General features: G+C 56.7%; 55 protein-coding genes (2 of these 55 running past the window's edge). 21 read left to right on the forward strand and 34 right to left on the reverse strand.

Annotation, left to right across the window (positions count from 1 at the left end):
- A protein-coding gene (gene proC, locus PAG01S_RS08085) for a pyrroline-5-carboxylate reductase (protein WP_010255263.1) crosses the window boundary here: on the forward strand, positions 1 to 224 show its end. The gene continues 589 nt to the left of window position 1, outside the view; 224 of the gene's 813 nt are visible here — the last part of the coding sequence; its start codon lies off the left edge, out of view; its stop codon occupies positions 222 to 224.
- 67 nt (positions 225 to 291) lie between these two features.
- Here the strand turns inward: proC and PAG01S_RS08090 are convergent, their stop codons facing one another.
- The 3 genes from PAG01S_RS08090 to iraP form a co-directional block, all read right to left on the reverse strand.
- On the reverse strand, positions 292 to 1818 hold the full coding sequence (locus tag PAG01S_RS08090; RefSeq protein ID WP_062758266.1) for an FAD-dependent oxidoreductase: 1527 nt from the start codon (positions 1816 to 1818) through the stop codon (positions 292 to 294).
- 205 nt (positions 1819 to 2023) lie between these two features.
- Positions 2024 to 2326: a PsiF family protein gene (locus tag PAG01S_RS08095; protein ID WP_010255256.1), complete on the reverse strand. Its 303-nt coding sequence runs from the start codon at positions 2324 to 2326 to the stop codon at positions 2024 to 2026.
- 115 nt (positions 2327 to 2441) lie between these two features.
- Entirely contained in the window at positions 2442 to 2693 is a 252-nt protein-coding gene (iraP, locus tag PAG01S_RS08100; RefSeq protein ID WP_062758268.1) for an anti-adapter protein IraP, read from the reverse strand.
- Between the two features lie 601 nt (positions 2694 to 3294).
- Here iraP and PAG01S_RS08105 point away from each other — a divergent pair.
- A complete protein-coding gene (locus PAG01S_RS08105; RefSeq protein WP_062758270.1) occupies positions 3295 to 6432 on the forward strand; it encodes a beta-galactosidase in 3138 nt (1045 codons plus the stop codon).
- Here PAG01S_RS08105 and PAG01S_RS21630 read toward each other — a convergent pair.
- Positions 6314 to 7588 (reverse strand): multidrug efflux MFS transporter, encoded by a 1275-nt coding sequence (locus PAG01S_RS21630; protein WP_073970658.1) that lies wholly within the window; start codon positions 7586 to 7588, stop codon positions 6314 to 6316. The genes PAG01S_RS08105 and PAG01S_RS21630 overlap by 119 nt on opposite strands.
- 434 nt (positions 7589 to 8022) lie before the next feature.
- Here PAG01S_RS21630 and PAG01S_RS08115 point away from each other — a divergent pair, with 434 nt between their 5' ends.
- Positions 8023 to 8274, forward strand: coding sequence for a biofilm development regulator YmgB/AriR family protein (locus PAG01S_RS08115; protein WP_010255246.1), 252 nt, complete (start codon positions 8023 to 8025; stop codon positions 8272 to 8274).
- A 9-nt stretch (positions 8275 to 8283) separates the two neighbouring features.
- Here PAG01S_RS08115 and PAG01S_RS08120 read toward each other — a convergent pair whose 3' ends face one another.
- The 3 genes from PAG01S_RS08120 to PAG01S_RS08130 form a co-directional block, all read right to left on the reverse strand.
- Entirely contained in the window at positions 8284 to 8604 is a 321-nt protein-coding gene (locus PAG01S_RS08120; RefSeq protein WP_010255244.1) for a hypothetical protein, read from the reverse strand.
- A gap of 155 nt (positions 8605 to 8759) precedes the next feature.
- Positions 8760 to 9056, reverse strand: coding sequence for an I78 family peptidase inhibitor (locus PAG01S_RS08125; protein WP_062758274.1), 297 nt, complete (start codon positions 9054 to 9056; stop codon positions 8760 to 8762).
- Between the two features lie 272 nt (positions 9057 to 9328).
- Entirely contained in the window at positions 9329 to 11932 is a 2604-nt protein-coding gene (locus PAG01S_RS08130; RefSeq protein ID WP_062758276.1) for a bifunctional diguanylate cyclase/phosphodiesterase, read from the reverse strand.
- Between the two features lie 213 nt (positions 11933 to 12145).
- Here PAG01S_RS08130 and PAG01S_RS08135 point away from each other — a divergent pair, with 213 nt between their 5' ends.
- From PAG01S_RS08135 to PAG01S_RS08140, 3 genes are all read left to right on the forward strand, one after another.
- Positions 12146 to 12796: a CPBP family intramembrane glutamic endopeptidase gene (locus PAG01S_RS08135; RefSeq protein ID WP_010255238.1), complete on the forward strand. Its 651-nt coding sequence runs from the start codon at positions 12146 to 12148 to the stop codon at positions 12794 to 12796.
- Positions 12797 to 12968: 172 nt separating this feature from the next.
- Entirely contained in the window at positions 12969 to 13139 is a 171-nt protein-coding gene (locus PAG01S_RS22410) for a hypothetical protein (protein ID WP_003850083.1), read from the forward strand.
- A 99-nt stretch (positions 13140 to 13238) separates the two neighbouring features.
- Positions 13239 to 13469, forward strand: coding sequence for a hypothetical protein (locus tag PAG01S_RS08140; RefSeq protein ID WP_029519422.1), 231 nt, complete (start codon positions 13239 to 13241; stop codon positions 13467 to 13469).
- A gap of 115 nt (positions 13470 to 13584) precedes the next feature.
- Here the strand turns inward: PAG01S_RS08140 and yniD are convergent, their stop codons facing one another.
- The 6 genes from yniD to PAG01S_RS08165 all read right to left on the reverse strand — a co-directional run bounded on the left by yniD (position 13585) and on the right by PAG01S_RS08165 (position 19288).
- Positions 13585 to 13692 (reverse strand): small membrane protein YniD, encoded by a 108-nt coding sequence (gene yniD / locus PAG01S_RS22725; protein WP_022625163.1) that lies wholly within the window; start codon positions 13690 to 13692, stop codon positions 13585 to 13587.
- Between the two features lie 121 nt (positions 13693 to 13813).
- On the reverse strand, positions 13814 to 14242 hold the full coding sequence (locus tag PAG01S_RS08145; RefSeq protein ID WP_010255233.1) for an OsmC family protein: 429 nt from the start codon (positions 14240 to 14242) through the stop codon (positions 13814 to 13816).
- 58 nt (positions 14243 to 14300) lie between these two features.
- Positions 14301 to 15488: an FMN-dependent L-lactate dehydrogenase LldD gene (lldD, locus tag PAG01S_RS08150; protein WP_062758278.1), complete on the reverse strand. Its 1188-nt coding sequence runs from the start codon at positions 15486 to 15488 to the stop codon at positions 14301 to 14303.
- A complete protein-coding gene (lldR, locus tag PAG01S_RS08155; RefSeq protein WP_062758280.1) occupies positions 15488 to 16261 on the reverse strand; it encodes a transcriptional regulator LldR in 774 nt (257 codons plus the stop codon). Before lldR ends, lldD begins: the two co-directional genes overlap by 1 nt.
- A complete protein-coding gene (gene lldP, locus PAG01S_RS08160) occupies positions 16258 to 17913 on the reverse strand; it encodes an L-lactate permease (RefSeq protein WP_010255230.1) in 1656 nt (551 codons plus the stop codon). Before lldP ends, lldR begins: the two co-directional genes overlap by 4 nt.
- 205 nt (positions 17914 to 18118) lie before the next feature.
- A complete protein-coding gene (locus tag PAG01S_RS08165; RefSeq protein WP_062758282.1) occupies positions 18119 to 19288 on the reverse strand; it encodes a cyanate transporter in 1170 nt (389 codons plus the stop codon).
- Positions 19289 to 19375: 87 nt separating this feature from the next.
- Between PAG01S_RS08165 and PAG01S_RS08170 the strand changes: the two genes are divergently transcribed.
- The 3 genes from PAG01S_RS08170 (at position 19376) to dbpA (ending at position 24008) form a co-directional block, all read left to right on the forward strand.
- The gene (locus PAG01S_RS08170; protein WP_062758284.1) at positions 19376 to 20236 is read left to right on the forward strand and encodes a LysR family transcriptional regulator; all 861 of its coding nucleotides are present in this window, start codon (positions 19376 to 19378) and stop codon (positions 20234 to 20236) included.
- A 90-nt stretch (positions 20237 to 20326) separates the two neighbouring features.
- Positions 20327 to 21715 carry an amidohydrolase gene (locus tag PAG01S_RS08175; RefSeq protein WP_062758285.1) on the forward strand — a complete coding sequence of 463 codons (1389 nt, stop codon included), beginning with the start codon at positions 20327 to 20329 and terminating at the stop codon, positions 21713 to 21715.
- Between the two features lie 910 nt (positions 21716 to 22625).
- Entirely contained in the window at positions 22626 to 24008 is a 1383-nt protein-coding gene (gene dbpA, locus PAG01S_RS08185; RefSeq protein ID WP_062758287.1) for an ATP-dependent RNA helicase DbpA, read from the forward strand.
- Between the two features lie 35 nt (positions 24009 to 24043).
- Here the strand turns inward: dbpA and PAG01S_RS08190 are convergent, their stop codons facing one another.
- A complete protein-coding gene (locus PAG01S_RS08190) occupies positions 24044 to 24436 on the reverse strand; it encodes a YgiW/YdeI family stress tolerance OB fold protein (RefSeq protein ID WP_010255219.1) in 393 nt (130 codons plus the stop codon).
- Between the two features lie 167 nt (positions 24437 to 24603).
- On the opposite strand from PAG01S_RS08190, the gene PAG01S_RS08195 reads away from it, so the two are divergent.
- The 3 genes from PAG01S_RS08195 (at position 24604) to PAG01S_RS08200 (ending at position 27672) form a co-directional block, all read left to right on the forward strand.
- Positions 24604 to 25566, forward strand: a complete 963-nt coding sequence (locus tag PAG01S_RS08195) for a chemotaxis protein (RefSeq protein WP_010255217.1) — start codon at positions 24604 to 24606, stop codon at positions 25564 to 25566.
- A gap of 80 nt (positions 25567 to 25646) precedes the next feature.
- Positions 25647 to 25796 carry a hypothetical protein gene (locus PAG01S_RS22415; protein WP_022625169.1) on the forward strand — a complete coding sequence of 50 codons (150 nt, stop codon included), beginning with the start codon at positions 25647 to 25649 and terminating at the stop codon, positions 25794 to 25796.
- A gap of 298 nt (positions 25797 to 26094) precedes the next feature.
- Positions 26095 to 27672 (forward strand): methyl-accepting chemotaxis protein, encoded by a 1578-nt coding sequence (locus PAG01S_RS08200; RefSeq protein ID WP_062758289.1) that lies wholly within the window; start codon positions 26095 to 26097, stop codon positions 27670 to 27672.
- 274 nt (positions 27673 to 27946) lie between these two features.
- On the opposite strand, the gene ymcF is transcribed toward PAG01S_RS08200, so the two are convergent.
- From ymcF to proB, 10 genes are all read right to left on the reverse strand, one after another.
- Entirely contained in the window at positions 27947 to 28117 is a 171-nt protein-coding gene (gene ymcF / locus PAG01S_RS22595) for a cold shock small protein YmcF (protein WP_085978710.1), read from the reverse strand.
- Between the two features lie 3 nt (positions 28118 to 28120).
- The gene (gene cspE / locus PAG01S_RS08205) at positions 28121 to 28333 is read right to left on the reverse strand and encodes a transcription antiterminator/RNA stability regulator CspE (RefSeq protein ID WP_003854408.1); all 213 of its coding nucleotides are present in this window, start codon (positions 28331 to 28333) and stop codon (positions 28121 to 28123) included.
- A 381-nt stretch (positions 28334 to 28714) separates the two neighbouring features.
- Positions 28715 to 30469 carry a putative phage tail protein gene (locus tag PAG01S_RS08210; protein WP_010671164.1) on the reverse strand — a complete coding sequence of 585 codons (1755 nt, stop codon included), beginning with the start codon at positions 30467 to 30469 and terminating at the stop codon, positions 28715 to 28717.
- Positions 30470 to 30672: 203 nt separating this feature from the next.
- Positions 30673 to 30966 (reverse strand): hypothetical protein, encoded by a 294-nt coding sequence (locus PAG01S_RS08215; protein ID WP_033766602.1) that lies wholly within the window; start codon positions 30964 to 30966, stop codon positions 30673 to 30675.
- Entirely contained in the window at positions 30963 to 31310 is a 348-nt protein-coding gene (locus PAG01S_RS08220; protein WP_010255205.1) for a DUF7940 domain-containing protein, read from the reverse strand. Before PAG01S_RS08220 ends, PAG01S_RS08215 begins: the two co-directional genes overlap by 4 nt.
- Positions 31307 to 31774, reverse strand: a complete 468-nt coding sequence (locus tag PAG01S_RS08225; RefSeq protein WP_010255203.1) for a glycoside hydrolase family protein — start codon at positions 31772 to 31774, stop codon at positions 31307 to 31309. Before PAG01S_RS08225 ends, PAG01S_RS08220 begins: the two co-directional genes overlap by 4 nt.
- A gap of 204 nt (positions 31775 to 31978) precedes the next feature.
- Complete coding sequence (locus PAG01S_RS22730) at positions 31979 to 32257, reverse strand: transcriptional antitermination N peptide (protein WP_071785064.1); 279 nt, start codon at positions 32255 to 32257, stop codon at positions 31979 to 31981.
- A 423-nt stretch (positions 32258 to 32680) separates the two neighbouring features.
- Positions 32681 to 33412, reverse strand: coding sequence for a S24 family peptidase (locus tag PAG01S_RS08235; protein WP_062758291.1), 732 nt, complete (start codon positions 33410 to 33412; stop codon positions 32681 to 32683).
- A gap of 360 nt (positions 33413 to 33772) precedes the next feature.
- Entirely contained in the window at positions 33773 to 35026 is a 1254-nt protein-coding gene (gene proA, locus PAG01S_RS08240; RefSeq protein WP_033766601.1) for a glutamate-5-semialdehyde dehydrogenase, read from the reverse strand.
- Between the two features lie 10 nt (positions 35027 to 35036).
- Positions 35037 to 36140, reverse strand: a complete 1104-nt coding sequence (gene proB / locus PAG01S_RS08245) for a glutamate 5-kinase (RefSeq protein ID WP_010255198.1) — start codon at positions 36138 to 36140, stop codon at positions 35037 to 35039.
- A gap of 238 nt (positions 36141 to 36378) precedes the next feature.
- Here proB and ompC point away from each other — a divergent pair, with 238 nt between their 5' ends.
- Positions 36379 to 37491 (forward strand): porin OmpC, encoded by a 1113-nt coding sequence (gene ompC / locus PAG01S_RS08250; protein WP_062758292.1) that lies wholly within the window; start codon positions 36379 to 36381, stop codon positions 37489 to 37491.
- A gap of 333 nt (positions 37492 to 37824) precedes the next feature.
- Here the strand turns inward: ompC and crl are convergent, their stop codons facing one another.
- The 3 genes from crl to gpt all read right to left on the reverse strand — a co-directional run bounded on the left by crl (position 37825) and on the right by gpt (position 40181).
- A complete protein-coding gene (gene crl / locus PAG01S_RS08255; RefSeq protein ID WP_003851176.1) occupies positions 37825 to 38226 on the reverse strand; it encodes a sigma factor-binding protein Crl in 402 nt (133 codons plus the stop codon).
- Positions 38227 to 38358: 132 nt separating this feature from the next.
- Positions 38359 to 39606, reverse strand: coding sequence for an esterase FrsA (gene frsA / locus PAG01S_RS08260; RefSeq protein ID WP_062758294.1), 1248 nt, complete (start codon positions 39604 to 39606; stop codon positions 38359 to 38361).
- Between the two features lie 173 nt (positions 39607 to 39779).
- Positions 39780 to 40181, reverse strand: coding sequence for a xanthine phosphoribosyltransferase (gene gpt / locus PAG01S_RS08265; protein WP_062758296.1), 402 nt, complete (start codon positions 40179 to 40181; stop codon positions 39780 to 39782).
- 254 nt (positions 40182 to 40435) lie between these two features.
- Here gpt and pepD point away from each other — a divergent pair, with 254 nt between their 5' ends.
- The 4 genes from pepD (at position 40436) to PAG01S_RS08285 (ending at position 45750) form a co-directional block, all read left to right on the forward strand.
- A complete protein-coding gene (gene pepD, locus PAG01S_RS08270) occupies positions 40436 to 41893 on the forward strand; it encodes a beta-Ala-His dipeptidase (protein WP_010671162.1) in 1458 nt (485 codons plus the stop codon).
- Positions 41894 to 42153: 260 nt separating this feature from the next.
- Positions 42154 to 43659 carry a sugar ABC transporter ATP-binding protein gene (locus PAG01S_RS08275; RefSeq protein WP_062758323.1) on the forward strand — a complete coding sequence of 502 codons (1506 nt, stop codon included), beginning with the start codon at positions 42154 to 42156 and terminating at the stop codon, positions 43657 to 43659.
- Entirely contained in the window at positions 43656 to 44657 is a 1002-nt protein-coding gene (locus tag PAG01S_RS08280) for an ABC transporter permease (RefSeq protein WP_010671160.1), read from the forward strand. Before PAG01S_RS08275 ends, PAG01S_RS08280 begins: the two co-directional genes overlap by 4 nt.
- 25 nt (positions 44658 to 44682) lie before the next feature.
- Positions 44683 to 45750, forward strand: a complete 1068-nt coding sequence (locus PAG01S_RS08285; protein ID WP_010255186.1) for a sugar ABC transporter substrate-binding protein — start codon at positions 44683 to 44685, stop codon at positions 45748 to 45750.
- Positions 45751 to 45822: 72 nt separating this feature from the next.
- Here PAG01S_RS08285 and dinB read toward each other — a convergent pair whose 3' ends face one another.
- Positions 45823 to 46878, reverse strand: a complete 1056-nt coding sequence (gene dinB, locus PAG01S_RS08290) for a DNA polymerase IV (protein WP_031590388.1) — start codon at positions 46876 to 46878, stop codon at positions 45823 to 45825.
- Between the two features lie 244 nt (positions 46879 to 47122).
- Between dinB and dpaA the strand changes: the two genes are divergently transcribed.
- Positions 47123 to 47866: a peptidoglycan meso-diaminopimelic acid protein amidase gene (dpaA, locus tag PAG01S_RS08295; RefSeq protein ID WP_010255183.1), complete on the forward strand. Its 744-nt coding sequence runs from the start codon at positions 47123 to 47125 to the stop codon at positions 47864 to 47866.
- Here dpaA and PAG01S_RS08300 read toward each other — a convergent pair.
- Entirely contained in the window at positions 47837 to 48604 is a 768-nt protein-coding gene (locus PAG01S_RS08300; protein ID WP_010255181.1) for a class II glutamine amidotransferase, read from the reverse strand. The genes dpaA and PAG01S_RS08300 overlap by 30 nt on opposite strands.
- A gap of 51 nt (positions 48605 to 48655) precedes the next feature.
- A complete protein-coding gene (gene lpcA / locus PAG01S_RS08305; protein ID WP_062758298.1) occupies positions 48656 to 49234 on the reverse strand; it encodes a D-sedoheptulose 7-phosphate isomerase in 579 nt (192 codons plus the stop codon).
- A gap of 253 nt (positions 49235 to 49487) precedes the next feature.
- Between lpcA and fadE the strand changes: the two genes are divergently transcribed.
- Entirely contained in the window at positions 49488 to 51938 is a 2451-nt protein-coding gene (fadE, locus tag PAG01S_RS08310) for an acyl-CoA dehydrogenase FadE (protein ID WP_010255176.1), read from the forward strand.
- Between the two features lie 192 nt (positions 51939 to 52130).
- On the opposite strand, the gene mtnK is transcribed toward fadE, so the two are convergent.
- Positions 52131 to 53330, reverse strand: coding sequence for an S-methyl-5-thioribose kinase (mtnK, locus tag PAG01S_RS08315; RefSeq protein ID WP_045140744.1), 1200 nt, complete (start codon positions 53328 to 53330; stop codon positions 52131 to 52133).
- Positions 53331 to 53452: 122 nt separating this feature from the next.
- Here mtnK and mtnA point away from each other — a divergent pair, with 122 nt between their 5' ends.
- Positions 53453 to 54475, forward strand: a complete 1023-nt coding sequence (gene mtnA / locus PAG01S_RS08320) for an S-methyl-5-thioribose-1-phosphate isomerase (RefSeq protein WP_062758299.1) — start codon at positions 53453 to 53455, stop codon at positions 54473 to 54475.
- A gap of 56 nt (positions 54476 to 54531) precedes the next feature.
- Here the strand turns inward: mtnA and PAG01S_RS08325 are convergent, their stop codons facing one another.
- Genes PAG01S_RS08325 through PAG01S_RS08335 form a run of 3 tightly spaced genes read right to left on the reverse strand, consistent with a single transcriptional unit; the run spans position 54532 to position 56370 of the window.
- Positions 54532 to 55074, reverse strand: a complete 543-nt coding sequence (locus PAG01S_RS08325) for a 1,2-dihydroxy-3-keto-5-methylthiopentene dioxygenase (RefSeq protein ID WP_022625180.1) — start codon at positions 55072 to 55074, stop codon at positions 54532 to 54534.
- Between the two features lies 1 nt (position 55075).
- On the reverse strand, positions 55076 to 55759 hold the full coding sequence (gene mtnC / locus PAG01S_RS08330; RefSeq protein ID WP_062758301.1) for an acireductone synthase: 684 nt from the start codon (positions 55757 to 55759) through the stop codon (positions 55076 to 55078).
- Entirely contained in the window at positions 55756 to 56370 is a 615-nt protein-coding gene (locus PAG01S_RS08335) for a methylthioribulose 1-phosphate dehydratase (protein ID WP_062758303.1), read from the reverse strand. The genes mtnC and PAG01S_RS08335 overlap by 4 nt, the downstream gene beginning before the upstream one ends.
- Positions 56371 to 56846: 476 nt before the next feature.
- Here PAG01S_RS08335 and PAG01S_RS08340 point away from each other — a divergent pair, with 476 nt between their 5' ends.
- Positions 56847 to 57671, forward strand: partial view of a pyridoxal phosphate-dependent aminotransferase gene (locus PAG01S_RS08340; protein ID WP_062758305.1) — the 5' portion only. Its footprint extends 336 nt past the window's final position; the window shows 825 of its 1161 coding nt (coding positions 1-825); its start codon is at positions 56847 to 56849; its stop codon lies beyond the right edge, outside the window.

Raw genomic sequence — 57671 nt, forward strand, 5'->3', positions numbered from 1 at the left:
CACGCGCTCAGGCCTATCAGTTTGCTGCACAGGCGGTGAAAGGGGCGGCGCAGATGGTGCTGACCACCGGTAAACATCCGGCTGAACTCAAAGATATGGTCTGCTCCCCAGGCGGCACCACCATCGAAGCGGTGAAAGTGCTGGAAGAGAAAGGCATGCGCTCGGCGGTGATGGAAGCGATGCTGCAGTGCATGGCGAAGTCAGAGAAACTGAGCCGCAGCTAACCGCTCAACAAAGGATGTGCAAGGCGGCCCCGCACGCTGGCCCGCCTTGCCTCCAGCTTAACAGATATTAACGGATCTGTTCCTGACAGAGCGCCACCGCGTCGGCAAACGTCATCGGCTGCTGCATCCGCTCCACCAGCTCAGCGGTCAGCGTATACATGCCGCATGAGCAGATTGCCGCCAGCCTCCCCTGCTGGCCATAAAACGCCATAAACTTTTTATCCTCCAGCGAGCCGAGCAGCTGGAATGAATCCCATTCTTTGGCATGGCCCAGATACTCATAACGGGTGCCATACTGCGTAGTCCAGAAGAACGGCACACGATCAAACGCGACGGTCTGGTCCAGCATATTCCATGCGGCGGTTTGTCCCTGCTGATGCGCGACGCGATAGTGCTCAATGCGCAGCGGCCCCTGTGCCGACGGATACGTGGCGATATCTCCCGCCACCCAGATATTGTCAGCGACCCGTAACTGCTCATCCGCCTGCAGGCTGCCATCCTCTGCCAGCGGGAGATCGTGGATAAAGTCGGTAGCCGGTTTAACCCCGGTGGCAAACAGCACCACCGTCGCGTCCAGCAACCGTCCGCCCTTGAGCTGCACGCCACTCACCCGCTGGTCGCCCTGTAAGGCTTCGATCTCGCCCTGCACCCACTTCACGCCGTTCTGCTCATGCAGCTGATAGAAATAGCGGCCAATCTGATCGCCAAACTGTTTAGCAAAGGGCAACGCCTGTCGGGCGATTACCGTCACGTCAATGTCACGATTACGCAGCGCCGACGCCAGTTCGGTGCCGATAAAACTGTTGCCGATAATCACGATTTTATGGCTGGCATCCACCGACTGAAGCAGCTCATCTGTCTGCGCTTTGCTGCGCAGCAGATGAACCCCATCGAGATCGCTGCCCGGCAAATCGGGGCGGACTGGCGTCGCGCCGCTGGCGATCAGCAGTTTGTCGAAAGGGAGCGTCTCGCCATCCTCGAAAATCAGCCGTTGCTGCTGGGCATCCAGGCGGCTCACGGTAGCCTGAAGCCGTTCAACGTGGTCCATCACATCCGCTTTCAGCAGCTGCGGCACCTCGCTGATATCCATTTTGCCCGACGGCACAAATTTGGTCAGCGCGGTGCGGTCGTAAGGCGCATCCGCTTCCCGCTCAACCAGAATCACGCGGCCTTTGAAGCCTTCATGGCGCAGACGCCACAGCGCCGCGCTGCCCGCCGCCCCACCACCGAGCACCACATAGACCGGTGCTTCTGCCCCACTGCCAATCGGCGCCGCGGCGGACATCCCTTTCGGATTCACCAGCACCCGGCCCTCTTCAATGCGCAGCGGATACTGTTTGAGATCGGCTAACGCCAGCGGTTCACACATTTTTCCACTGGCCAGATTAAACGCGGCTTTGTGCCACGGACAGACCAGCCGATCGCCGCAAATCGCGCCCTGCTCCAGCGGCGCGCCTGCGTGCGGGCATTTCGCCTGATAAGCACGTACATTGTCGCCTTCGCGGATCAGCAACACTTCCACCTCGCCGAGCGTTTTTTTAACCGGCTGGCGCTGGGGCAGATCGTTCAGGTCGACGGTAAATTGATAGTTCACGACATGGCTCCTTTAACGGTTCTTGTCTTGTGCTGCGCGGCAAAACAGAGTGCTGCGCAAATCCCCACAAACAGTAAGTGTGGCAAAAGAACCGGGAAGCCTGGCGATGAATGCTTATCAGAAGTTTAACATGCTGTTATAGAAGGGAATTTAATCAGCATTGCGCGGGAAGGAGAAGCGGCCACCTGCGTGACCGTGGGGATAATCAGCTTTTTTTCAGGCACTGGCTCATAAAGGTTTTACGCGCATCGCCCGCCAGTTTTTTATCACCAGCTTCGCCGTTACAGCTTTTCATTTTCATCTGCTGCGGTGACATCTGCGACAGCTTGCTGTCCTTTTTCAGGCATTCACTCATAAAGGTTTTGCGCGCATCCCCTTTAAGATCCTGTGATTTAGCATGCTGGTTACACATCGTCATCTTCTCCTGCTGCGGGGTCTTTTCCGCCGCACCGGCCAGTCCACTGACCAGCAGGCCCGCCATCATCATCGCCATTAAACCGACTTTCATCTTGTTATCTCCACAGTGGATTGTCCTTTGTTATTCTGGCAGCGAATAAGCAAAGCGGAAAATGTTTCAGGTCAAAGTGATGTGAAGATCCCATTCCAGTCTGGCACTGGGATCGTTACTGGCGAGGATGGCGGAGTAACTTTTCGATGTAATTGCGCAGCAGTTGCGCATTTTCATCTCCGGCATCGGCCACATTGTCTATTGCGGTTTCAATACTGGTGGTTATAGCCAGATGTTGTTGCGGCTCCAGCTTGCGAACCAGTGCGGTAACAACAATCTCCAGCGCTTCGATTTGCGCCATCTGCCCTTTGGCTGTCGCCTCTTTTTCAGCCAGCTTTACCAGCAATTCAGCAATCAGATTTTTCATGCTGTTATCTCAGCGGTGGAGAAAAGCTGAAATTATCACCACGCTGGTTAAAAAAACAGAGGGTAACCGCTACTTTTTTCAGTGAGTTAGCCCGCATTCCTCACCGTCTGCTCAGACGATTTCGGCTAACCTTGCGAGCGAAACGTTTTCCCTGCAATCAACGCTATGGTTAAACGTTTCGCCCGCCCGAAATCGGTCTTTCGCTTAGCGAGGATCGACAAATCCGCGGCCTGGTCCGCCGCCGTGTCCGCCCCAGCCACCGCCGCCGCCGCCTGGAGGCGGGAAAATACATCCGCTTAATGCAGTAACCAATGCCACAACGGCAGCCAGCTTAAAGATTCGTACCATATCTACCTCAGGGTGATGAAATCGGGCTGAGTGTATGGAGCCACCTGCATGGCGACAAGTGAGATTCTTCCGCATCCGGCGACTATTCATCTTTGCTGACCAGACTTAACGATTTACCACCATTAAGGCGGCACAATCTCAACATCCCGGCTGGGTTACAGTGCAAATTATTTGTGCAAATCGGGAGGGTGAACACTTTACAGGCAGCTTAATTTTGCGCATTGTGAGCGCATTACATTTACAGGATATAAACATGACTCTCTCTCAGGCTGCTTTCAGTGACATCCTCTCCCGGCGCGACTGGGAAAATCCGGTCGTGACCTCGCTGCATCGGCTGGATGCGCACCCGCCATTCGCCAGCTGGCGAGATGAAGTAGCCGCGCGGGATGACAGCCCCTCGGCGTCACTGCAGAGCCTCAACGGAGAGTGGGGTTTCCGTTATTTTACGCAGCCTGAAGCGGTTCCGGCCAGCTGGTTACTGCAGGATCTGCCGGACACTACGACCCTTCCGGTTCCGGCCAACTGGCAGATGCACGGCTTCGATGCGCCCATTTATACCAACGTGCAGTATCCGATTCCGGTCAATCCTCCGCTGGTACCCACAGAGAATCCAACCGGATGTTACTCGCTCACATTCAGCGCTGACGCAGCCTGGCTGCATAATGGGCAGACACGCATCATTTTTGACGGCGTAAACTCGGCCTTTCACCTGTGGTGCAACGGACACTGGATTGGCTACTCTCAGGACAGTCGTCTGCCCGCTGAATTCGACCTGACGCCTTATCTGCGGCCGGGCAAAAACCGGCTGGCAGTGATGGTGCTGCGCTGGAGCGACGGCAGTTATCTGGAAGATCAGGATATGTGGCGGATGAGCGGTATTTTCCGTGACGTCACGTTATTGCATAAACCGCAGGTGCATCTGGCCGATGTTCAGCTGGAAACCCGGCTCAGCCCGGAGTTTTACCGTGCCGAATTGCGTGCCCGGGTTCGTGTTGCTCTGCCAGCTGACGTCAGCTCGCGCTATCAGCTGCGCCTGACGCTGTGGCAGGGTGAACAGCAGATTGCTCAGTGTCAGCAGCCGCTGGGCAGTGCCATTATTGACGAGCGGGGTCACTATCCCGAACGCGCCCTGCTCAGCCTGCCGGTGGAACAGCCTGCGCTGTGGAGTGCCGAAACACCCCACCTCTATCGCGCCACGCTGGCGCTGCTGGATGAGAATCAACAGCTGATCGAGGTGGAAGCCTATGATGTCGGCTTCCGTCAGGTCACCATCGACACCGGACTGCTCTGTCTGAACGGCAAGCCGCTGCTGATCCGCGGCACCAACCGTCATGAACATCATCCGGAGCGCGGTCAGGTGGTGGATGAGGCGACGATGCGCCGCGACATTGAGCTGATGAAGCAGCACAATTTTAATGCGGTGCGCTGTTCGCACTATCCTAATCATCCGCTCTGGTATCGGTTGTGCGATCAGTATGGGCTTTATGTGGTGGATGAGGCCAATATCGAAACCCACGGTATGCAGCCGATGAACCGGCTCTCCGATGATCCCCGCTGGTTTGCCGCCTATAGCGAACGCGTGACGCGCATGGTGCAGCGCGATCGTAATCACTGCAGCATTATTATCTGGTCGCTGGGCAACGAGTCAGGACATGGTGCCACACACGATGCGCTCTACCGCTGGGTAAAAAGCAGCGATCCAACGCGTCCGGTTCAGTATGAAGGCGGCGGTGCGGATACCGCTGCTACCGATATCATCTGCCCGATGTATGCCAGGGTTGATGAAGATCAGCCCTTCCCGGCGGTGCCGAAATGGTCGCTGAAAAAGTGGATCGGTCTGCCGGGTGAGACGCGTCCGCTGATCCTGTGTGAGTACGCGCATGCCATGGGCAACAGCTTTGGCGGTTTTGCTAAGTACTGGCAGGCCTTCCGCCAGTTTCCGCGTCTGCAGGGCGGCTTCGTCTGGGACTGGGTTGATCAGAGCCTGACCCGCTATAACGATCAGGGCGAACCCTGGCAGGCCTACGGCGGCGATTTTGGCGATAAACCCAACGATCGTCAGTTCTGTATGAACGGGCTGGTATTTGCCGATCGCACGCCGCATCCGGCGCTTTATGAGGCGCAGTGCGCCCAGCAGTTCTGGCAGTTTGCCGTCGATCCCGGCGATCCGCTGAGCTTTACGGTCAGCAGCGACTATCTGTTCCGCCACAGTGACAACGAAGTGCTGCGCTGGCGCATCGAACAGGCGGGTCGTGTAGTAACGGAAGGAGAAGTGCCGCTGGATATCGTTCCACAGGGCCAGCAGCGGATCACGCTGCCGTCACCGCCAGCATTACAGGGCGAATGCTGGCTGAACGTCGCGGTTCATCAGATTCAACCGACCCAATGGAGCACCGCTGGCTGGCGTGTCGCCTGGCACCAATGGGCGCTGCCCTCATCGCTGGCGCTGCCATCAAAGCCGGAGAGCGGCCACGCACCGGGCCTGCACGATGATACCCGTGAGATTGTCATCACCCATCAGCAGCAACGCTGGCATTTTTCACGCCACAGCGGCGAACTGACGCAGTGGTTTGTGGATGAACAGCCCACACTGCTTTCACCGCTTCAGGACTGCTTTATTCGCGCCCCGCTCGACAATGACATCGGCACCAGCGAAGCGGAACGGGTTGATCCCAATGCCTGGGTCGAGCGCTGGAAAGCAGCGGGTTATGACCAGATGAGCAGCCAGCTGGTGTCGATGACGGCGAATGCGTTGCCACAGGCGGTGCAGATTGAGACGCTGCACAGCTGGCTCGCCCATGGCCAGATCGCCTTTATCAGCCGTAAACGTTATCTGATCAATGCGCAGGGTGAATTGCAGTTGCAGCTTTCCGTTGAGCAGTCGCGCGGATTGCCCCCGCCCGCGCGCATCGGATTACGCTGTGAGCTGACGCAGATACCACAACAGGTGAGCTGGCTCGGCCTGGGTCCGCATGAAAACTATCCCGATCGCCAGCTGGCCGCGCAGTTTTCCCGCTGGGAGCTGCCGCTGGATCAGCTCTCAACGCCTTATGTTTTCCCGGGTGAGAACGGTCTGCGCTGCGGCACCCGTCAGCTCGACAGCGGCAGCTGGCAGGTCAGCGGCGATTTCGCTTTCTCACTGAGCCGTTTTAGCCTGGAGCAGTTGCGGGAGGCATCACACCGCCACCATCTGCGTCCGGAAGCGGGCTGCTGGCTGCATCTGGATGCCTGCCACATGGGTGTCGGCGGCGATGACTCCTGGAGCCCCAGCGTCAGTCCTGAGTTTTTACTGACTCAGCAGCGCTGGCAGGCTGAACTGACGATTTGCCAGCCGACGCGGGCAGCGCTGTCTTCGGACGCCGGTAAAAGCGCTTCAGAAACAGCACGTTAATCAGCACGACCACGGCGGTGGCAAAAAAGACCCAGCGGAAACCGGCCACCGCCGACACCGCGGCGCCCAGCAGCGGACCCGCGACATTGCCGAGATACATAAAGGACTGGTTATAGCCGAAGATCCGGCCGGTGATGTTGTCACGCGAGTGACGCACCAGCAGGGTCTGCACCGCGGGCATCATCGCGCCATCGGCAAAGCCCAGCAGAAAACGTAATACCCCCAGCTGTGTCGTGCTGGTGACAAACGACATGGCGATAAACAGCAGCAGCGAGATGACCATCGTTGCCAGCAGGATACGCTGCGTGCCGATGCGATCGCCCAGTCGTCCCAGACGAGGCGCGGCCAGCAGTGCAGAGACGCCAGGCAGCGCGGCAATGACCCCGCTAAGAAAAGCGATATTCTCAGCGGTGGGTGCCAGTTCCCGCACAAAGAGCGTCAGGATCGGGTTCACCGATCCGTTGCACATCTGGATCACCATGGTGGTGAAAAAGAGGCAGAGCATCAGTTTTGGATTATCCAGCGAGCGGAAAACCTCGCGTCCGCTGAGCTTCTCCTTTTTACTCACCGGGATGTAACCGGTCTCCTTGATCAGGAACAGCGTCACCAGAAAGCTGACCATCAGCAGCGCTGCGGTGACAATAAACACCGTACGCAAACCGACCCAGTCTGCCAGCAGCCCGCCCAGCATCGGTCCCAGAATCACCCCGCCAATCTGACCGGTTGAGACACAGCTCAGCGCCCAGCCGCTGCGTTCACGCGGCACCTGAGCGGCCACCAGCGCCATGGCGTTGGGAATATATCCGGAGGTCAGCCCCATCAGGGCACGCAGCAGCAGCAACTGCCAGGCTTCGGTGACAAAAGCCTGTAGCAGAATTACCACGCCCATGCCAAAAGCGGCGCGCAGCAGCATCAGCTTACGGCCTTTACGATCGGCAAGACTGCCCCACAGCGGGGCTACGGCCGCCGAAACCACAAAGGTGATACTAAAGGTAAGACCCGACCAGAGGCTCAGTGATTCGCCACCGGTTACGCCAAGCTGCTCAAGGTAGAGCGGCAGAAACGGGATGATCTGACTGATGGCCAGGCCGGTAAAAAAACAGCCAAACCAGACCGAGATCAGGTTTATCTTCCAGGGTTCTATAGTGCGTGGCATGAGCAGATATTTTAAAGAGAGGGAATGTTCAGTCTAACGCGGCTATTCTCAGCGTGACCGACAAAACATGGCACAAATGGCAAAAGACCGGTTTCCTCTTTGATTCAGCGCAATCACCGGCGCAAATTTTCCAGCCCACCGGGTTTTTAGCGCGAAGCACGCGGGCGATGGTCTGGCCAGACCCGATCTCCCTCAATCCGGCCCGTCAATATAGAAAAATATGTCATTCTGTTACTGACAACTCTTCACCCCGCTTCTATGTTTAAAAAACCGCCAGCCGCGGCGGTATAGCAATCTTTTTAATCGGCGCGACATCCTCCGCAAAAAACGGTGCAGACCGTCCGGCTACGCTGAGGCGAACCAGCTTATTTCATGGTTATACGCCCTTATGCTCAGGTGTAAGGGAGGGAGTCTTGTTTTAGCGGAGGTGGGTAATGAGAGTACAACCTGACAGCGCCAGCCGTGCTATCAGCGACTATTTTAACAGCCCGGACTGGCGAATACCGCCTGAGTCCGATCTGCTGGCGGTGATTCTGCGTGAAATAATGGAAGCGGGAGAACCCGCCACCAATAAAGCCCTTATTGCGCGGGTTATCGATAAACTGGAAGTAGAGGGCGACGAGACGCAGTTGCAGCGTTATCGCACCCTGCTGGCGCAGTTGATCGACACGCAGCCGGAGGCGTAAACCCACCACCTACTTCACCCAGCGCAATTTATCCGCTTCGCTGATGCTGGCTCGTCCGCTGCTGCGCTGAAACAGGCACAGCTCCCGTCCACGCTTATTTTTCATCTGCGGCTGGGGATAACGTCCCTCCAGCAACAGTGCGCTGTAGCCCGTATTGTCGTCATACTCGATCGCCTCGCCCAGCACCTTTACTTTGCTCAGATGACTGGCGTTAATGCAGGCCTGCACCATCACCTGACGGCTCTTTTGCCAGGCCTCTTCACTGGAAGCCTGCGCCAGTGTGCTGCTGAGTAACAATGCGGGCAGAAGTGCCCCGATTATGCGTTTCATCTTCTCTGCTCCTGTTACGGCCTGAAGCCGCTAAAAAAATTCCCGCCGGGGCGGGAATAAACAAGACGAGCACTATCTATTGTGTGACGAGGAAGTTTCTTAAACGCGCTGCTATCCTCGCCTGCCGTTATGACAAACCTATGACATCTTTGCCGTTAACCACAATAAACTGAGCTGATATTGCCATTTTTGTCAGCCAGGAAGTTCAGCCGGTTAAGGTTGAAGTCCATGGTGACGGCAGAATTATAGGGAATGGCGCGGACCTTCTGTTCGAAGTGCTGACCCTGCAGCGCGGTTAACGGTTTACCGACATAATTCTGAAACTGAGAGGCACCACAGCGGTCAGCTTCGGGATCCTGCGCCACACTGGCGGTATCGGGCTTAGAGGCAGATTGACAGGCGGTTAATGCAAACAGCCCCATTACCAGCAGCCCTTTTCCATAAAATTTCACGTTTATTCTCCTGTTGGACGTGTAAAACCCTGCCCCAAGAGTAGCAAAGCGTACCTGCTGACCTGAACCCCTAAAAAGTAAAGTTGTTACAGCAGCATTAAACGGGTCGCGGCACAGGTCATTTTTTAAGATTAATCGCACTCATTGCCTAAAAAAAGCACAGCGGACCACTACAATATTAAGAATAGTCTTAGCCCTGAGGAGGTCATGATGGAACTGATTATTTTTGTCGTCTGCGCAATGCTGATGACCGCCGTGGCGGTTAAAGTCCGTTAAACGGGTTCAGCCTGGTTCTGCGCGGTTCTTTCCAGAAGCGTACTGAATGCAGCCAGCGGCATCGGTCGACCGAGGAAGTAGCCTTGCCCCTCTTCGCACGAGAGCTGTTTTAGCTGGTTCAGTTGCGCTTCTGTCTCAATCCCCTCAGCCGTAATTGTCAGGGCAAAGGCGCGTGCCAGCGCAATAATCCCCGCGACCACCGATTGTGCCTGCTGCGACTCCGGGAAATCTTTCATCCAGGAGCGATCGATCTTCAGCCCATTAAACGGGAAGGTCTTCAGGTAGCCCAGGGCCGCATAGCCGGTGCCGAAATCATCAACGGTTAACCTTACCCCGAGTGACCGTAAACCCTGCATCACCTCCAGCGCATGCTGCGGATGTTCAAAGGTCACGTTCTCCGTGATCTCCAGCTCCAGCCGGGTAGCCGGCAGGCCACTTTTCGCCAGCACATCTGCAACCCGCTGCACTAAATCGCTGGTGCGGAACTCCATGGGCGAAATATTAACCGAAACATAGCGATCGCCCCCCCATCCCAGCGCATCCTCACATGCGCGCATCAGCACCCAGTCGCTGATGGTGGCGATGAGACCGCTCTCTTCCGCCAGCGGAATAAAGTGATCGGGGGTAATCCACTCATCCGGCGCAATCTGCCAGCGAATCAGCGCCTCGGCACCTGCCAGCTGCCCCGTCAGCAGTTGATAGCGGGGCTGGTAGTGCAGGCGAAATTCATTGTTCTTCAGCGCTTTCTCAATCCGCCGCGCCATTTCACGCTTATCCTCACGCTGACTGGCCATCTCATTGGCATACCAGACCCACTGATTGCGTCCCGCTTCACGTGCTTCATTCAGGGCGATATCCGCCATGTGCAGCAGCGCTTCCGGATGGCTGGCATCCTGCGGTACACAGGCAATCCCCATGCTGACGGTGAGATAGTGGACATGCTGGCCGGTGCTGATGGGCTGCTGAACCTCGTGCACCAGCTGTGCGCAACGCTGATCGACCCGCTCACGGTTCGTTTCACGCAATACCAGCACAAACTCATCGCCACTCAGCCGCGCCACCAGCTCCTGCGGGCCGATACAGCGCTTCAGACGCTGCGCTATCTGGCTCAGCACTTCATCGCCCGCCGCATGGCCCCAGGTTTCATTAATCGGCCTGAACTGATCGAGATCGAGGGTAATCAGCGTCAGCGGCGCAGCGCCATCAGGCAGCTCTAGGTGTAGCGTCAGAAACTCCTGCAGCTGTACGCGGTTCGACAGGCCGGTTAAGACGTCGTGACGCGACAAAAAATGAATGCGCGCCTCGGCTTCCATGCTCTGAGTGATGTCCGACACCGTGCCGCGAAACCCGATACGTCGCGCCTCATGCCAGATTGTTTTCGCGACCAGCTGGCCGATACGGCGGTTGCCGTGCGCCGACATAAACTGACAGCGCAGTGGCATCTGTTGCCCTTCCTCCTCCTGACGCTGCAGCCAGGCGACCAGCGAATGGCTGGGATGCGTCAGCAGGTGATCGATGTGACGGCCCAGCCAGTGTGTAATATCGTGGCCGGTCACGGTTTGAAAGCGCGCTGAGAGGTAGATGAGGCGGCCCTCTTCATCCGTTTCCCAGATCCAGTCTGACGCTGCCTCAGCGAGATCGCGAAACCGCGCTTCGCTGTTGGCCAGCTCCTGCTGACTGATCGCCAGCAGGGCAAAGCGCCGGTCAGAAAGAATCGCATTAGAGAGCGCATGGCGGCTGACGCGATGGGTGATTATGCCAATGATGATCGCCATGAGCATCAGTAGTGGTAACAGAAACCAGACCAGGCCCATGCCAGGCATCTTTGGCGTCCAGCGCAGCACAATCAGATCGCCGCCGGGTAACGGTTGCACCATCCGCGGTTCACGCAGGGCATCCCCTGCACTGACGGGCAGGCGCAGTTCGCGCACATCCAGCGTGGCGCCCAGCGCCTGTAATTTGGCAGGGGTGAACAGATTCACAAACACCATGACTGACGCTGGCCCCGCTATCGGCGGCATATTCGTCAGTTTGCCGCTGCCGATGGGGGCGGCAACCACAATGGCGGGCAGATGATTAATCAGCGCATCACGGGTTATCGCCGCGTCGTTGCGCTGACGTGCCGCCGCAATCAGCGCTGGAGCCTCTTTTCCCAGCCAGGCTTCCAGCGGCGTATCCACCAGTTGCCCATTAATGACGCTGTACGTGGTGTGACCGTTGCCGTCGACCACGAATACGCCCTCATAGTGATACTCTTCGTAGAGGCCCGGACCAAAGTTCTCTTCGTCATAAGCCCAGACTTTGTTGACCCTGACATGGAGATTGCGCCAGGCTTCGCCCCAGAACGCATAATCCCGGATATCCGTGACCATCGCCTCCTGACGATTTTTCCACGCCTGCTGCATCAGCAACTGGTCATGCTCAACCGATACGCTGTTTTGCCGCTGCGCAATCGTCAGCACCATCAGCATCGAGAGCACCAGCACGCCAAACAGCAGCAGCGAAAGCGTGCGCAGGCTGCGCCGCGTAAAGCGGACAGTGCGGTCTTCAGCGGCATGACTGAATGGAGGCGAGGGTGGCGCCGGAGGGTTAGAAGTCATTAAGAGTGCTCACTACACAGTCAGAGTTTGAGATGACGGGCCTGCAATACAACATGCAGTGCTGACCAGATTAGTTTCCTCAGTTATCGGCTCACGCGCGCGGGTGTTTAGTCTGCGGTAAACATTTTGCGCTTAAATATTGTGTTACAGGCTGACTCGACAGCGATCTGGTGCATTGCTACTATGCGCTAACCTTCGCTGGCAGAGTCGCCTATGAATACCAATTCCGACAGAGTGACACTGACGCTGTTCTACGTCGGCAGCTTTGTGGTCTATTACCTGGTTACTATGCTGATCACGCTGTTCCCTAATTACAGCGTGCTGCGTAATGACGGCCTGCTGGTGCCGGTGCTCTGCCTGTTTGAATTTGCTGTTATCTATCCGCTTTACCGCTTTTACTGCCAGCGCCGTACAGACCTGCCGCTGGGTGAACTCTGCACCCTGCAAACTCTGCTGTTTACTGGCGCGCTATTTGTTCTGATGGCCGCACAGATGCAGTTCATGCAGCCGGAAGGATGGCTGGTGATGCAGGCCCAGCAGGGACGTAATTCGCTGCTGATCCTGCTGCTCACCGCCGTGCTGCTCGCACCGGTGTTTGAAGAGGTGCTGTTCCGCGGTTTTCTGTTGCAGGGCTTTCTGCTGTGGGCGCCACGGAGCCGCTTTGCCTGTATGCTGCTGACCTCACTGCTGTTTGCGGTGATGCATACGCAGTATGTGCACTGGCAGACCCTTATCGCCCTGACGCTGTTTTCGCTACTGCTCTGTTACGCCCGGCTGCGGAGTAACAGTCTGGCGCTGCCCATCTTCCTGCACACGCTGAATAACCTGATTGCGCTGCTGCCCGCCTGGTATTTCGCAGGCTAGCGCCAGGCCCGCCCCTTCTGACACACCTTACAGGCCGCCGCATCACACCCTGGCTGGCGGACCATAGCTCACACTGACAATGCCGCCCCGGCACCTTTGTCTATACTGGATGTTAAAAAGGGATAAAAAGCACCACAGTCCGGACCACCAGACCGTGTAAAGGAGAGGATCTATGTTGATAGGATTTGTGTTGTTAGTGAGCGCATGCGGCTACGATGCCTGCGAGGCGCTGCCGGTATCAGAGCGCATCTATCCGACGAAGGTCGACTGTGAAACGATGGCGAACCGCATTCATAAAGTCAGACCGAATGTGGTACTGCTGTGCGGCGAAGTACATCGCTAATTCAGGGCCAGGTTCAATAAAGCAGGGCTGTAACGTTGCAAGCTGACGCTTTAGCGTACAAAATATAAGCTGTTGTTAACCATTATCGTTGTGAATCCCATGAAAACATCACGCCCCCGTCGTCCTGGTGGACGCTGGGTTTACTATCTTTTGTATGATGGCATTCTGTGGCCCTGCCCCGTCCGTTGGGAGTGGGAGAGCAGCTATGGCGGCTGGCTGCCATTTTACTACACGCCAACCTTTGAGTTTGTGGTGGGCGATCCGCGCAAGGCTTATCGCATTGCGCGCAGCGATGTGCGGGCTAAAAGGCGCGAGGATGCCTTTGTCTGAGCGCGTTTATCGCCACGGCAGCCATGAGGCAGTAAGCAGATAGTGAACCGCTTCCAGCACAATAATCACCATTAATAATATGCCCAGCGTGTGGCGGCCAATCCCCTTCATCTGTTCAGGCCCAGATCATGGCAGCCCAGCGAATCAGCAGCAGCGCGCCACAGATGCACAACAGAACCAGCACCATCTTCCAGTACTTTTTGGCTGCCCGGTATCTCGTCACCTCAGTTTCCTCTGGTCAGAAAGCGAAGATGCGCCAGAAGGCGCATCTGTTCCGGTCAGCAACAGGACCGGTGAGGCATAGCATAACGCCCGGGCCGCCAAAAGGCGACCCGTTACCGGCATCAGTTGTTCAGGGTGTAATCCAGCGTAATTTCCGCGTTCAGTACCTGAGAAACCGGGCAGCCCGCTTTGGCTTTATTGATGATCTCGTCGAAGGTCGACTCATCAATGCCTGGCAGAGAGATGGTGCTGGTCAGTGCCACTTTGGTAATAGCAAAGCCATCGCCTTTTTTGTCCAGCGACACGTCGGCCGTGGTATCAATGCTTTCCGGCGGATGACCCGCGTTGCCCAGCATCAGCGACAGCGCCATAGAGAAACAGGCTGCATGCGCTGCACCAATCAGTTCTTCCGGGTTGGTGCCTTTGGCGCCTTCAAAACGGGTGTTAAAGCCATAAGGCTGCTGGCTCAGCACGCCGCTCTCGGTGCTGACGGTGCCTTTGCCTTTGATATCGCCTTCCCAATGCGCCGAACCTTTCTTATGAATGGTCATGTCGTTCCTCCTGTTGGTAAAGAAGCTAAGTATAGACAATACATTCATTTTCGCAGGCTCAACTCACCGCGCGGGGACGTGGCGGTGTGCTCTGTGGTGCCAGTAACGCTTCCGCCTGCACCAGCGAATCGCGGGTAATTTCACCGATCGACTTCGCGCCGGTGAGGGTCATGGCAACGCACATCTCTTTTTCAATCAGCGTCAGCAGGTTTTCTACGCCGCGCTGACCGTGGGTTGCCAGCGCATAGATAAATGCCCGTCCCAGCAGCACGCTGTCTGCGCCCAGCGCAATCATCCGCACCACATCCAGCCCGTTGCGAATGCCACTGTCCGCCAGAATGGCGATGTCACCTTTTACCGCATCGGCAATGGCCGGTAGCGCACGCGCCGAGGAGAGCACGCCATCCAGCTGGCGTCCGCCGTGATTAGAGACCACGATACCATCGGCGCCAAAGCGCACCGCATCACGCGCATCTTCCGGATCGAGAATGCCCTTGATTACCATCGGCCCATCCCAGAACTCGCGGATCCACTCCAGATCGCGCCACGAGATAGAGGGATCGAAATTATTAGCCAGCCAGCCGATGTAATCTTCCAGCCCGGTAGGCTTGCCCAGATACGTGGAGATATTCCCCAGATCGTGAGGGCGCCCCTGCAGACCCACATCCAGCGCCCACTGTGGATGGGTGACCGCCTGCCAGTAACGACGCAGCGCCGCGTGATTGCCGCTCATCCCGGAGTGCGCATCGCGATAGCGCGCGCCCGGCGTGGGCATATCCACGGTAAACACCAGCGTAGAGCAACCGGCGGCTTTGGCGCGCTCCAGCGCATTGCGCATAAAGCCGCGGTCGCGCAGCACATAGAGCTGGAACCACATGGGACGCTTAATCTGCGGGGCCACCTCTTCAATCGGGCAGACCGAGACGGTCGACAGGGTAAACGGAATGCCTTTCAGGTCTGCCGCACGCGCCGCCTGCACTTCACCCCGGCGGGCATACATGCCGCACAGGCCGACCGGTGCCAGCGCAACCGGCATCGACAGGGTTTCATTGAACAGTTTGGTTTCAAGACTCAGTTCCGACATATTTTTCAGAATGCGCTGGCGCAGCGCCACATCCGAGAGATCCTCTACGTTGCGACGCAGGGTGTGCTCGGCATAGGCACCGCCATCAAGATAGTGAAACAGGAACGGCGGCAGGATACGTTGCGCGGCCGCGCGATAGTCACTGGCAGCGGAGATAATCATCAGTCAGATTCCTTTGGGTTGCGTGTGTCGTTATCCGGTAAGCGGGTGATGCGCGCCTGACGCGCTTCATCTTCATGCAGGCTTTTCATGGTGGTGTGCACGAATCCCAGATGCTGCATCGCCGCATGGCGCGCAGCGTCGGCATCGCCCGTGAGGATCGCATCGAGCAGCGCCTGATGCTGTTCAGTCAGGCGGGCGAAAATCGCGGGCTGGGTATACATGCGCTGACGGCTCTGCATCACCGACGATTGCAGCAGCTCAAAAAAACCACGCATGGTCTGCAGCAGCACTACGTTGTGCGACGCCTCGGCAATCGCCAGATGGAAGCGTACATCCGCCTGGGCGGCGAGATCGGGATCGTCACTCTCTTTCAGCTTCAGGGTGGCGTCGAAAGCGTACTGCAGCTTCTCTTTGTCGGCATCGGTGGCGCGCAGTGCGGCGTGCCAGGCGGTGCTGGCCTCGATGGCATGGCGCGCTTCCAGAATGTCGTAGCGGTAGTCGGGATCGTCGCGCAGTAGCTGGCGAATCGGCTCGACGATGCGCTGTTCCGACCAGGGCGCCAGCTGCTGACGGATCCAGGTGCCGCCGCCGCGTCGGCTAATCAGCATGCCGTTGCTGATCAACTGTTGTATGGCTTCACGCAGCGAGGAGCGGGAGACGCCAAGCTCCGCAGAGAGCTGCCGCTCGGCGGGCAGGCGCATGCCCGGCTCGAGCTGATGTTCGGTGATATAGGCCCGCAGGCGCGTCACCAGCGGATCGGCATTGCTGCTCATGGGATCATCCAGGGGAAGACGTAGGCCTGAAGCGTGGTTATCACACCGACCATACAGGTGAAAATCAGGCTGTGTTTAACGGTAAACCGGAACAGGTCGGACTCTTTACCCACCAGCCCGACCGCCGCACAGGCGATAGCGATCGACTGCGGCGAGATCATCTTACCGGTCACGCCACCGGTGGTGTTGGCCGCCACCAGCAGAATATCGGAGACGCCAATCTGCTGCGCGGTCGTGGCCTGTAAAGCAGCAAACAGCGCATTCGATGAGGTGTCTGATCCGGTCAGGAAGACGCCCAGCCAGCCCAGGAACGGTGAGAAGAAGGTAAAAGCGTGGCCGGTGTGCGCCAGCGCCAGTGCCAGCGTCGCAGACAGCCCGGAGTAATTCGAGATAAAGGCAAAGGCCAGTACCATCCCGATAGAGTAGATCGGCAGCGCCAGCTCTTTCAGCGTTTCACCAAAAGTCTGCAATGCTGCCTTTGGCTTCATGCGCAGGAAAATCATCGCCATGATCGCCGCAATTAAAATGGCGGTGCCGGTGGCGGACACCAGATCCAGCTTAAAGATGGCCGGATAAGGGGTTGCAGTGCCGACCACGGGCGGCATCCGCGCCACCAGCTCATTCAGCATCGGCACCGGCATAGCCAGCACCCACTCATAGAGCGCGCCGCCTTTGGCGAACAGCGCTTTAAACGGCGGGATACTCCAGAGCGTGACGGTGGCGGTGAGAAACAGGAACGGCATCCAGGCGCGGATCACCTGCCCCAGCCGATACTTCTGCGGTGGCAGCAACGGATCGCCCTGTTTCGCCTCTGCATCGGCAAAGCGGAAGATGCGCACCGGCTTCCAGACCCGCAGGAACAGCGTCAGCGAAATCAGCGAGGCGAGCGACGAGATAATATCGGGCAGCTCCGGACCCAGGAAGTTGGAGCTGAGGAACTGGGCAATGGCAAACGATCCTCCTGCCACGACCACCGCCGGCCAGGTCTCTTTCACTCCGCGCCAGCCATCCATGATCGCCATAATCCAGAACAGCACAATCAGGGTCAGCAGCGGCAGCTGGCGTCCGGCCATCTGGCCGATGGCAAAACTGTCCAGCCCGGTCACCTGCCCCGCCACAATAATCGGGATGCCCATCGCGCCAAAGGCCACCGGCGCGGTGTTCACAATCAGGCAGAGCCCGGCGGCGTAGAGCGGATTAAAGCCGAGTCCCACCAGCAGCGCGGCGGTAATCGCCACCGGCGCACCAAAGCCCGCAGCACCCTCCAGAAACGCCCCGAACGAGAAGCCGACAATCAGCATCTGCAGACGCTGATCGGGAGTAATCGACAGGATAGAGGCGCGGATAATGTCGAACTGGCCGGTTTTGACTGAGATCTTGTAGACGAACACCGCGGCGACAATAATCCAGGCAATCGGCCACAAGCCATAGAGAAAGCCATACACCACGGCGGCCAGCGCCTGTGCAACCGGCATCTGATAGAGAAACAGCGCCACCAGCAGCGCCAGCACCACGGTGGTGGTGGCCGCCAGGTAGCCTTTCATCTTCAGCTTAATCAGCGCAAAGAAGAAAAAGAGAATCGGGATCAGTGCGATCAGGCTTGAAAGCCAGATATTACCCAGCGGATCGTAGTTTTGTTGCCAGATCTGCATGCCAGTATCTCCAGAGGAAAAGGTGACGTGGCACGCAGCCGCAGCGCTGGTGCCATCTGCCCCGGATTGGTCAGACCAAACTGCTCTATCGGGGCTTATGGCAACAGATAGTTAACGCATTGTTAACCTGTGGCAACAGAAGATGCGCGAATTTTCCCGGAGTGTGAACCAGAGAAAAATATTGCCGGGATTGGTCGGACCAAAATCAGCGATTCACCTCTGGAAAGGCGTGCTGATAGCTGCGCGGATGGAAACGCAGATTAAGCACGATTAACAGCAGCGTGACCGCCGCCTGCAATAACCAGACGCTGGTGAAGTGACCGGTGAGCGCATGCAACTGCCCGGCGATAAACGGCATGCTGCCCGCGATAATAAAGCCGACGCCCTGCATAAAAGCCACCAGCCGCGCGCCAGCCTGCGGCTGCTCCAGATGATCCAGCGCCAGCACCAGCGCCAGCGGAAATGCCCCGCCCAGCCCGAAGCCCGCAATCCCCGCCCAGAGCCACGGCGCCAGTTGTGGCGCAAACAGGAAACCGAGCATGCCGCTGAACTGCATCGCCAGTGTCAGCAGCAGCAGCGGACGGCGATCGCGGCCCCGCGCCAGCAAGGGCAGCAGCAGCGCACCCGTGACCTGACAGCCGATCATCATGCCAAGCAGTGAACCGCCCGCCTGCGCGCTCCAGCCGAGTTGATGATAAAAATCGGGCAGCCAGGCGACACAGATGGCATATCCGCCGTTCACCAGACCGAAGCTCAACGCCAGCGTCCAGGCGCGGGTTTTCCGCCACAGCGAAGGCAGAGCGGCGGCCTCCGACCGGACTGCACGTGGTGTGGTGATAAACAGCCAGAGCATAATGGCCAGCACCACCGGCAGCGCCCAGCTGCTCAGCGCGCCCTGCCAGCCAAGCTGCCCATTCAGCCACGGCGAGATCGCCGCGCCAATCCCACCGCCGCCCATCAGCGCCGCTGCCCACAGTCCGGTCACGCCGGCACTGCGGCTGCCAAATCGCTGACGGATCAATCCCGGCATCGCCATCTGCACGATGCCAATGCCCGCCCCTCCCGGCACAGTACTCAGCACCAGCCAGCCTCCGTCAGCCACAAACAGCCGACTCACCAGCGCCAGCAGCAACAGCAACAGGCCACCCAGCAGCAGTTTACGCACCGCAAAGCGCTGCATCAGCGGGGCGCTGACTAACGCAATGGCACCCATCATCATCATCGGCACCGCAGGCAACAGCGATGCCGCCAGCGGCGACAGACCGATGCTCTGCCTCAGCTCGCCGAGTAACGGACTGACCGAGGTCATCAGCGGTCGCATATTGAGCCCGGCCAGCACCAGCGCCGCCAGCAGCAGGTTGTTCTCTCTCTTCATCTGAGATCCACACAGTTAAAAGTTGCCAGCCTGGCAGCAGTCGCTACTATCTGGAAATGAAATATTACTCTGCCAGGTAGTGGAAATATGAATCGTCAGCCGATGTTTACTCCGCAGCAGCTGCTCAGCTTTGTCGCGGTGTGCGAAACCGCCAGCTTTACCCGCGCCGCTGACCGGGTGCACCTGTCGCAGTCCACCGTCAGCCAGCAGGTGCGACGGCTGGAGGAGATGGTCGGCAAAGAGCTGCTGAACCGCTCCTCGCATCAGGTGCAGATCACCGAAGAGGGCGAGAAGCTTTTAGGCTACGCCCGGCGGATTATCGCCCTGAATGGGGAAGCGCACGATGTGCTGAGTGACCAGTGGCGCGACGGTGTGCTGCGTCTTGGCGTGCCGGAAGATTTCGCCGCGCCCACGGCCGGTCTGCTGGCGCACTTCAGTCGCGACCATCCGCAACTTCGGCTGGACGTGATGAGCGGCATGCAGGTGGAGTTGCGGCGCGCCTGGCAGCGTGAAGAGCTCGACATCATGCTGATTAAGCAGCCTTATGGCGAGCGTCCGCTGGCGTCGCGTCCTGAACCCCTGCTGTGGCTCGATAGCGCAGAGTGGCCCTGCTTTGAGCAGACGCCGGTACCGCTGGTGCTGTTTCCCCAGCAGGGGCTCTATCGCGATGAGATGTGTCAGACGCTCGACGCACTGGGCCGTAGCTGGCGCATTAGTTACAGCAGCGCCAGCCTGGTCGCGCTGGCCGCCGCCAGTGCGCAGGGTCTGGGGCTGACATTACTGCCCGCCAGCTGCCGCCTGCCGCAACATCGGATACTGGGCCCGGAACAGGGTCTGCCGGTGATTGATACCTTCGAACTGGCGCTGTTCTGTCGTCATCCGCAGGATCCGCTGCAGCGCGAGCTGGCGGAATCCCTGGCAACCTTCAGCCAGCTGCGCTGGCAGTGAGATATCGAATAGTCGTCAGTGGAAAATAACGCAGCAGGGTGGAGCGTCGTTTGTCAGATTAAGACCTTGTTCACTTTGCAGGAGCCTCTGATGCCTATTTCCTCTTCGCCGAGCCGCCGTGATTTCCTTGGGCAGAGCGTCCGCTGGACCGCCGCAGGCGGCTTGCTGGCCGCCGGTCTCGGCCAGGCCAGTGCCGCCACGCCATCACCTTTGTCCTCCATCAATCCCGACCAGCCCGCCGCCCTGCCCCGGCAGGATCACTATCTGCTGCGCAATGTGCGGCTGGAGGAGGGCTTTATCCGTGAGGATGATGAGATCGTTGCGACCCGCACCGGGCGTTACGACATCAGCGTGCGCGACGGTAAAATTGACCAGCTGACACCCGCCGGTCAGGGTGACAGCACCCTGCCGTCGTGGGATGCACAGGATGCCCTGCTGCTGCCCGCCACCCAGGATATGCATATCCACCTTGATAAAACTTTCTACGGCGGCCCGTGGCAGGCTCCGCGTCCCCGTCAGGGCAAAACCATCATGGATATGATTGCGCGTGAACAGGTGCTGATTCCGCAACTGCTGCCGCACTCTCAGGCGCGCGCCGAAGGGTTGATCGCTCTGCTGCACGCCAAAGGCAACACCCGCGCCCGCAGCCATTGCAATATCGATCCGGTCAGCGGCCTGCAAAGTCTGGAGCATCTGCAGGCGGCATTAGCCCGTCACCCCGCCTTTCCCTGCGAGATTGTAGCCTTTCCCCAACATGGCCTGCTGCACTCGCAGGTCGATGGGCTGATGCGCGAGGCGATGCAGCACGGCGTTGAGTATGTCGGCGGCCTGGACCCCACCAATGTCGATGGTGCCATGGAGAAGTCACTGGATGCGATGTTCCAGATTGCGCTCGACTATCAGCGCGGCGTGGATATACATCTGCATGAAACCTCACCTGCTGGCGTGGCGGCGATTCAGTACATGATTGACACCGTGGCAAAGAATCCGGCGCTGAAGGGCAAAGTGACGCTGAGCCACGGTTTTGCGCTGGCGACCCTGTCCGGCAGTACGCTGGATAAGATGATCGCAGGGCTGGCGGAGCAGCAGTTCAGCGTCGCCTCTACGCTGCCGATCGGCAAGCTGACCATGCCGATTCCGCAATTACAGGCAGCGGGCGTGAAGGTGATGACCGGCACCGACAGCGTTATCGATCACTGGTCACCGTTTGGCACCGGCAGCATGCTGGAAAAAGCGAACCTTTATGCGCAGCTCTATCGGGGATCGGATGAGTTCTCGCTGTCGCGGGCGCTGGCGATCGCCACAGACGATCGGCTGCCGCTGACAGCCCAGGGTGACCGCCAGTGGCCAGTACCGGGCGATGAAGCGAGCATGATGCTGGTAGCGGCGAGCTGTTCCGCCGAAGCCGTGGCACGGATTTCGCCAGTCGTCGCGACCTTCTCGCGCGGTAAACCGGTGTTTGCGCTGGCCCCGGCCTGAAACAGCAGGGCTGCGGACAAAAACGCCGGGAGCGTTTTTGAACAACGCAACGCGTTGGCCCGGCTACGGGCGCACCTCAGGGATGAGGTGCGTAATCGCCCGCGCTGAGCCTTCTCAGCAAATGCGGAGAGATCGAGCCGGCTCAGGCCCGGTTACAGACGACCACCTTACCTAAAGCGCCGGGAGCCAGTACCTGCCCCACAACGCAAACCCACTCCCCCCAAAAACAACAGAGCCTCCACAAGGGAGGCTCTGCATTTACCTGAGCGGAGTGCGGGTTACGCGCTTTTGGCCCATTTATCATTCGACATTAGTTCCATTGCCAGCGCGTATAAGCGACGATCTTCCTGATCACAGGGCTCATCTTCCGCATAACACGCAATCATCGAAGCGATCTTATCAGCCGATAAGCTCTCTCCATGAACATGCAGTGTCAGTACGGCGCGGCCTACTATTTTAAGCACATTTTCATGTGGTCCCTGGATGCGATTACTCAATGCAAATACCCTCTACCGGTCGTTGTACCAGGAATATGGCGCGCTAAATATAAAGCAATTAGCTCAGGATTTTTATCGGCACTAGTGGTGATATTTTTTAATGATTAATTCTATTACTGGAGTAGTATTTAAGGATTTATCTGATTAACAATGAAATAAATATTTAAAAACGGCTACTTATCAAATAATCGCTGGCCTCAAAAGATCCTCATCCTGGAACAATCACATTGAGTCGGGGTTAATCTATAAAAATAAACCACCTTTTTCCCGTAAAGTTCAGTCTATTCCTAAGCCCTCTGACAGATATAGTTTCATACTGCTAACCATCGAGGTTCCCGTTGCTGTCAGGCGTGCTTTCTGCCAGACTTGCCCCGCAATAATGCCCTACACTTTCAGCCTCAGAGGCCGCGCCCGTGACCGCTTTTTCTACCCTCAATTCGCTTCCCGACAGCCAGCTCGAAAACCTGCGCGAGATGGGCTACACCAGCATGACGCCCGTGCAGGCCGCCACGCTGCCCGCCATTCTGCAGGGACGCGACGTGCGCGCGCAGGCGAAAACCGGCAGCGGTAAAACGGCTGCCTTTGGTATTGGTTTACTGCACCATATCGACAGCGCCCGCTTTCAGACCCAGGCACTGATTCTCTGTCCGACCCGTGAACTGGCGGATCAGGTAGGCAATGTGCTGCGCCAGCTGGCGCGCTTCACCCGCAACATCAAAGTTCTCACTCTGTGTGGCGGACAGCCGATGAGCGCACAGCGTGATTCGCTGGTGCATCCGCCCCATATCGTGGTCGGCACGCCGGGTCGTATCCTCGACCACATTAACCGCGAAAACCTCAAGCTGGACCAGCTCAGCACGCTGGTCCTGGATGAAGCCGATCGGATGCTGGAGATGGGTTTCCTGAATGATATGGAAACGATCATTGAAGCGACGCCCGCTTCGCGCCAGACGCTGCTCTTTTCCGCCACCTGGCCAGACGGCATTACGGCTATCAGCACCCGCTTTCAGCGTGATGCGCTGAGCGTGGTGACAGAAGATGTCAGCGAACTGCCTTCAATCGATCAGCAGTTTTTCGAAGCCAGCCACAATGAAAAACTGGGTCTGCTGATAGCCCTGCTCAGCGATCGTCAGCCCTCATCCTGTGTGGTCTTCTGCAACACCAAACGTGAATGTGATGATGTCGCCGCGGCGCTTAACGCGCGTGATATCAGCGCCCTGCCCTTGCATGGCGATCTGGAGCAGCGCGATCGCGAACGCGTGCTGATCCGCTTCGCTAACGGCAGTGGTCGCGTGCTGGTCGCCACCGACGTCGCTGCACGCGGACTCGACATCAAATCGCTGGCGATGGTGGTTAACTATCAGCTCGCCTGGGACCCTGAAATTCACCTGCACCGTATTGGTCGTACGGCGCGTGCGGGCGAACATGGCGTTGCGGTCAGCCTGGTTGCTGCCGATGAGATGGCTCGCGCGCATGCGCTGGAAGATTTCCTGCAGCAGAAGCTGCCGTGGGTCTCTGCCAGCACGCTGAAAAAGGGCAGCAGCAAGCCGCTGCCTGCAGCTATGATGACTTTGTGCATTGATGGTGGCCGTAAAGCCAAGATACGTCCGGGAGATATTCTGGGCGCGCTGACGGGTGAAGCGGGTTATCGTGCCGAGCAGATCGGCAAAATTGTCCTGACGCCGACCCACGCCTACGTGGCGATTGAGGCGAATCAGGCCAAAATTGCGCTGGTTAAACTCAAGCAGGGCAAAATCAAAGGCAAAACCTGCCGGGCGATTCTGCTGAAGGACTAAATAAAACGGGCGAGAAGATTATCTCGCCCGGTTTGTTACGGCTCTTCGATTTGGGTCACATGCAGCGTGGTTTTATCCCCTTTGCCCTGTACCTTGCCACTGACGCGTACTTTGTCTTCTGCGGTGTAGGTTTTACCATCAAAGGTCTTCTTCGGCGCGATAATCGGTAAGGTGCCGGTGTTGTCACGGAACTGATACCGTTCGCCCTGCTCTTTCTTCACGATGTAACCTTCCAGCGTCACATATCCGCCCTGACGGAAATCGCGGATCTGATCAATATGCGTCTGACCGGTATCTTCTGAACCTTTATAGCCGGCATCCTGCTTGTGTTGCGGTGGTGGCGTATCGCCCGCTTTGTATCCGCCCTCTTCGGCCGAAACACCCGCACTCATCATCACCAGCAACGACGCCAGAATCACTTTTTTCATTTCACACTCCTTTATTGGAAAGGTGTCCATGTTGAACCTTCAGGGTTAATCCTGGCACATTAATTGGCGTCCGTTTTATTTCACCCTTCTCTTCTCACCTTTTTCCATTTGCTGCCGATAACCTGTTCACACCCTATTTCACCAGCTGCGTTAATGCAGAGGCAACCATGGATAATTTTCAGAAAGAGATCGATGAGAGAGCGAACCTCGCGTTATCGAACAAGTTTGAGCTGCTGCTGTTTCGCTTAGGTTCCGATCAGCTGAAAGGCAAGTCTGAACTGTTTGGCATTAACGTCTTCAAGCTGCGTGAAATTGTGCCGATGCCAACTATCACTAAAGCCGCAGGCATGCGTTCGCCGCTGCTGGGTATGGCAAGTATTCGTGGCCAGTTCATTCCGGTCATCGACCTGCCTGCCGTGGCGGGTTGTGTGCCGGAAACCGGTCTTAACCTGCTGCTGGTCACCGAGTATGCCCGTAACACCCAGGCGTTTGCCGTGGAGTCAGTTGAGAACATTGTGCGTCTCGACTGGAGCCAGGTGCATACCGCTGAAGCCGGTATCGGCGGCCGCAACATTACCAGCATCGCCTGCCTGGACAGTGACAAGCAGAGCAACGAGCTGGCGATGGTGCTGGACGTTGAGCAAATCCTGTATGACATCATCCCATCGGTGCGCGGCGTCGAACCGGAAGCGGCCAGACCGCGTGCCTTCAACTACCGCCCAGGTGCGGTGGCGATTGTGGCAGAAGATTCCAAAGTCGCGCGTCAGCTGCTGGAGCAGGGTCTGAAGAGTATGGGCATTCCGGCGCTGATGTTTAACACCGGTCTGGATGCCTGGGAAAAAATTAAATTGATGAGCCAGGAAGCGCAGGCTGCCGGCGAATCGATTCACGACAAAATCGCCCTGGTGTTGACCGATCTGGAAATGCCAGAGATGGATGGTTTTACGCTGACCCGCAACATCAAGCGTGACCCGATCCTCAAGGCTCTGCCGGTCGTCATTCACTCCTCACTCTCTGGCAGCGCCAACGAAGATCACGTGCGCAAAGTAGGTGCCGACGGCTATGTGGCGAAATTCGAGTTGAATGAGCTGTCAGACGTGATTTTCAACGTTCTCGACACTGCCCGCTAAGCGAATGCGGGCCGCTAAGAATGCCCGGCACGCTTTTACTTTTTAGCCAGCAGAATGGCTGACCTGATCAGGAACCGACTATGCACATTGAAACCTTACCCGTTACGCCTGCACCTGCTACGCCTTCCCGTCAAAAGGTGCTGCGTGGCCGTTTACGCCAGCTGGCCTGGATTAGCGCCGTCACATTAAGCGTCGCGTTCTGGACAGGCCTCTACTTCTTAGTTTTCTGAATCCATTCATCCTTGTCTGGATCGGGCTGTCAGCATCACTGCTGACAGCCCTTTTTTTGTCTGAATTCCCTCTGGTTATTACTTAACCCTTTCTGATGATTTTTACTGACTATTTATTCACCCGGCGTTATTACTTAAAAATTATTAAAGGTACAACTTCGTGCTCCGATAACAGTATGCGCGAGATCACCTTTTTGCCTGAGGCTGTGACCACAGACATCAGCAAGGCACTGCGCACAACAGCAGGAAACCTGAGTGTTGCTAACAAATTGATTAATAATAAAACGGGGAAGAGAACATGTTCAGTATCAAGAATATGAAGGTGGGAATGCGGCTCGCAGCAGCCTTCGGTATTATTGTGACGTTACTGATAGTGATTGGCGTGACATCCATAACCAGGATTAACAGCATTAATACGGCGATCGCCTCGATCGTTGACGATCGTTATGTGAAAGTACGACTGGCATTTGATGTGCGCGATGGCGTCAACGATCAGATCAAATACCTGCGCGGCATGGTGATCGACACGACACGTCCGGAAATGAATGTGAAGCGTTATGGTCAGCTGGATGAAGCCACGCAACGCACCAACAGCGCAATGAAAAGGATCGAAGATATTCAGGTCACGCCGGTCGGCAAGAAAAAGATCGCCGGTCTGCTGGCCTCTTCCCAGGCTTTTGAGAAAGTTAAAGCAGAGCTGATCACCCTGGTGAAGGCGGGCGATTTTGAGGCTGCCAGCACCTATGTCCTGAAATCGATGACCGCCACCCAGAACAAATTCCTTCAGGATGCCGTGGATTTTGCCAACTCTCAGGACGCACAGTTGCGCAGTGAAGGTCAGGGTATTGTGGAAAATGGTCAGTCGGCTATCTCCATTACGCTGATTTTCTCCGCGCTGGCGATTCTGGCGTCTATTCTGCTGGGCTACTTCCTGACCCGTTCTATTGTGCGTCCGCTGGTTGCAGCGGTTGACATTGCTGAACGCGTTGCCGCAGGCGATCTGAGTTCACAGATGCAGGTGACCTCACGCGATGAAACCGGCGTCCTGATGCAGGCGCTGCAACGAATGAACGATAATCTGCTGTCGATTGTGACCGAAGTGCGTACCGGCTCCGACACTATTGCCGTGGCCTCTAATCAGATCTCCAGCGGGAACCTTGATCTTTCGACCCGAACCGAACAGCAGGCCAGTTCGCTGGAAGAGACCGCCTCTGCCATGGAGCAGATGACGTCGACCGTGAAACACAATGCCGACAACGCGCGTGAAGCCAATCACCTGGTTTCAACCACTTCCAGCGTGGCGCGTGAAGGTGGCGTGGTGATGGAGCAGGTCATTGAGAAGATGGAAGCGATCGCCCTCTCCTCACGAAAAATTGTCGATATCATCAGCGTTATCGACTCCATCGCCTTCCAGACCAATATTCTCTCCCTGAACGCCGCGGTTGAAGCGGCACGCGCGGGTGAACAGGGTCGTGGCTTTGCGGTCGTGGCGAGTGAAGTGCGTAATCTGGCGCAGCGCTCAGCCTCAGCGGCCAAAGAGATTAAGGTACTGATTGAAGATTCCGTCGCTAAAGTCGATGAAGGTAGCAAGCTGGTGACACACGCCGGTTCAACTATCGGCGAAGTGGTGAACAGCGTGCAGAGCGTGGCAAACATCATGAGCGAAATCACCATTGCCAGCAGCGAGCAGAGCAGCGGCATCAATGAAATCAATCAGGCGATTACCCAGATGGAAGCGGTGACGCAGCAGAACGCCGCGCTGGTACAGGAAGCGTCAGCCGCCTCACAAGCACTGCAGGATCAGGCAGAGCGTATGGCACAGGCGATGAGCGTCTTTAATACCGGCAAGCTCTCACTGCAACCCGTACTGCGTTAATCCCTCTCAACGGCCTGCTACGGCGGGCCAGTTTAAGAATGGTGACGATAAGGGCGGATAGGTTACAGGCAACAGAGCGGTTAGCGGTTAGTGGTAAGTGGTAAGCGTTATACAAGGGAATTGCAAATATACAGGGAAAGTGAAAGTAAACAGGCAGGTTACAAGAATAAAGCGTGAGGTTTGAGAAGGAGGAAACGCAGAAACAAAAAAGGCTGCCAGAGGCAGCCTTTTATTACTGTAAATGCAACAACGCTATAAAGCTCACTAGCCTTAATCAGAGAGCGCGAAGCTGACTCTGAATTGCAATCCTTGCCAGGTTCACCTGAACCACGACAGATTTGCAGAAAATGCATTTCGCTCCATGCGGGTTGGCTCTTGTAACATCAAAATGTGATGTACGAAACTGTGAGCCACTACAGTGAGGACATTTAAAAGTAATTTTCAGTCCTTAGAGACCAACAACGTTCGCAGCAGCTGGGCCTTTGGCGCCATTTTCTACTGTGAATTCAACTTGCTGACCTTCATCTAATGAACGGAAATCGGTGCCCTGGATTGCAGAGAAATGTACGAATACATCTTTGCTGCCGTCTGCAGGAGAAATGAAACCGAAGCCTTTCTCTGCGTTAAACCATTTAACGGTACCGCGAATTTTGTTAGACATGCTTAAATCCTTAATATATCGAGCCTTCCGGCATACATAATGGCCTGAGAACAGATTTTAATCAGAACGTAAGAGAAGACTCAAAAAGAAGGGATGTCTCGCGACAAACTTAGAGATGAGAACTGCTTTGGTTACTTACTTTGATAGTGTCTGTTAATCAAACCGACGATTCATTAGGCCACACTTCTTAAAGTGACGCAAGCCGTAATTCAAATTAATCGCAATCAGCCCGCTGACGAGGATGAAGGCGAAAGGCTGTGTCAGGGAGACTGTCTGGCTTCACAGTGCAGCGGTGACTTTTCTGGCGACGTAAAAAGAAGCGGAGATAATGTCAGATCAAAAAAGGGCGAGGCCGGAGCCTCGCCCAAAACATGCCGATCATCAATCGTAGTAAGGAACCTTACGGTCAACGCCGTTGATATTGATCAGCACAAAACCGGTCGGAGCGGTCTTATTGGTTGGCGTACCCGCAGCAGTAGCCAGCGTAACCACCCCTTTTTCGTTGGCCCCGATGCCCGCCAGCCCGTTGTGCATGCCAAAACGTGCAGCGGGTTTCAGGTTGCTGATTTTGGTGATGTCCGTAACCACCGACATATCAGCCTGGAACAGCGAGCAGGAACCGGTATCGAAGCGGGTCGGACCGGTCGTCTTCAGGTTGAACATGGTCTCGCCGCTGTTCGCTCTCAGCTTGACCCAGATTACGGCATAGGTGGTCCCTACCCGGCCATAACGAATGTCCAGTACGGAAGGCTGACCCATGTGATAAGCATCGGCCCAGACAGTCTCTAGTCGCTGGAGGTTGATCAGGGTTTTACCGGTGCCCACCACATTAACCGGCGAACCGGCGGTGCCGGAGGGCGTGGTCGCATCCGCTTTCCCGATCAGCTCCATTACCCATTGCTGGTTAGGCGCCGGGAAATAGAGCTGCCCCAGCCGATACCAGTTGTCGGTATCAGTGTTGTTCACCACTTTATAGCCGCTGTAGTAGCCGGCACGCAGCGAACCGGTCATGAACGTGCCGTAGTTCTCATCCCGACGATAGCCATATTCGAAGGTCGATAACCACTTACTTCCGGCCAGATCATTGGTGATTTTCGCCCCCGCCTGCAGGTTGATATGACGCATCACCACGCGGGCATTATTGAGATTGAGCGGCGTGCCGCAATCTTCAATGTTGAGCGTTTCGATGTTCCAGCCGCCATCCGACAGATCTCCTGGGTTAGTCGTGTGCTCAATCCAGACGTTACGCATGAGCCCCTGTGTGACGCGTGGCATATAGAGCGTCGCGTCGCCATAGCCCGACTGGAAGTTGGCATTACACAGCTCAATGGCGGTTGAGTGGTCCCAGTTCCCCTTCGGCGTGTTTGACCAGCCGACATCAAACACCCGTGAAAAGGTATTGGAGCTGTAAATCTGATCGAACTTACTGTCGAGCGTATCCTGCAGCTTAAAGACGGTTCCCCCGGTACTTTGCGCCTTGAAGCAGAAGATATTGACGATCTGGCCTCCGACAATGGTATTTTCAAAGAACGGCTGCGTGTTACTGCACTGTTCAGGCGTGACGGTGACTTTGGCCGCGGTGTCGACAGTCCCGGCGTTAGCCTGTCCATGCCAGCAGATGCCTTTAATGACGATTCGACGCGCATTAACCTTAAACACGGTATTCGCGCTTTTATCAGAAACAATGGTGGTGCGCGGTGCCGAGCCGAGCTCGATATCATCGCCTGCCAGACCAAAAAACGACAACTCCGTATCGCTGATATCGATGGGTGAAATCAGGAAGCGGCCCCCCGGAAAACGCACCGGAATCGCTTTCGCGTAGGCGTTGTAAGACTGTGTCCATGCCAGCATCCGCTTAAAGGCTTCAGTGTCATCGGTCACGCCATCCCCTTTCGCGCCAAAGTGCAGAATGTTCACTTCGGCGGGATCGTTGATGGTGCGCTTCCAGTAGAAACCGTTACCCACCGCCACCGTACCGCCATCATCTTTCAGCGGAGTGGTGCTGAGGAAACCGACAAAGTCTGCGCCGCCACGGAAGCTGGAGTCCTTATCGTAATAGCGTTTAAGGCTCGCGACTTCACCTGATTTTGGTGGAACAGTGGTACGCAGTTCAGCAAAAGAGTTAACTTCGATCATAGAATCCTCCTCAGGATCATAGAGATATCGCGCTGAAATCAGCGCACTACTTAGCCGCAGCCGGATGGCCGCAAAGGGAGTCCCACATGTCGTTGTGGGTGTTGATGGCGCGCACCGTACGAACGTCCATTTTTTGCGCGTCATCGCCGTAGGTATAAAGAGGGGAAAAAAGTACGCAGGCAGAGTCGGTGATCGCCACCGGCTCAGGGTTTGTGGTATTTCGACTGCTGCAGCTTGTCGCGAGCAGCAGCGTCATCAAGGCTATGGTTGTCAGTCGCCACACGGTTAGCCTCCTCGCGGTTATGTTGTTGCTGTTGCGCCACCGCGGTGACGCGGGACGCCTCCTGTTGCGCGTTATCGACGTCAGAACGCGCTTTTTGCTGCACTTTGCCGATTTTCTTGCCGCCGAAATAACTGGCGGCCAGTGCCGCAATGACGCCAGCCAGCGCGGCGAGCCAGTGCCAGCTGCCGCCCAGTAAGGTGGTAATCAGAGTCATGGCTTCGCTCCTTCAGACTGCTCCTTCGCATTGAGCAGGTTTTTCTGACGAACAAATTGTGCAATCACCCCCATCGCCACCATGAAGGCACCCACCAGCCCGAGGTAGTTGTGCGGCAGAATCGCTTTAACGTCTTCGGGCAGTGCACTCCAGGCATCAACGGCGGCCGAAGGAAACGACTGCGCCCAGGCGCTGAGCATGGAACCCAGCGACGCAAGCCAGACAGACCAGGTTTTGAAAAGCAGACGGGCATGAGAGACAAACTGGAGGGTGGTAAAGCGCTGCAGCAGCAGCAGAATGATGATTGCCGTCAGCACGGCGGTGAGAAACATGAGCCATCTCATAGCAACCCCCTGTAAACCGCATAGGTTCCGCTGCGCATCATCTCCGCGTGACGTCTGGCGCGGCCCGGCGTCTGACGGGCCCAGAGGCTGTTCATCATCGCGTCAGCCGCATCATTAAACTGTTCAGCCACGATCGCGCTGAGCATGTTTTTGAACTGCAGGACGCCCTCGACGCCCAGCTGATAAGCCATGCTCAGCAGCACGTCGGTGCGGGCGTCGTTGCACTTCGCCAGCGCATTACGCAGCAGCTCCCTGCCCTGCATCTCCTGAATTTTGTTTTCAAGAATGCACTGCTTCCAGACATCACCGACGCGCCGTGGCACGCGGAAAGCGTAATTACTCAGAGACGCCCCCTTGGGTCCAATGCGAATGCCGCCGGCCACCGTGGGAAAGCCCAGCGTGTCGAGATAGGGCGTGTCGACATACCCCTCTTCAAAATTCAGTACTGCGATTATCTGGCTCATAACGACTCCTCAATGACGGGTTAAAGCAACTCAGCCTTGTGAAAAGAAATACATAACGCTCGCTGATCATTACTCAACACGGCGCAGCAGAAGGCCTTACTGACCCTGCAGCAAAACTGAACAGTAATTCAGAAAATTGCGCCCAGTGAGAACTGGAGAAAGCGAAGAGTTAGCCGGAACGGAAAAATGCGTTTTCTGCGCGTTTCAGCTCACGGCGTAGAGATGAACGTGCGGAAGACAGCAATTGTCGAAACTGGGTGTTTCCTGACTGGTGACGCGGGGTGCAGTAATTGCGCGGTCAACGCGCGGGGCGACCTGACGCTGGCAGATTTGCTCTGCACGTCTCAGGGTGGGTGTTTCAGTTGGGAAGTTCAGGGCCTCGTCGATGCTCTGTGTCAGGCTGCTGAGAGGTTGGCGCCGCCGGTGGCGACGAGTACGTGCGTTGCCTATAAAAACGCTTTTGCCATAGTGAATTATCGCCATAACTCCTCCTGTGAATGAGTCTTTGGCGATGGGGTGGCAGGCGCGAGCTTTCGGCGAACCGAACGGGCCCGAATGTCGCGTATCACGGTCGCACGCTTGCCGCCCGGCTGCATTAGCAGTCAGGTGGAAAGTAAGCGAGGGGAAATAAACGGCATCTGACGACGCTGCATTTTGCGCATCCACCCCATCCCAAAGTTCACTGACTTTTGGGTGGTATGATTCGCGCTTGTGCAGCGCCTCAATTGTTTAAGAGCGGCTCGTCCCTGAAAGAACTGCTTCGTTCATCCATATCCAAATTATTAACAGGTTCTTATGCTTTATCAAACACTGTTGGTTAATTTTTTATTTACCGCTGGTTAAATTTATGAATTTATGCCGATTATTTTTTTTTCAGCCTTCCTGAAAAAACCGGCAGAAGTGGCCTTAACCGAGGATTTGATAATGTCGCGCCTGGCTCATGATCACTTTGGCCAGTACCTTCAGGCTGGTGACGTCATCATGATTGAGATACCAGGTTTCATAGCGCTTATTATCTGATATTACAGCGATTTTCTTATGCTGCAGCTGCAGGCGCTTGAGATAGAGCTGCTCATCAAGGGTGAAAATATAGATGCCGTCGCCGTCGAACATCCGCACGCTGATATCCACAAACAGCTGATCGCGCGGCGCAAAGGTGTCAGCCATGGAGTCACTGTTGATAGCGATTAACCGGATGTTTTCCGCCGGGCGCCCGTTGAACAGCACCCGCGCCTCATCCAGACCATATTCGATCGCCTGGATAGTCTCGACAAACTCATCACGCGCGGGCAGGCCCGCAGCACTTCGCTGACCAATGTCGAGGCTATCAATCCGAAACACACTCTTCTGAGCGGAGAGCGCACTTAGCGTCACCGGTTCAGCAGGCTGTTCCATACCGTACTGCAGCCACTCAACCCTGACGCCCAGTAGCTGACTGAGAGCCAGTAAATTGCCGCCATCCGGCACTGACTGCGCGTTAAACCACTTCCACACACCCGGCGTTGATATCTTACAGCCTTGCTGCTGCAGGGCCCTGGCAACCTGTTTGTTACGTCCATGTCCGGCAATACCGGCACTCTCACAGGCCGCTATCAGCCTGGCGGTGAAAGCTTGTCTTGTACTTTCTTTTTTAACCATTAGTTAATAATCAGCCATAGAAGAGATACTGGATGTTATTTTCATTATTGCTACCAGTTCATTTTATATTACCGCTCGTTTACTACCTAACCGCTTTATCAAGCATTGCTGATAATCATTATCCGCTTCAGCCCGCGACTGGACAAAAAATATTGCCTCAGGCCGCGTACAGCCCCGGCTTTCAGGAATGTTCCGTAAAAAATTGCGTGAATATCAGCCAGAATAATGGCCAGTAGTAACGAGAGCGGAACGGAAATTAAGCTGATGCGCAGAAAACTCTATCTTTCACTGGACCGAAAAATTGAACTAAAAAAAACGGGAGTCTCTGAAAGACTCCCGCTTTGTTAAAAATTATGGCAGTTATGGCCGGAGCGTATCGTCGCCCCATGCTATCCATTTATAGGTCGTCAGCGCCTCTAATCCCATCGGGCCACGGGCATGGAGTTTCTGTGTACTGACCGCCACTTCGGCACCCAGGCCAAACTGTCCGCCATCGGTGAAGCGGGTGCTTGCGTTGACATAGACCGCTGAGGAGTCGACCTGACGGACAAAACGCGCGGCGTTGCGGGTATTACGGGTCAGGATGGCATCCGAGTGCTGCGTGCCATGCGTACGAATATGATCGATCGCCTCATCCATATCCGCCACTAATTTGACGTTAAGATCCAGCGACAGCCACTCATCATTGTACTGCTGCGGATTCACCTGCGTGACCGATGCCGGGCCTTGCTGCAGCTGCGCCAGCACGTTGCTGTCAGCATGCAGCGCAATCGCTTCCTGTGCCATACGCGCGCTGAAGGCGGGCAGGAAACGATCGGCAATCGCCTGATCCACCAGCAGCGTCTCCAGGGAGTTACAGGCGCTGGGACGCTGTTTCTTGGCGTTGACGATCAGATCAAGTGCAGGTTCGATCTCCATCGTCTCATCAATATAGATATGACAAACGCCGATGCCGCCGGTGATCACCGGAATAGTGGAGTTTTCCCGGCACAGCTTATGCAGCCCGGCTCCGCCACGCGGGATCAGCATATCGACGTAGCGATCCAGCTTCAGTAGCTGATTCACCAGCTCGCGATCCGGATTTTCGATCGCCTGAACGATCGCCGCAGGCAGACCGTGCTGTTTCAGCGCGTTCTGGATCACCCGGACGGTGGCCGCATTGGTGCGCCAGGTCTCTTTACCGCCGCGCAGAATGGCGGCGTTGCCGGTTTTCAGGCACAGAGTGGCGACGTCCACCGTGACATTGGGACGCGCCTCGTAGATTACGGCCACCACGCCCAGCGGCACGCGACGACGCTCAATGCGCAGCCCGCTGTCGAGCTGACCGCCGTCAATTAGCTGTCCAACCGGATCGGCCAGCTGGCAGACCTGGCGCACATCGCTGGCGATGCTGCCGAGGCGTTGCGGATTGAGTGTCAGCCGGTCCAGCAGCGCGGCGCTCATGCCGTTCTGACGCGCATCGGCTAAATCCAGCTCATTGGCCGCCAGAATGTCTGCGCTTTCCGCCTCCAGACGGTCGGCAATGGTCATCAGAACCTGATTTTTCTCTGCAGTCGACAGATCGGCCACGGTGTAAGCTGCGGCGCGCGCCGCTTTTCCCATCTCTTCAAGCATTGTCCGCTCCTTAACTGACGATCATGTCGTCGCGGTGAACCGCCACCGGGCCATATTCATAGCCCAGGATTTCGCTGATCTGCTGGCTGTGATGACCGGCAATCATCCGCATCGCGTCGCTGTTGTAGCGTGAAACACCATGCGCGATATCCCTGCCCTGCAAACTGCGGATACGGATCACTTCCCCACGCGAGAAATTCCCCTGAATAGCACGGATCCCTTTCGGCAGCAGCGAACTGCCGCGTTCAATAATTGCTGCCAGCGCACCATCATCGACGGTGAGTTCACCTGCCGGAGGCGCACCGAAAATCCAGCGTTTACGATTTTCCAGCGGCGATTGCTGCGCATGAAAGCGCGTACCGACCGGCTTACCGTCAATGACATCGCTGATCACGCCGCTGCGACTGCCTGAGGCGATGATCACATCGATACCGGCGCGGCAGGCGACATCCGCCGCCTGAAGCTTGGTCGACATGCCGCCAGTGCCGAGACCCGATACGCTGTCGCCCGCCAGGGCACGCAACGCATCATCAATCACATGGACATCACTGATCAGCTCAGCCTCAGGATTGTTACGCGGATCGGCGGTGAACAGTCCCTGCTGGTCGGTCAGCAGCAGCAGCTTGTCGGCACCGCCGAGCATCGCCGCCAGCGCTGAGAGATTGTCGTTGTCACCCACTTTGATTTCAGCGGTGGCAACGGCATCGTTCTCATTGATCACCGGCACAATGTGGTTATCCAGCAGCGCGCGCAGCGTGTCGCGGGCATTCAGGAAGCGCTCGCGATCTTCCATGTCGGCACGGGTCAGCAACATCTGACCAATATGGATACCGTAGATTGAGAACAGCTGTTCCCACAGCTGAATCAGACGGCTCTGCCCCACCGCAGCCAGCAGCTGCTTTGAGGCGATGGTGGGTGGCAGTTCGGGGTAACCCAGATGTTCGCGTCCGGCGGCCATCGCGCCAGAGGTCACAATCACAATGCGGTGGCCCGCCGCGTGCTGCTGCGCACACTGACGAACCAGTTCCACCATGTGCGCCCGATTCAGCCGGCGGGAGCCGCCGGTGAGAACGCTGGTACCCAATTTGACCACTAAGGTCTGACTGCCACTCATATTTCCTGCCGTAGTGAAAAATTTTTACGAAAGGACGTTTTAACAGGAGTCGATAAGGAAGCCAACAGCCAGCGGGGGAAAAGCACGAATTTACGCGGACAAGGACGTAGACCAAAAGTTCAGGGTTAACAAGAAATCATGAAAAGTGTCATAAAAACTTCATCGCCGACGGGTAAAAAGTCCGTGCTTTACAAAAACTTTCATTTTTTTACGGCGTTCACATTGGGATTGATAGCAAATGAAGAAAAGCACACTGGCCATGATCCTCTCCACGCTGACGCTGGCATCTGCCGCGCAGGCTGCCGAAATCTATAACAAAGATGGCAACAAACTGGACTTATACGGCAAAGTTAAAGCTGAGCACTACATCAGCGATAATGCCAGCCAGGATGGAGACAAGTCCTATACCCGTATCGGCTTTAAAGGTCAGACACAGATTAACGACCTGATGACCGGTTATGGTCAGTGGGAATATGAGTATAAGCTCAATAACTCTGAAGGCAGTGACGCTAACAACAACAACAAAACCCGCCTTGGTTTTGCCGGTCTGAAATTCTCGCAGTATGGTTCGGTCGATTATGGTCGTAACTACGGTGTGCTGTATGACGTTGAGGCCTGGACCGACGTGTTCCCGGAATTCGGCGGTGACGGTACAGCCCGCTCCGATAACTTTATGACTCAGCGCGCCACCGGTGTGGCGACTTACCGTAACAACAACTTCTTTGGTCTGGTCGATGGGCTGAAGTTTGCCTTGCAGTATCAGGGCAAAAACGACGCCACTAGCGTCAATACTCGTACTGACAATGACCGTCAGAATGGCGACGGCTACGGTGCCTCACTGGGCTATGCCCTGGGTGATTCCGGTGTGAGCCTGATGAGTGCCATCACCTCTTCTGACCGTACCAATCAGCAGCAGGCTCGCGCCTATGGCGGCGGTGACCGTGCGGATTCCTGGGGCGCAGGCGTGAAGTATGATGCTAACAGTGTCTACCTGGCGGCCATCTATACCGATACCCGCAACATGACGCCAATCAGCGGCACCAACCGTAATACAGGCGCAAACGTCCGGGGCGCAGCTAACGAAGCGCAGAACATTGAGCTGGTGGCGCAGTATCAGTTTGATTTCGGCCTGCGTCCTTCCATTGGCTATGTCCAGACCAAGGGCAAAGATATCGAAAACGGTATCGGCGATGCGGATCTGGTGAAATATATCGACGTGGGCGCGACCTACTACTTCAACAAAAATATGTCCGCCTTCGTTGATTACAAAATCAACCAGCTGGATGATGACAACGCGCTGTCGATTAACAACGATGACGTGGTCGCGATGGGTGTGACTTACCAGTTCTGATTTCAGGCTAATGCCGGACAGCATAAGCTACAGAATGTATGAGCATGAAAAAGGGCGCGTTTTTCAACGCGCCCTTTGCTTGTTAACAGCATCTGGCCCGCTCTGCTATGAGATCGAGCTGGCGCAGGGAACACGGTCAGATCGGAAAGACGCAAAAGACGTCATCCCTGACACGCTCGGCCCGCGCCGTCCCTGGCGCGGGACGCTTTCCTCTTCTGCCCGTGTTCCCTGCGTGTTGAGCTTATTCGTTGCTGCCAGATTCACCCTACTTGAGATTTGTCAGCAGTTTGTGGGCAAACGTTTTAACTCACCCTTTAATCTCTAAACACCCAATCAGGCGCTCAGCTTCACCGGTTTCTCATCGAAATCGCTGGCCGGAATCAGATCCAGCTCGAACTCTTTCAGCATCGCTTTCAGACGGGTATGGAAATTCCGTAAGGTCTCTTCCACGCGCGCCGTATTCTCTTTGCCTTTGATGGTTGCCACCGACCAGTCACCCTCTTTATCGAACAGACCGATATGGTAGACATAGGTAAAGTGGTCAGCCTGCGCTTCCAGCTCCATCCACCAGCCCCAGAACTCACGCAGTTCCGGTGCCGGTTTCACATTAACGCAGGCAGCCAGGCAGTCGAAAAAGAACCGGGTTTCGCCACATTTCCCATCGCGAATATAAGGCCCAAGCTCCGTAAAGCGCTTAAGCAGGCGACTGCGGGGATGACCACTTGGTAACGTCATGCTGAATCTCCATAGATTTTGACCGCTATACAGCCTTGATTTTCCGGACGGCCAGGGGATGTCATGTTTCGCTTAACGGCAGCCCGGAAGAATTCCGCTACTAGTTGTAGCAAATACTGTAAATTTTGCCAGTTACCTTTTTAAACGCTTCTCCAGCCAGTCGCAAATTTCATTCAGCGCCTTGTCGAAACTGGCCATCATCGGCTTCACCGGAATCAACAACGCCTTACCGTCTGACGAAGAGTTAGCGATCAGCTTGCTCTCCTCTTCCGGGCTGAAAAGATCGTTTTGCCAGTAGCCCGACAGCATGGGTGTCGGCGTCCGGCGGCCCAGCAATCCCTGAGTTTTCAGCGAATATCGATTGAGTTCGGTACGCAGCGCACTGTCAGAGGCAGTTGCCATGCCCAGCCGGCTCGCCAGCATATCCATATACATATCCGGGATCTCATCCTGCAACGCTGTCTGCGTCAGCAGCGCATGCACAATCGGGCCAAGACAGGCGACCCCACGCAGCCGCTGCGATTCCAGATAGGCCAGTCGTACGGCCACGTTAGCGCCAAAGCGATAACCAAACGCGGCCACGCGGGTATGGTCGATCCAGGGCACGTTTTTCAGATCGCGCAGCACCTGCTGATGCAGAAAGCTGGTGTCCTGATTTAGCGTCCATTTCACCGAGTTGCCTACCGACGGCACATCAATGGTCAGCATGGCGATGCCGCGCGGTGCAAGGTAATCATGGAACAGGCGATAGTGATCGCTCTGTAATGAGTCGAGCGCGCCACAGAACAGCACGGTGGGATAAGGCGCTTCAACGTCAGGCGGCATGTGCAGAAAGCCGTTAACCGGGCTGCCACCCTGAATGGCGAACGTCAGCGGTTTCAGCTCGCCCGGCAGGCGTTGAGTCGCCTCTTCATAGGCGCGGTTCGCCAGCGTCTGCGCCTGGTCGGCCAGTTCATCCCCTTTTATATAGGGATAGGCCGCAACGCTGTAGAGATGCGCCGCGTGTAGCCAGTAGTCGCCCGCCTCGCTGTCGTCGGTGGCCTCCAGCGCTTTCTGCTGCCAGATACCCGCCTGTTTACACCATTCGAAATGCCAGTTGCCGCCGCGAAAACCGATTACAGTGTCGAGCAGCGTCTCATCAGTATGTTCAACATTGCTGATGGCAATACATGCCAGCACTTCGCTGATCTCCTGCGGCGTCAGGCCACGCCATGTCCACATCAGCTTATTCAGCATACGATACCAGCCACGCTGGCTGTCACCATCCAGGGCTGAGTGGACATCCGAAGTAGCATGATGGTGGCGGCGAACCAGGGATGAGGTTTCAGGATGTTTAAAGCGCGGTTTGAACAACTCCTCGCTGAGATTTTTGCTCGACATACTCACTTCTCCTGCAACAGAAACGGCGATGGCTAAGTGTACTGTACGGCAATTCGGGGTGCGAGGCACAGAAAGCACAACGCCCGGAAAACCGGGCGTTGTCTGATGTGTATCAATCAGTTTTTAACAATCGGCGGGATGTAGACCACACCCATATCCCACGGCTGCTCGATCTAGGTATCCTGCGGAATATCGACAATATAATCATCAACCAGTGAGCGACCGGCCGGTTTAGCGAAAATGGTGCAGAAACGCGCTTTCGGATACATCTCGCGAATCGCCTGGGCAGTGCCGCCGGTATCCACCAGGTCATCGATCACGATAAAGCCTTCACCGTCGCCTTCTGCGCGCTTCAGGACTTTCATTTCGCGCTGATGATCGTGGTCATAGCTGGAGATGCAGACGGTATCGACGTAGCGGATACCCAGTTCACGTGCCAGCAGCGAAGCCGGTACCAGACCGCCGCGGCTCACCGCGATAATGCCTTTCCACTGTTCAACAGGAAGCAGGCGCTGGGCCAGTTTACGGGCATGAATCTGAAGCATGTCCCAGGTAACGACGTATTTTTCGCTCATAGAATAGAAATCCCAGCCAACCGAGGTGGCGTAAAAATGTGCAACGGGGAAAAGGTTGCGCGAGATTATAAGGAGTTGACGCACTAAAAACCAGCACCCGCGCACTGGTTGCGGCTTTTTAGCGCGTCTGAGAGCGCACCCGGTAGAAAACAGTGATATTCTCGGGCCTGGCTCGTCAGATTCTCTGACGGCGATTTTTCACTGGAAACTCGCGATGTCCGGCCTCGCCGGTACACTGACACAGGAGACCTGTCGTGTCTGAATTGTCTCAACTCTCTCCACAGCCGCTGTGGGATATTTTCGCTAAGATCTGCTCTATTCCCCATCCCTCTTTTCACGAAGAAGCGCTGGCGAGTTACATCGTCGGCTGGGCCAAAGAGCAAGGCTTCTGGTGTGAGCGCGATCAGGTCGGCAACATCCTGATTCGTAAGCCCGCCACCGCAGGCATGGAAAACCGTACCCCGGTTGCGCTGCAGGCGCATCTGGATATGGTGCCGCAGAAAAATAATGACACCGTTCATGACTTCACCAAAGATCCGATTCAGCCCTGGGTTGACGGCGAGTGGGTGAAAGCGCGCGGCACCACGCTGGGCGCGGACAACGGCATCGGTATGGCTTCTGCGCTGGCAGTACTGGCTGACAACAGCCTGACGCATGGCCCGCTGGAAGTGCTGCTGACCATGACTGAAGAGACCGGTATGGATGGCGCATTCGGTCTGCAACCCAACTGGCTGCAGGCAGAAATCCTGATCAACACCGACTCCGAAGAAGAAGGTGAGATCTACATGGGCTGCGCGGGCGGTATCGACTTTGTCACCACCCTGCCGCTGACCCGTGAAGCGGTGCCTGCTGAATTCCAGACCCTGAAGCTGACGCTGAAAGGCCTGCGTGGCGGTCACTCCGGTGCCGATATTCATATGGGCCTCGGCAATGCCAACAAACTGCTGGCGCGCTTCCTGGCGGCACACGCTGCTGAACTGGATCTGCGTCTGCTGGCCTTCAGCGGCGGTACGCTGCGCAACGCGATCCCGCGTGAAGCCTTCGCTACCGTGGCGGTCGAGAGCCACAAAGCGGATGCGCTGAAATCAGCGGCGGCGCACTTCCTGAGCGCCATCAAAAATGAGCACGGCATCAAAGAGCCGAACATCGCCCTGGTCACTGAGCCGCTGGCGCATCAGGGTGATGCTCTGAACGCTGACAGCCGCGATCGCTTCCTGAACCTGCTCAACAGCATGCCAAACGGTGTGATCCGCAACTCCGACGTGGCGAAAGGCGTAGTAGAAACCTCACTGAATATCGGTGTGGTGACCATGGAAGCCGATCATGCAGAGATCAACTGCCTGATCCGTTCGCTGATCGACACCGGCCGCGATTATGTGGTGCAGATGCTGACCTCACTGGGCCAGCTGGCCGGTGCACAGACCAAAGCGAAAGGCGGCTACCCAGGCTGGCAGCCTGATGCGGACTCCGCCATTATGGCGCTGACCCGTCAGACCTATATCGCGCTGTTTGATAAGACCCCGAACATTCAGGTGATCCACGCCGGTCTGGAGTGTGGTCTGTTCAAAAAACCGTATCCGGAGATGGATATGGTATCGATTGGGCCGACCATCACCGGGCCGCACTCGCCGGATGAGCAGGTTCACATCGAAAGCGTTGGCCTTTACTGGAAACTGCTGACCACCCTGCTGAATGTGGTGCCAGAAAAGTAATTCTGTCACAAAAAAAGTAAACCAGGCTCCGGCCTGGTTTTTTTATGCCTGTGACTTTCCCCCAGCATAATTCGCTGCCTTTTCCGTCCTTTACCCCGTTATTCCGCCGCTTTCCCGCGCTTCGCTGGTCACAGCCGCCATTATGTCCAGATGTCTGGATGGCTAATAAGATTTCGTGCTAGCTTATGCGCTTTCGGCTGTTGCCGCGCCTGAAGGTTCAGGAAAAAATGCGGCCAGTGATTCTTCAGGAGAGTAATGACATGCCAGGGTTAAACTGCCTTGAGATGCGTAACATCTCCATCGCTTTTGGCGGGTTTGCCGCGCTATCGTCGGTGGATTTCCGCAGTGACGGCCATTCAGTACATGCACTGACCGGCGCTAACGGCGCGGGCAAGTCAACGCTGATGGCGATCCTTTCCGGTGCGCACAGCCACTACAGCGGCGAGATCCTGCTGGATGGTGAGCCGGTCTCCATCCGTACGCCGCGTGATGCGAAACGGCTGGGTATTCATCTGGTTCAGCAAGAAGTGGACGTGGCGCTGGTGCCGCAGCTCAGCGTCGCAGAAAACATTCTGCTGGATCGGCTGGCAGAGCCTGGCCACCGCTATCGCTGGGGCGAGGTTCGGCGTCAGGCGCGGGCGCTGCTGGCTCAGCTCGACGTGGCGCTGGACGTCAACCGGCTGGTGGAGCGCTGTACCCTGGCTGAAAAGCAGCAAATTCTGCTGGCGCGCGCGCTGTCGCACCACTGCCGCTTTCTGATTCTGGATGAACCCACTGCCCCGCTGGATCAGCATGAAAGTGAGCGGCTGTTTGCTGTGGTGCGTCGCCTGCAGGCCAGCGGCATCGGTGTGGTGTTTATCTCTCACCGCATCCATGAACTGAAAGCAATCTGTGACCAGCTGACGGTGCTGCGTGATGGCCGGTTGATCGAAACCGGCCCGATGGCGGCACTGAGCGGTGAGCAGATCGTGGAGAAGATGCTGGGGCATCAGCTCACCGATATCTTCCCGGCCCGTCGTGCGCAGCAGACTCAGCCGCTGCTGCTGGCGATTGACGGTCTTCATGATGAGCAACTGCTGCAGGATATCTCGCTACGATTGCACAAAGGGGAAATTCTGGGCATTGCAGGCCTGGCCGGTGCCGGTAAAACCGAACTCTGTAAGGCGCTGTTTGGTGCCAGCAAAAGCCGCGTCAGTCGCGGTGAACTGCATGGCCAGCCGTGGCAGCCCCGTTCGCCGCATGACTCCGTCAGTCGCCGCATGGCGCTGGTGCCGGAGGAGCGGCGCAAAGAGGGGATCTTTATTGATGAGTCGGTGGCAATGAACCTCAGCGTCAGCGCAGACGACAGCTTTTCGCGCTGGAGCCTGTTTGGTCATCGCCAGGCGTGGCGCTGGGCGGAGCAGGTTATCCAGCAATTGCAGGTGCGCACCACCGGTCCGGCACAGACGCTGCGCCGTCTCTCCGGCGGCAATCAGCAGAAAGTGGCGATAGGCAAATGGCTGCGCAACAACGCCGACGTGCTGATTTTCGATGAGCCGACGAAAGGCGTCGATATCAAAGCCAAAACCGAACTCTTCACCCTGATCGATAACCTGGCGCGCGAGGGGAAAGGCATCATTTACGCGTCGGGTGAATTTTCTGAACTGGTCGGTTTATGCGACCGGATTTGCGTGCTCTGGGATGGACGCATTGTGGCCGAACTGGCTGCACGCGACGTCACCGAAGAGACGCTTATGCTCTATTCCACCGGAGGAACCCCTGCGTGAGCAGCAAAGAAACCAGCCTGAATCTGACAGCCTCGCCGTGGCGTCACCAGTTGTTCGACTTTCTCTATAAATGGGGCATGTTGCTCACGGTGGTGATCCTGATCGCCGCCTTTGGTCTCGCCTCCGACAGCTTCCTTGAACCCAACAACATCATCAATATTCTGCGCTCAATTGCCATTGTCACGGTGATTGCGATCGGCGTCTCGATCTCGCTGACCGTTGGCGGCTTTGATCTGTCGGTCGGATCGACCGCCTCGCTGGCCAATGCGTTAGTGATTTCACTGTTTGTCTGGTACGGCTTCGGCACTACCACCGCCATCCTGCTCACCCTGGCGCTCTGCACTCTGGTCGGGCTGTTTAACGCCTTTCTGATTGTGATCCTGCGCATTCCCGACATGCTGGCAACGCTGGCGACACTGTTCGTGATTCAGGGTGTGGCGATGACCTACAGCTTTGGCGGATCGATCACCGAGAACATGGTGCTGCCGAGCGGTGATATGGCGGAAGGCACCATTCCGGCGGCGTTTGGCCTGCTCGGCCAGGTGCCCACCATCGTCATCATTATGCTGGTCGTCACCGTCGCCGCGCAGCTGGCGCTCTCCCTGACTAAACATGGTCGCCGGATGTATGCGCTGGGCGGCAATCCGGAAGCGGCGCGCCTCTCCGGCATCCGCACCACCCGCTATCGGGTGCTGGCTTATGTGATCGCCTCACTGCTGGCCGGTCTGGGCGGCATTCTGCTCGCCTCGCGTATCGGCTCTTCGCAGGTCAATGCCGGGAGCGGCTACCTGATGGACGCCGTCGCGGCGGCGTGGATCGGCTTCTCACTGGCGGGTTCCGGCAAGCCGAATGCGCTGGGCACGCTGGTCGGTGCGGTGATCCTCGGCGTGCTGCAGAACGGTCTGGTGATGCTCTCTGTTCCCTACTACGCCATGGACATTATTAAAGGGCTGGTGCTGGCTTTAGCACTGGCGATCACCTATATCCAGCGCCGCTGAGGCGCGTTTACCGGAGTTGATAACAATGCAAAAAATAACACTCTCGCTGCTGGCCCTGAGCCTGCTGAACGCCAGCGCCGCCTTCGCGGATACCGTCACGCCGGTGCCTGCGGCTATCGCCAGTCATGATGGCCCGATCCGTATTGCGGTGATCCGCAATCTCGGCTCCGATGACAACACCACCCAGTTTGTTGCCGGTGCCATTCAGCAGGGTCGCCAGCTTGGCTTCAAGGTCAGCACCTTCCTCAGCAACGGCGACGATGCGCGCTTCCAGGATTTCGTGAATCAGGCGATCAGCCAGAAATATGACGGCATCGTGCTGTCGCACGGTAAAGCGCCCTACGCCAGCGGACTGGTGAAGCGCATTGCCGATGCAGGCATTAAGCTGTCGGTGTTTGATACGCCGGTGGATAGCCCGATCCCGGGCGTCACCGTCACCGCGCAGGATGACGCTTCACTGGCGCAGCTGTCGCTGGGCCAGCTCATCCATGATTTCAACGGCAAGGCGAACATCGTCAAGCTATGGGTTGCCGGTTTCCCGCCGATGGAACGCCGTCAGGTGGTGTATGAAAAACTGCTGAAAGAGAATCCGGGCATTCATCAGCTTGAGTCGATTGGTGCGGTTTCAACTGACGTTCAGGGCGACACCGCCAATAAAATTGGCGCAATTCTGGCGAAATACCCGAAAGGCAAAATCGACGCTATCTGGGGTGCCTGGGATGCCTTCAGCCAGGGCGCTTACAAAGCGCTGCAGGAGAATGGCCGTACCGAGATCAAACTCTACAGCATTGATGTTTCGAACCAGGATTTGCAGCTGATGCGCGAGAAAAACAGCCCGTGGGTGCAGACGGTAGCGGTGGATCCTAAAACTATTGGCGCGGTGAATATGCGTCTGGTGGCGAAGAAAATTGCCGGTGAAGAGACGCCCGCGACTTATCAGTTTAAAGCGGCATCGATCTCTCAGCAGCAGCTTAACAGCCAGCCTGGCGCGGTGAACGTCGCGTCACTGAACAAGATCATTCCGGGCTGGGGCAGCAATGAGGATTTCGTTGCCCCGTGGTTTGCGACCCTGGCGGCGAAATATAAGAAGTAATCGGATGTCAGCCTTGCCGGTCGGTGAGGCTGACGGTTACGGTTACGGTTACGGTTACGGTTACGGTTACGGTTACAGACCCAGCAGCAGCTGACGCTCCAGCTGGGGATCCACCATCGTCACATGTAATCCCACCAGCCGCACGCCGCGCCCGGCACGACGCTCATCCCAGGTTTTACGGGCGATGGCAATCATGTCCTCTTTATTCAGCACCGGCCAGATATGCTCCTGGGTCGTCTGCTGAAAATCACTGAACTTCAGTTTGACGCCCTGACGCGCCACCTGCTTGTCAGGTCGGATCTGCGTCAGCCGGCGATCCAGTTCGGCGTAGAGAAAATCGATAATTTCCAGGCAGGCATCCCAGTCGCTGATATCTTCCGCCAGCGTCCGTTCAACCCCCAGCGATTTACGTTCGCGCTCAACGATCACGCTGCGGTCATCAATGCCATTGCTGCGCTCCCACAGCACCCGGCCAAACTTGCCAAAGCGCTTTAACAGCAGCGCTAAGTCCGCCTTCTGCACGTCGCCACAGGTCACCAGCCCCATCTCTTCCAGCTTTTTGGCCGAGACCTTGCCGACGCCAGGGATTTTCGCCAGCGGCAGGGTCAGCAGAAAACCGGACATCTCCGGCGGGGTAATCACGAACTGCCCGTCCGGCTTATTGAGGTCAGAGGCGATCTTCGCCAGAAATTTAATCGGGGCGATGCCCGCTGAGGCGGTAAGCCCGGTTTCACGGTAGATGGTGGCACGGATCGCCTGCGCCATCAGCGTGGCAGAGCCGTGACAGTGGGGGCTGTCGGTGACATCCAGGTAAGCTTCATCGAGGGAGAGCGGTTCAATCAGCGGCGTATAGCGGGTAAAGATGTCGCGGATCTGCGCGGAGGCTTCTTTATAGGCGTCAAAGCGTCCTGGCAGCAGACGCAGATGCGGGCATAACTTGAGGGCCATGCCGGTTGGCATCGCGCTGCGCACGCCAAATTTGCGCGCCGGATAGTTGGCGGTGCTGATCACGCCGCGACGCTCGCGGCTGCCACCAATGGCGATCGGGATGTCGCGCAGCTGGGGATTATCACGCATCTCCACCGCGGCATAGAAGCAGTCCATATCGACATGAATGATTTTACGCATACCCCCTCCGGCACTGGATAAGTATACAGTTGGCAGGGGTAACTGCAATATTTGTCGCGCTGACGATTAAAGTTTACAAATTTCTGGCCGAATATCTTTCAGTAAATCGCGAATTTGGCTGACGCCGTCTTGCTAAAAAAACAGACAATGTTTAATGTTGCGCTGCGGTAGCGGACAGTTCCGATAATGCAAACAGAGACGCACATTTTGCGTCATGTTCTCTTCACCTCAAGGTACACACAGCATGGGCAAAATCGCACTCCTGTTTGCGATGATTTTACTGCCAGCCCTCAGCATGGCAATGACACCCGAACCCGTCTCAACGGCACCGGTCAGCAAAGAATTAAAGAAGCAGTTACTCGGCACCCCGGTCTATATCCAGATCTTCAAGGAAGAACGCACGCTCGAACTCTACGGCAAAATCGGTAACGAATACCGCCTGCTGGACACCTACCGCATCTGTAACTTTTCTGGCGGCCTCGGCCCGAAACGCCGTGAAGGCGATTTCAAAAGCCCGGAAGGTTTTTACAACGTGAAGCTGAATCAGCTGAAGCCGGATAGCCGGTTTTATCGCGCGATCAACATCGGCTTTCCGAATCAGTACGATCGTAATCAGGGCTACAGCGGCAATTACCTGATGATTCATGGCGACTGTAAGTCGATTGGCTGCTATGCCATGACTAACGCCTATATGGATGAGATTTTTACCTATGTGAATGCCGCGCTGCGTAACGGCCAGCAGGATATCAGCATCAGCATCTATCCATTCCGCATGACCGACAGCAATATGCAGCGTCACCGCTACTCCACCTATGCCAGTTTCTGGCAGCAGCTGCAGCCGGGATACGCTTACTTTGCTAAATATCATCAGCCGCCGATGGTTAATGTCGCCAGCGGTAAATATGTGATGAACAGCAGCCCGGCACCGGTTTTAGCCAGTCCCGAAGCCGCTTCCCGTTCATTCCTGGCGCTCTCCAAGGCAGAATAACGCCCATTCACCTGGCACGATCCGCTGCCAGGTTTCATTGGCCGTCAGTGGCTGCGTAGCAATCACCGTCACCACGTCATGCGGCGTGGTGTGCTGCTGAAAATCGACCTCCACATCCTGATCCAGTAACTGCGCCCGGCCAAAGGGTGCGCGACGGGTGATCCAGTAAAGATTGGTGGAGCAAAAGGCCATCAGATAACGGCCGTCTGACAGCAGCATGTTAAACACGCCCTTCTGCCGCAACGTGCCGGCAAGCTCCCCGATAAAACGAAATACAGCAGGCCAGTTGCCGGGTGTACGCGGATAGCGCGTCGCCAGCTGATGCAGGATCCAGCAGAACGCCTTCTCACTGTCCGTTTCGCCCACCGGCCGGAATGTGCCAGTCTCCAGCTGCCGATAGCCCCTGAGCTGCCCGTTGTGCGCATAGGTCCAGTTACGGCCCCACAACTCACGGGTAAACGGGTGGGTATTTTCCAGCGACACCTGCCCGCGATTCGCCTGGCGGATGTGCGCCACCACCGAATGCGATTTGATCGGATACTCCTGCACCAGACGCGCAATCGGCGAGTTAAAGCTCGGCAGCGGATCTTTAAACGTACGACAACCTTTATCTTCGTAGAAGGTAATGCCCCAGCCATCTTTGTGAGGCCCGGTTCCACCGCCACGCTGAACCAGACCGGTAAAGCTGAAACAGATATCCGTGGGAACATTGGCGCTCATCCCGAGCAATTCGCACATAGCCACCGCCTTAGAGTAAGCGGCCTCCCGTCAGGCGGGAGGCCAGCGCAGTTACTTCACCATCTCTTTTTCGATCAGCAGCATCAGGATGTGGATCACTTTAATGTGGATCTCCTGGATGCGATCGGCATAACCAAAGTGTGGCACCCGGATTTCAATGTCGGCACTGTCTGCCATCTTACCGCCATCTTTACCGGTCAGGGTGATCACTTTCATCCCCTGCGCACGGGCAGCTTCAATCGCTTTAATGATATTGGCAGAGTTACCGGAAGTTGAGAGGCCCAGCAGCACATCGCCCGGACGCCCTACCGCTTCCACATAGCGTGAAAAGACATAGTCATAACCAAAATCATTACTGACGCAGGAGAGATGGCTGACATCAGAGATGGCAATCGCCGGATAGCCAGGACGATTTTCGCGGTAGCGACCGGTCAGCTCTTCAGCGAAATGCATCGCATCGCAATGTGAACCACCGTTACCGCAGGAAAGCACCTTGCCGCCCGCCTTAAAGCTGTCAGCCAGCAGCACCGCCGCACGCTGGATCGCATGGATATTGGCCTCGTCGCTGAGGAATTTATTCAGCGTATCAGCAGCTTCATTAAGCTCAGAGCGGATAATGTCCTGGTACATAGGGATGTCCTTTTTTAGGAGAGGTTAATCGCAGCAAGTTTAACGGAATGGCCGGTCAGCGCAAAGCGTCATGCCATGGCTGGCCAGGCAGTGGCGGCGATTATCGCTGCAGCGGGTGATGCAAAAATGGACAGAAATCGGTTTTTGTGAGGCAGGTTGTAATTGCGATGTAAACAAATTGATAAATCAACCCAACTGCTCTAAACCTCTCTACATAACAGGTCAGACCTCTTACTACTTGGAGCGGTTCATTATGATGGTTGTCTCGATACTTGCCACGGTGGCGCTGATTGGCGCCCTGTTCTATCACCGCCTGTCGTTGCGGCTCAGCAGCGCGATTCTGCTGCTGTGGACTGCTGCGATGGCTTTTGCTCACCTCTGGACGCCATGGTTACTGTTGCCGCTGGCGATCATCCTGCTGCCGTTCAACCTGCCGTCACTGCGCCGCAGCCTGTTTTCAAAGCCGATGTTTCAGCGCTTCCAGCAGGTGATGCCGCCGATGTCACGCACCGAAAAAGAAGCGATCGATGCGGGCACCACCTGGTGGGAAGGCGATCTGTTTCAGGGCAAACCAGACTGGCAGAAGCTGCACAACTATCCGCAGCCGCGCCTGACTGCCGACGAGCAGGCTTTTCTTAATGGTCCGGTAGAAGAAGCGTGCCGCATGGCCAATGACTTCCAGATCACCCATGAGCTGGCCGATATGCCGCCGGAACTCTGGGCTTATCTGAAAGAGCATCGTTTCTTCGCGATGATTATCAAAAAAGAGTATGGCGGACTCGATTTCTCCGCCTATGCGCAGGCCTGCGTGCTGCAAAAACTGTCGGGCGTCTCCGGGATTCTGGCGATTACCGTGGGCGTGCCTAACTCATTAGGTCCGGGCGAACTGCTGCAACACTACGGCACTGAAGAGCAGAAAAATCACTATTTACCCCGGCTGGCACGCGGCGATGAGATCCCCTGCTTTGCGCTGACCAGTCCGGAAGCGGGCTCAGATGCCGGAGCCATCCCCGATACCGGCGTGGTCTGCATGGGCGAGTGGCAGGGTCAGCAGGTGCTGGGCATGCGGCTGACCTGGAACAAGCGCTATATTACGCTGGCGCCGATCGCCACCGTGCTGGGGCTGGCATTTAAACTCTCCGACCCGGATCATCTGCTCAGCGATAACGAAAATCCTGGCATTACCTGTGCGCTGATCCCGACCAACACGCCCGGCGTGGAGATTGGCCATCGCCACTTCCCGCTTAACGTGCCGTTCCAGAACGGGCCGACACGCGGCAATAATATCTTTGTACCGATTGACTATATTATCGGCGGCCCACAAATGGCCGGTCAGGGCTGGCGGATGCTGGTGGAGTGTCTGTCTGTGGGTCGCGGCATTACGCTGCCATCGAACTCAACCGGCAGCCTGAAAAGTGTGGCGCTGGCGACAGGCGCCTATGCCCATATCCGTCGTCAGTTCCGCGTCTCAATCGGTAAGATGGAAGGGATTGAAGAGCCGCTGGCGCGCATTGCCGGTAACGCCTACGTGATGGATGCGGCGGCTACGCTGATTACCGCCGGTATTATGCAGGGTGAAAAACCGGCAGTGCTGTCGGCGATTGTGAAATATCACTGCACCCATCGCGGTCAGCGCGCCATTATCGACGCCATGGATATTGCCGGCGGTAAAGGCATTATGCTGGGTAACAGTAACTTCCTGGCCCGCGCCTATCAGGGTGCGCCCATCGCCATCACGGTGGAAGGCGCTAATATTCTGACCCGCAGCATGATTATCTTCGGACAGGGTGCGATTCGCTGCCATCCTTATGTACTGCAGGAGATGGCGGCGGCAGCCAGCAACGATGTTAACGCGTTTGATCAGGCGCTGTTCAGCCACATCGGCCATGTCGGCAGCAGCACCATGCGCAGCCTGTGGCTGGGCTTAACCGCCGGACGCACCAGCGCCACCCCGACCCGCGATGGCACCCGTCGTTACTATCAGCATCTGAACCGCATCAGTGCCAACCTGGCGTTGCTCTCTGATGTGTCGATGGCGGTGCTGGGCGGCAGCCTGAAACGTCGTGAGCGTATCTCGGCGCGTCTGGGCGATGTGCTGAGCCAGCTCTATCTCGCTTCGGCGACGCTGAAACGCTATGACGATGAAGGCCGCAACGAAGCCGATCTGCCGCTGGTGCACTGGGGCGTGCAGGATGCGTTACATCAGGCGGAAGTCGCGATGGACGATCTGCTGCGTAATTTCCCGAACCGTCTGGTCGCGGGCGCATTGCGGATGACTATTTTTGCAGGCGGTCATCACTGCCCTGCTCCGTCTGACCGTCTGGACCATCAGCTGGCAAAACTGCTGCAACAGCCGTCAGCTACCCGCAGCCGTCTGGGCCGTGGCATGTACCTGACGCCCAGCGAGCACAACCCTGCCGGTCAGCTGGAACAGGCGTTGCAGGATGTGATGGCGGCAGAAGTGATCCATGACAGGCTGTGCAAACAGACGAAGCAGCACCTCTCCTTTACCCGGCTGGATGCGCTGGCGAAGCGCGCGCTGGAGCAGGGCTGGATTGATGCTAAAGAGGCTGAAGTGTTGCAGCGTGCTGAGGCCAGCCGCCTGCGTTCGATTAACGTCGATGAGTTTGAGGCGGATGCGCTGGCAGTGCCGGTGCCAGAGAAAGCCCCTCAGGCTGCGTCGCGGGCGAGTGAGGCAGCATAGGGTTAGCGTTAGCCTGCATCACCGGCGCAGGAACAGGGTCAGAAGAGGAAAGCGTCCCGCGTCAGGACAACGCGGGCCGAGCGAGCCAGGGATGGCTTTAGCGACTTTCCGATCTGCCCCTGTTTCCGGCGCGGGCACACTCTTACAGCCAGCCTTTGATTTACCTGAAAGCCGACATCACGTCGGCTTTTTTTATCCCGCCTGACGGATGCGGGCAATCAGCGCATCCACATCTTCTACATGATCGGCCGCCAGAATCAGCGTGCGTCCCAGATTAATTGCATTACGGATGCAGTCGGTACGCATCGCCGGATCGGCAATCAGCTTCATATCCGCCACGTGTGACATCCCCACCGTGCGGCGAATTAGTTCGGTGCCGCAGTAACCAATGGTATCAGCCCATACTTTACGCAGAAACGCCTCCGCATAGCCTGGATAAGCCAGCGCCTCATCACGGGTTTTCTCAGCCGCCAGTGCCAGAAAGCCCGAGGCAAAGGTGGTCCAGAGGGTGTGCACATCGCTGAGGCGCTGCTCGCGTGCATCGGCGGCCTCACGCGGTGGCAGCAGACCCGGCAGGCCACAGTAGTTAATCAGCAGGTTGCCGATGGCGGTGCCGACATCAAAACCGATAGGGCCAAAATAGCCAAATTCCGCATCAATCGCTTTCAGGCTGCCATCAGCAACGAAAATCGAGCCGCTGTGAATATCACCATGCAGCAGCGCTTCAGCGTGGGCAAAGAAACGATGCTTGAGACCGCCTACCGCAATGCGCAGTGCATCGTCATTACGCAGGCTGGCGACCAGCGGTTCAAGCGCTTCGGGATAGCTATTGCGCTCATGGTCGGTATAGGGATCGTTAAAGAAAAGATCTTCGGTGATTTCACACATTTCCGGATTAATGAAACGCGCCACTTCCGCTTTTTTCTGGTGCGGATGCAGGATGAAATCGGAGGTATGAAACAGGGTTTGTGCCAGATAGTCGCCTAACTGCTGAGCCGCTTCCGGGTAGTAAGCGCCCTTCACCAGCTCGCCGCGCCAGATGCGATGACTGGAGAGATCTTCCATTACCATCACCGCCAGCTCCGCATCGTAATGGGTGATCTTCACCGTGTGCTGCGGACAATATTTGTAGTGTTCGACCAGGGTCTGCGCTTCCAGCCGCGCCCGATCCAGCGTCAACGGCCAGGACTCACCCACACAGCGCACATAGGGCAGCGCCTGCTTGACCACTACCCGGCTGTTGCCCTGATCGTCATAAATTTTAAACACCAGGTTGAGGTTGCCATCACCAATCTCTTCTGCGCTGCTCAGCGCGGCAGGATTGTCCACGCCGCCAAATTGTCGGGCATATTCCACAGCATCAGCAGCAGTAAAGGTACGGTATTGCGACATTGCCTGTTCCTCATCAATCGAAGGGGGATAACCTGGGTGTAATAAGCCGTTCAGACGTCTATACATCCGTTCAGCATGTTGGCACAATAGGTATCATTAACGCAACATGGATTTCACCCACAATGCAGACACTTCAAACCACCAGCTTACAGGTTCGTGACAATCAGCTCTGGATTCTGGATCAGCAGGCACTGCCGCAGCAAAAGAACTGGCTGCCCGCGCACAGCGTGCCCCAGCTGATTGAACATATTCATGCGCTGCGGGTGCGCGGTGCGCCGCTGATCGGCCTTTCCGCCTCGCTGCTGCTGGCGTTGCTGGCAGAACAGGGGCAGACGCGCGCTGAACTGGCGCAGGCACTGGAGACCCTGCGCGCCGCCCGCCCTACCGCGGTCAATCTGATGAACAATCTGGACCGGATGAAACTGGCGCTGGCGCAGCCGGACTTTGCCCCCGCGCTGGCAGAAGAAGCCTGGCGACTGGTGCAGGAAGATAAGCAGCTGTGTGACGCCATTGCTGACGCGGGTTGTACGCGGGTGAAACCCGGCAGCCAGCTGCTGACCCACTGTAATACCGGCGGACTCGCCACCGCCGGTGTGGGCACCGCCCTTGGCGTGATTGCCCGCGCCCATCAGCAGGGGCTGATTAAGAATGTCTGGGTTGATGAAACCCGTCCGCTGTTACAGGGCGGCCGGTTAACCGCCTGGGAGCTGGGTGAGCTGGCGATTCCTTACACCCTGATTACCGATTCCATGGCCGCCAGCCTGATGGCCCGTGGAGAGGTCGATGCCGTATGGGTAGGCGCTGACCGCATTGCCGGCAACGGCGATGTGGCGAATAAAATCGGCACCTACAGCCTGGCGGTGCTGGCCCATTATCATCAGATTCCGTTTTACGTGGCGGCCCCGCATACCACGCTGGATCGCAGCTGTCCGGACGGCGCAGCGATTCCTATTGAACAGCGCGCCGCCAGTGAAGTGACGGGCGTTGCCGGCAGTTTTGGCAGCGTGCAGTGGGCGCCGGAAGCGGCGAAGGTCTATAACCCGGCGTTTGATGTCACGCCCGCCACCCTGATCAGCGGCTGGGTACTGGACACCGGGGTAGTCACGCCTGACCAGGTTCAGGGTGGCATTTTCCAGCCACAATAACGGTCTGCAAGGCGTTTACCGTGAGCGACAAACGCCTTGCGAAAACAACGGGCGGTTTACGCCAGACGCGGATAGGCATCCGCAATCTTATCGCCGGTAAAGTTCGCTACCCAGCCTTCCTGATTATCGAAAATACGGATAGCCGTGAAGTGCGGTGACGATCCCATATCAAACCAGTGTGGTGTTCCCGCTGGTACCGAGATCAGATCGTTTTTTTCGCAGAGGATCTGCAGGATCTCGCCATCCAGGTGCAGACAGAAGAGTCCGGCACCCTCAACAAAGAAACGCACCTCATCTTCGCCGTGCGTATGTTCAGAGAGGAACTTCTCGCGCAGTACGGTTTTCTGCGGATTATCGGCGCGCATGCTGATCACGTCCCAGCTCTGATAGCCCTTCTCTGCCACCAGCCGATCGATCGCATGCTGATAGGCGTTGATCACCGTTACGGGATCCGGATTTTCACCCAGATCGCGATCGGCTTCCCAGCGCTCAAAACGGACGCCTTTGGTGCTCAGGCGTTCACGAATCTCTTCCGCGTCGGTGCTGTGCCACACCGGCTGGCTGGCTTCGCGGTCGGTAAAAATAGTCAGTGCGCTCATCCTAAATTGACTCCGGGTTAATCTGGGAAAAATCTGTCACCTGACGATGGCGGCTCTCGCCGTCCGCATCGCCACGCAGTAGTTGCAGCGTCTGCCAGCCCGCCTCAGCGGCGGCATCCAGCTCCTGATGAATATCGGAGAGAAACAGCAGCTGCTCCGCTGGCTGACCAATTTCAGCGGCGATAGCGCGATAGGCTGCGACTTCGCGTTTGGCACCCACGTGCGTATCAAAATAGCCGCTGAAGAGGTCAGTAATATCACCTTCGTCGCTGTAGCCAAATAACAATTTCTGCGCCGCAACCGAGCCGGAGGAATATACATACAGTTCAATGCCCTGCGCCTTCCAGCGGCTCAGTGCTGGCAGGACGTCAGGATAGAGATGGCCGGTAAAACTGCCGTTAACATAGCCATCGCGCCAGATCATGCCCTGCAGCGCTTTCAGGCCGGTTGATTTGCGATCCTGGTCCATAAACCCCAGCAGAATCTCTGTCACCGCATCCAGGTCGGCCTGCGGCTGACCGGCCTCCTCACGTACCGACTGCAGCGCTGCGGCGACGTTGGGCTGATGCGCATTTTCACGCAAAAAACTCGCCAGATGCTGGCGGGCGTAGGGAAACAGGATGTTATGTACAAAACGGATATCGCTGGTGGTGCCTTCGATATCAGTAACAATGGCGCGAATCATGCTCTCTCCAGCAGGCGACGTTGACGTTCACATTCAAATAAAAATTCCAGATCTTCCAGATGACGGCGTGCTTCGCTGACATCCCGGCCCCAGCAGGTTAAGCCGTGACCGCGCAGCAGAAAGCCGTAACGCAGCGGAAAGCGGGCAGCGTAATCTTCAATTTCTGACGCCAGCGCCGCAATGTCCTGGCTGTTGTCGAATACAGGAATGGCCAGCGTATCCAGATGGGTGTGCTGGCCGCTCAATGATTTTTGCATCTCATAGCCGTGCAGCAGCAGCGCCGCGCCCTGCTCCACCCGCGACAGCACCGTCGCATTCACGGTGTGGGTATGCAGCACCGCGCCCGCCTCGGGAAAGAGTCGATAGATCATCGTGTGCAGACCGGTTTCTGCCGACGGCTTACGGCCAGAGAGCGACTGGCTGGTAGCAATATCGACCTCGATAAAGTCATCCCGCGTCAGCGTGCCTTTATCTTTGCCCGATTCACTCAGCAGGCAGACATGTTCATCGCGGCGCACCGACATATTTCCGCCGGTGGCCGGTGCCCAGCCTTTCGCGCCAATCCAGTGACAGGCGGCGACCAGCTGATCTAATGGAAGACTCTGCGACATAAAAGTTCCTTGCGGTGAAATGTGATCTCGGGTGGCTCAGATAACGGTAATGGCTATAAAATTACAACAGTTTGAAAATCTTAAACAGTTAGCAAACGTGCCCGACTGCTGAACCATACTCTCCGGGTCCTGCCAGATGATCCGCATCTCAGCAAGGCGGCAAGCGCTTATCGCCGGGAGCTGACACTCGTCAGTGACCGGGGTAAGTAAGTGCAACCAACGGCGCTGACGCCCGGAGCATGACGCATGTAAATGCTAAATGATCCGCATCTCAGCAAGGCAGCAAGTGCGCGCATCCCCGGGAGCTGACACTTGTCAGTGACCGGGGTAAGCAAACGAAGCTAACGAAGCTGAGGTGTGGAGCATGACGCATTTAGCCATCTAAGCGTCTTGATTGCCAAATACTATCATCCTGTTTATAGTGGCACAAACACCGGGTGACACCGCATCAATCTTCGCGCTTAAGGCCTGACATCATGACGCAGCACAACCTGATCCCCGAGAGTAAACTCCCTTTGCTCGGCACCACCATTTTCAGCCAGATGAGTGCGCTGGCGCAGCAGCATAACGCTATCAATCTCTCTCAGGGCTTTCCTGATTTTAGCGGCCCGGACTATCTGCAGCAGCGGCTGGCGTATCACGTCAGCCAGGGCGCGAACCAGTATGCGCCGATGACCGGTGCGCTGCCGTTACGTGAGGCGATTGCAGAGAAAACCGCGCGGCTCTATGACTATCGTCCTGATGTCGAAACAGAGATTACGGTGACGGCAGGCGCAACCGAAGCGCTCTATGCGGCGATTACCGCGCTGGTGCGGCCAGGCGATGAAGTGATCTGCTTTGATCCCAGCTACGACAGCTATGCGCCTGCGGTAGAGCTGTCGGGCGGCGTGATGAAACGCATTACGCTGCAGCCGCCCGCTTTCCGGGTGGACTGGCAGGCGTTTGCTGCCCTGCTGAGTGATAAAACCCGGCTGGTGATCCTGAATACGCCGCACAATCCTTCCGCCACCGTCTGGCAGCAGCAGGATTTCACCGCGCTAAGGCAGGCGATTGCTGCGCGGCCGGTCTATGTACTGAGCGACGAAGTCTATGAGCACATCTGCTTCGATGAAGCAGGCCACGCCAGCGTGCTGGCACATCCCGAACTGCGCCAGCGTGCTATCGCGGTGTCGTCGTTTGGAAAGACCTTCCATATGACCGGCTGGAAAGTGGGCTACTGCATTGCCCCTGCCGCGATCAGCGCTGAACTGCGCAAGGTGCATCAGTATCTGACCTTCTCTGTGAATACGCCGGCGCAGCTG

Origin of the sequence: Pantoea agglomerans NBRC 102470 (assembly GCF_001598475.1) — a bacterium.
Taxonomy (GTDB): Bacteria; Pseudomonadota; Gammaproteobacteria; order Enterobacterales; family Enterobacteriaceae; genus Pantoea; species Pantoea agglomerans.

Coding starts and splice junctions, on each gene's coding strand:
- PAG01S_RS08140 (WP_029519422.1), top strand. CDS start 13,239: ATGAAAACATCACGCCCCCGTCGTCCTGGTGGACGCTGGGTTTACTAT.
- PAG01S_RS08145 (WP_010255233.1), bottom strand. CDS start 14,242: ATGACCATTCATAAGAAAGGTTCGGCGCATTGGGAAGGCGATATCAAA.
- lldR (WP_062758280.1), bottom strand. CDS start 16,261: ATGAGCAGCAATGCCGATCCGCTGGTGACGCGCCTGCGGGCCTATATC.
- proA (WP_033766601.1), bottom strand. CDS start 35,026: ATGCTTGAAGAGATGGGAAAAGCGGCGCGCGCCGCAGCTTACACCGTG.
- PAG01S_RS08200 (WP_062758289.1), top strand. CDS start 26,095: ATGTTCAGTATCAAGAATATGAAGGTGGGAATGCGGCTCGCAGCAGCC.
- PAG01S_RS08170 (WP_062758284.1), top strand. CDS start 19,376: ATGAATCGTCAGCCGATGTTTACTCCGCAGCAGCTGCTCAGCTTTGTC.
- PAG01S_RS08190 (WP_010255219.1), bottom strand. CDS start 24,436: ATGAAAAAAGTGATTCTGGCGTCGTTGCTGGTGATGATGAGTGCGGGT.
- lldD (WP_062758278.1), bottom strand. CDS start 15,488: ATGATTATCTCCGCTGCCAGTGACTATCGCGCGGCCGCGCAACGTATC.
- PAG01S_RS08130 (WP_062758276.1), bottom strand. CDS start 11,932: ATGACTTCTAACCCTCCGGCGCCACCCTCGCCTCCATTCAGTCATGCC.
- PAG01S_RS08275 (WP_062758323.1), top strand. CDS start 42,154: ATGCCAGGGTTAAACTGCCTTGAGATGCGTAACATCTCCATCGCTTTT.
- PAG01S_RS08165 (WP_062758282.1), bottom strand. CDS start 19,288: ATGAAGAGAGAGAACAACCTGCTGCTGGCGGCGCTGGTGCTGGCCGGG.
- PAG01S_RS08210 (WP_010671164.1), bottom strand. CDS start 30,469: ATGATCGAAGTTAACTCTTTTGCTGAACTGCGTACCACTGTTCCACCA.
- cspE (WP_003854408.1), bottom strand. CDS start 28,333: ATGTCTAACAAAATTCGCGGTACCGTTAAATGGTTTAACGCAGAGAAA.
- lpcA (WP_062758298.1), bottom strand. CDS start 49,234: ATGTACCAGGACATTATCCGCTCTGAGCTTAATGAAGCTGCTGATACG.
- frsA (WP_062758294.1), bottom strand. CDS start 39,606: ATGTCGAGCAAAAATCTCAGCGAGGAGTTGTTCAAACCGCGCTTTAAA.
- PAG01S_RS08235 (WP_062758291.1), bottom strand. CDS start 33,412: ATGGTTAAAAAAGAAAGTACAAGACAAGCTTTCACCGCCAGGCTGATA.
- PAG01S_RS08325 (WP_022625180.1), bottom strand. CDS start 55,074: ATGAGCGCACTGACTATTTTTACCGACCGCGAAGCCAGCCAGCCGGTG.
- proB (WP_010255198.1), bottom strand. CDS start 36,140: ATGAGTGGCAGTCAGACCTTAGTGGTCAAATTGGGTACCAGCGTTCTC.
- PAG01S_RS08175 (WP_062758285.1), top strand. CDS start 20,327: ATGCCTATTTCCTCTTCGCCGAGCCGCCGTGATTTCCTTGGGCAGAGC.
- gpt (WP_062758296.1), bottom strand. CDS start 40,181: ATGAGCGAAAAATACGTCGTTACCTGGGACATGCTTCAGATTCATGCC.
- PAG01S_RS22415 (WP_022625169.1), top strand. CDS start 25,647: ATGCACATTGAAACCTTACCCGTTACGCCTGCACCTGCTACGCCTTCC.
- dinB (WP_031590388.1), bottom strand. CDS start 46,878: ATGCGTAAAATCATTCATGTCGATATGGACTGCTTCTATGCCGCGGTG.
- PAG01S_RS22730 (WP_071785064.1), bottom strand. CDS start 32,257: ATGGCGATAATTCACTATGGCAAAAGCGTTTTTATAGGCAACGCACGT.
- PAG01S_RS08300 (WP_010255181.1), bottom strand. CDS start 48,604: ATGTGCGAATTGCTCGGGATGAGCGCCAATGTTCCCACGGATATCTGT.
- PAG01S_RS08135 (WP_010255238.1), top strand. CDS start 12,146: ATGAATACCAATTCCGACAGAGTGACACTGACGCTGTTCTACGTCGGC.
- PAG01S_RS08285 (WP_010255186.1), top strand. CDS start 44,683: ATGCAAAAAATAACACTCTCGCTGCTGGCCCTGAGCCTGCTGAACGCC.
- PAG01S_RS21630 (WP_073970658.1), bottom strand. CDS start 7,588: ATGCCACGCACTATAGAACCCTGGAAGATAAACCTGATCTCGGTCTGG.
- PAG01S_RS08220 (WP_010255205.1), bottom strand. CDS start 31,310: ATGAGATGGCTCATGTTTCTCACCGCCGTGCTGACGGCAATCATCATT.
- PAG01S_RS08335 (WP_062758303.1), bottom strand. CDS start 56,370: ATGTCGCAGAGTCTTCCATTAGATCAGCTGGTCGCCGCCTGTCACTGG.
- PAG01S_RS08115 (WP_010255246.1), top strand. CDS start 8,023: ATGAGAGTACAACCTGACAGCGCCAGCCGTGCTATCAGCGACTATTTT.
- PAG01S_RS08095 (WP_010255256.1), bottom strand. CDS start 2,326: ATGAAAGTCGGTTTAATGGCGATGATGATGGCGGGCCTGCTGGTCAGT.
- crl (WP_003851176.1), bottom strand. CDS start 38,226: ATGACGTTACCAAGTGGTCATCCCCGCAGTCGCCTGCTTAAGCGCTTT.
- PAG01S_RS08225 (WP_010255203.1), bottom strand. CDS start 31,774: ATGAGCCAGATAATCGCAGTACTGAATTTTGAAGAGGGGTATGTCGAC.
- iraP (WP_062758268.1), bottom strand. CDS start 2,693: ATGAAAAATCTGATTGCTGAATTGCTGGTAAAGCTGGCTGAAAAAGAG.
- PAG01S_RS22410 (WP_003850083.1), top strand. CDS start 12,969: ATGTTGATAGGATTTGTGTTGTTAGTGAGCGCATGCGGCTACGATGCC.
- dpaA (WP_010255183.1), top strand. CDS start 47,123: ATGGGCAAAATCGCACTCCTGTTTGCGATGATTTTACTGCCAGCCCTC.
- lldP (WP_010255230.1), bottom strand. CDS start 17,913: ATGCAGATCTGGCAACAAAACTACGATCCGCTGGGTAATATCTGGCTT.
- ompC (WP_062758292.1), top strand. CDS start 36,379: ATGAAGAAAAGCACACTGGCCATGATCCTCTCCACGCTGACGCTGGCA.
- PAG01S_RS08105 (WP_062758270.1), top strand. CDS start 3,295: ATGACTCTCTCTCAGGCTGCTTTCAGTGACATCCTCTCCCGGCGCGAC.
- PAG01S_RS08215 (WP_033766602.1), bottom strand. CDS start 30,966: ATGACTCTGATTACCACCTTACTGGGCGGCAGCTGGCACTGGCTCGCC.
- fadE (WP_010255176.1), top strand. CDS start 49,488: ATGATGGTTGTCTCGATACTTGCCACGGTGGCGCTGATTGGCGCCCTG.
- mtnC (WP_062758301.1), bottom strand. CDS start 55,759: ATGATTCGCGCCATTGTTACTGATATCGAAGGCACCACCAGCGATATC.
- mtnK (WP_045140744.1), bottom strand. CDS start 53,330: ATGTCGCAATACCGTACCTTTACTGCTGCTGATGCTGTGGAATATGCC.
- mtnA (WP_062758299.1), top strand. CDS start 53,453: ATGCAGACACTTCAAACCACCAGCTTACAGGTTCGTGACAATCAGCTC.
- PAG01S_RS08120 (WP_010255244.1), bottom strand. CDS start 8,604: ATGAAACGCATAATCGGGGCACTTCTGCCCGCATTGTTACTCAGCAGC.
- PAG01S_RS08195 (WP_010255217.1), top strand. CDS start 24,604: ATGGATAATTTTCAGAAAGAGATCGATGAGAGAGCGAACCTCGCGTTA.